This is a genomic window from Pseudomonas sp. RL (genome assembly GCF_000647775.1).
Taxonomy (GTDB): domain Bacteria; phylum Pseudomonadota; class Gammaproteobacteria; order Pseudomonadales; family Pseudomonadaceae; genus Serpens; species Serpens flexibilis.
This window is the reverse complement of record NZ_JBOY01000006.1, coordinates 1-57509: the sequence shown is the minus strand read 5'-3', so window position 1 is coordinate 57509 and position 57509 is coordinate 1. Positions and strand designations below refer to the sequence as shown.

General features: G+C 64.4%; 53 protein-coding genes and 1 tRNA gene (1 of these 54 running past the window's edge). 34 read left to right on the top strand and 20 right to left on the bottom strand.

From position 1 onward, the window contains the following. The 7 genes from dnaJ to AS93_RS0101840 form a co-directional block, all read left to right on the top strand. On the top strand, positions 1–444 hold the final stretch of the coding sequence (gene dnaJ / locus AS93_RS0101870) for a molecular chaperone DnaJ (protein WP_027588998.1). The gene continues 684 nt to the left of window position 1, outside the view; only the last 444 of its 1128 coding nucleotides appear in the window; the start codon falls outside the window, past its left edge; it ends in the stop codon at positions 442–444. Between the two features lie 61 nt (positions 445–505). Continuing rightward, positions 506–1306, top strand: coding sequence for a 4-hydroxy-tetrahydrodipicolinate reductase (gene dapB, locus AS93_RS0101865; protein WP_037008391.1), 801 nt, complete (start codon positions 506–508; stop codon positions 1304–1306). A gap of 183 nt (positions 1307–1489) precedes the next feature. Beyond that, a complete protein-coding gene (gene carA, locus AS93_RS0101860; RefSeq protein WP_027588996.1) occupies positions 1490–2641 on the top strand; it encodes a glutamine-hydrolyzing carbamoyl-phosphate synthase small subunit in 1152 nt (383 codons plus the stop codon). 15 nt (positions 2642–2656) lie between these two features. Beyond that, positions 2657–3304 (top strand): leucine efflux protein LeuE, encoded by a 648-nt coding sequence (gene leuE, locus AS93_RS0101855; protein WP_155956094.1) that lies wholly within the window; start codon positions 2657–2659, stop codon positions 3302–3304. Positions 3305–3323: 19 nt separating this feature from the next. Next, positions 3324–6545: a carbamoyl-phosphate synthase large subunit gene (gene carB, locus AS93_RS0101850; protein WP_027588994.1), complete on the top strand. Its 3222-nt coding sequence runs from the start codon at positions 3324–3326 to the stop codon at positions 6543–6545. Beyond that, complete coding sequence (greA, locus tag AS93_RS0101845) at positions 6542–7015, top strand: transcription elongation factor GreA (RefSeq protein WP_027588993.1); 474 nt, start codon at positions 6542–6544, stop codon at positions 7013–7015. The genes carB and greA overlap by 4 nt, the downstream gene beginning before the upstream one ends. After that, the gene (locus AS93_RS0101840) at positions 6993–7424 is read left to right on the top strand and encodes a hypothetical protein (protein ID WP_027588992.1); all 432 of its coding nucleotides are present in this window, start codon (positions 6993–6995) and stop codon (positions 7422–7424) included. The genes greA and AS93_RS0101840 overlap by 23 nt, the downstream gene beginning before the upstream one ends. A gap of 24 nt (positions 7425–7448) precedes the next feature. Here AS93_RS0101840 and yhbY read toward each other — a convergent pair whose 3' ends face one another. Then, positions 7449–7760 (bottom strand): ribosome assembly RNA-binding protein YhbY, encoded by a 312-nt coding sequence (gene yhbY / locus AS93_RS0101835; protein ID WP_027588991.1) that lies wholly within the window; start codon positions 7758–7760, stop codon positions 7449–7451. A 72-nt stretch (positions 7761–7832) separates the two neighbouring features. Here yhbY and rlmE point away from each other — a divergent pair, with 72 nt between their 5' ends. From rlmE to AS93_RS0101760, 15 genes are all read left to right on the top strand, one after another. Then, a complete protein-coding gene (rlmE, locus tag AS93_RS0101830; RefSeq protein WP_027588990.1) occupies positions 7833–8465 on the top strand; it encodes a 23S rRNA (uridine(2552)-2'-O)-methyltransferase RlmE in 633 nt (210 codons plus the stop codon). 151 nt (positions 8466–8616) lie between these two features. Further along, positions 8617–10524, top strand: a complete 1908-nt coding sequence (ftsH, locus tag AS93_RS0101825) for an ATP-dependent zinc metalloprotease FtsH (RefSeq protein WP_027588989.1) — start codon at positions 8617–8619, stop codon at positions 10522–10524. 2 nt (positions 10525–10526) lie between these two features. Further along, positions 10527–11378 carry a dihydropteroate synthase gene (gene folP, locus AS93_RS0101820; protein ID WP_027588988.1) on the top strand — a complete coding sequence of 284 codons (852 nt, stop codon included), beginning with the start codon at positions 10527–10529 and terminating at the stop codon, positions 11376–11378. Between the two features lie 16 nt (positions 11379–11394). Further along, positions 11395–12729, top strand: a complete 1335-nt coding sequence (gene glmM / locus AS93_RS0101815) for a phosphoglucosamine mutase (RefSeq protein WP_027588987.1) — start codon at positions 11395–11397, stop codon at positions 12727–12729. Positions 12730–12828: 99 nt separating this feature from the next. Further along, a complete protein-coding gene (gene tpiA, locus AS93_RS0101810; RefSeq protein ID WP_027588986.1) occupies positions 12829–13584 on the top strand; it encodes a triose-phosphate isomerase in 756 nt (251 codons plus the stop codon). A 2-nt stretch (positions 13585–13586) separates the two neighbouring features. After that, positions 13587–13964, top strand: a complete 378-nt coding sequence (gene secG, locus AS93_RS0101805) for a preprotein translocase subunit SecG (protein ID WP_027588985.1) — start codon at positions 13587–13589, stop codon at positions 13962–13964. Between the two features lie 11 nt (positions 13965–13975). Next, positions 13976–14061: transfer RNA gene (locus AS93_RS0101800), tRNA-Leu, on the top strand. 293 nt (positions 14062–14354) lie between these two features. Next, complete coding sequence (gene rimP, locus AS93_RS0101795; protein WP_027588984.1) at positions 14355–14813, top strand: ribosome maturation factor RimP; 459 nt, start codon at positions 14355–14357, stop codon at positions 14811–14813. A 45-nt stretch (positions 14814–14858) separates the two neighbouring features. Continuing rightward, on the top strand, positions 14859–16340 hold the full coding sequence (nusA, locus tag AS93_RS0101790) for a transcription termination factor NusA (protein ID WP_027588983.1): 1482 nt from the start codon (positions 14859–14861) through the stop codon (positions 16338–16340). A 27-nt stretch (positions 16341–16367) separates the two neighbouring features. Continuing rightward, positions 16368–18860, top strand: a complete 2493-nt coding sequence (gene infB / locus AS93_RS0101785) for a translation initiation factor IF-2 (RefSeq protein WP_027588982.1) — start codon at positions 16368–16370, stop codon at positions 18858–18860. 100 nt (positions 18861–18960) lie between these two features. Further along, positions 18961–19344: a 30S ribosome-binding factor RbfA gene (rbfA, locus tag AS93_RS0101780; RefSeq protein WP_027588981.1), complete on the top strand. Its 384-nt coding sequence runs from the start codon at positions 18961–18963 to the stop codon at positions 19342–19344. Positions 19345–19346: 2 nt separating this feature from the next. Next, entirely contained in the window at positions 19347–20264 is a 918-nt protein-coding gene (gene truB, locus AS93_RS0101775; protein WP_027588980.1) for a tRNA pseudouridine(55) synthase TruB, read from the top strand. Between the two features lie 118 nt (positions 20265–20382). Next, the gene (gene rpsO / locus AS93_RS0101770) at positions 20383–20652 is read left to right on the top strand and encodes a 30S ribosomal protein S15 (protein WP_027588979.1); all 270 of its coding nucleotides are present in this window, start codon (positions 20383–20385) and stop codon (positions 20650–20652) included. A 173-nt stretch (positions 20653–20825) separates the two neighbouring features. Then, complete coding sequence (gene pnp, locus AS93_RS0101765) at positions 20826–22934, top strand: polyribonucleotide nucleotidyltransferase (protein ID WP_027588978.1); 2109 nt, start codon at positions 20826–20828, stop codon at positions 22932–22934. A gap of 172 nt (positions 22935–23106) precedes the next feature. After that, entirely contained in the window at positions 23107–23466 is a 360-nt protein-coding gene (locus AS93_RS0101760; RefSeq protein WP_027588977.1) for a BON domain-containing protein, read from the top strand. Positions 23467–23514: 48 nt separating this feature from the next. Here the strand turns inward: AS93_RS0101760 and AS93_RS0101755 are convergent, their stop codons facing one another. The 15 genes from AS93_RS0101755 to dksA form a co-directional block, all read right to left on the bottom strand. Then, a complete protein-coding gene (locus AS93_RS0101755; protein ID WP_027588976.1) occupies positions 23515–23817 on the bottom strand; it encodes a DUF2845 domain-containing protein in 303 nt (100 codons plus the stop codon). Continuing rightward, entirely contained in the window at positions 23817–26696 is a 2880-nt protein-coding gene (locus AS93_RS0101750; protein ID WP_027588975.1) for a DUF748 domain-containing protein, read from the bottom strand. Before AS93_RS0101750 ends, AS93_RS0101755 begins: the two co-directional genes overlap by 1 nt. 62 nt (positions 26697–26758) lie before the next feature. After that, the gene (locus AS93_RS0101745; RefSeq protein ID WP_027588974.1) at positions 26759–27769 is read right to left on the bottom strand and encodes a class I SAM-dependent methyltransferase; all 1011 of its coding nucleotides are present in this window, start codon (positions 27767–27769) and stop codon (positions 26759–26761) included. 202 nt (positions 27770–27971) lie between these two features. Then, positions 27972–28850 (bottom strand): oxygenase MpaB family protein, encoded by an 879-nt coding sequence (locus AS93_RS0101740; protein WP_027588973.1) that lies wholly within the window; start codon positions 28848–28850, stop codon positions 27972–27974. A 54-nt stretch (positions 28851–28904) separates the two neighbouring features. Beyond that, on the bottom strand, positions 28905–30569 hold the full coding sequence (pgi, locus tag AS93_RS0101735) for a glucose-6-phosphate isomerase (RefSeq protein WP_027588972.1): 1665 nt from the start codon (positions 30567–30569) through the stop codon (positions 28905–28907). Between the two features lie 131 nt (positions 30570–30700). After that, positions 30701–31081: an aspartate 1-decarboxylase gene (panD, locus tag AS93_RS0101730; RefSeq protein ID WP_027588971.1), complete on the bottom strand. Its 381-nt coding sequence runs from the start codon at positions 31079–31081 to the stop codon at positions 30701–30703. 78 nt (positions 31082–31159) lie between these two features. Further along, entirely contained in the window at positions 31160–32008 is an 849-nt protein-coding gene (gene panC / locus AS93_RS0101725; protein ID WP_027588970.1) for a pantoate--beta-alanine ligase, read from the bottom strand. Continuing rightward, positions 32005–32802: a 3-methyl-2-oxobutanoate hydroxymethyltransferase gene (gene panB / locus AS93_RS0101720; RefSeq protein WP_027588969.1), complete on the bottom strand. Its 798-nt coding sequence runs from the start codon at positions 32800–32802 to the stop codon at positions 32005–32007. The genes panC and panB overlap by 4 nt, the downstream gene beginning before the upstream one ends. Positions 32803–33003: 201 nt before the next feature. Further along, on the bottom strand, positions 33004–33501 hold the full coding sequence (gene folK, locus AS93_RS0101715; protein ID WP_027588968.1) for a 2-amino-4-hydroxy-6-hydroxymethyldihydropteridine diphosphokinase: 498 nt from the start codon (positions 33499–33501) through the stop codon (positions 33004–33006). Position 33502: 1 nt separating this feature from the next. Then, positions 33503–34894, bottom strand: coding sequence for a polynucleotide adenylyltransferase PcnB (locus AS93_RS0101710; protein WP_027588967.1), 1392 nt, complete (start codon positions 34892–34894; stop codon positions 33503–33505). A 672-nt stretch (positions 34895–35566) separates the two neighbouring features. Next, positions 35567–36970 carry a sigma-54 dependent transcriptional regulator gene (locus AS93_RS0101705; RefSeq protein ID WP_027588966.1) on the bottom strand — a complete coding sequence of 468 codons (1404 nt, stop codon included), beginning with the start codon at positions 36968–36970 and terminating at the stop codon, positions 35567–35569. A gap of 23 nt (positions 36971–36993) precedes the next feature. After that, positions 36994–39948: a sensor histidine kinase gene (locus tag AS93_RS0101700; RefSeq protein ID WP_027588965.1), complete on the bottom strand. Its 2955-nt coding sequence runs from the start codon at positions 39946–39948 to the stop codon at positions 36994–36996. Beyond that, complete coding sequence (locus AS93_RS20500; protein ID WP_027589012.1) at positions 39932–40108, bottom strand: hypothetical protein; 177 nt, start codon at positions 40106–40108, stop codon at positions 39932–39934. The genes AS93_RS0101700 and AS93_RS20500 overlap by 17 nt, the downstream gene beginning before the upstream one ends. 108 nt (positions 40109–40216) lie before the next feature. Further along, positions 40217–41104 (bottom strand): tRNA glutamyl-Q(34) synthetase GluQRS, encoded by an 888-nt coding sequence (gene gluQRS, locus AS93_RS0101690; RefSeq protein WP_027588964.1) that lies wholly within the window; start codon positions 41102–41104, stop codon positions 40217–40219. Positions 41105–41149: 45 nt separating this feature from the next. Next, positions 41150–41593: an RNA polymerase-binding protein DksA gene (gene dksA / locus AS93_RS0101685; protein WP_027588963.1), complete on the bottom strand. Its 444-nt coding sequence runs from the start codon at positions 41591–41593 to the stop codon at positions 41150–41152. Between the two features lie 207 nt (positions 41594–41800). Between dksA and AS93_RS0101680 the strand changes: the two genes are divergently transcribed. Beyond that, a complete protein-coding gene (locus tag AS93_RS0101680) occupies positions 41801–42982 on the top strand; it encodes a pyridoxal phosphate-dependent aminotransferase (RefSeq protein WP_027588962.1) in 1182 nt (393 codons plus the stop codon). Continuing rightward, the gene (gene sfsA / locus AS93_RS0101675; RefSeq protein WP_027588961.1) at positions 42972–43676 is read left to right on the top strand and encodes a DNA/RNA nuclease SfsA; all 705 of its coding nucleotides are present in this window, start codon (positions 42972–42974) and stop codon (positions 43674–43676) included. The genes AS93_RS0101680 and sfsA overlap by 11 nt, the downstream gene beginning before the upstream one ends. Here the strand turns inward: sfsA and AS93_RS0101670 are convergent. Beyond that, entirely contained in the window at positions 43673–43990 is a 318-nt protein-coding gene (locus AS93_RS0101670; protein WP_027588960.1) for a Rieske (2Fe-2S) protein, read from the bottom strand. The genes sfsA and AS93_RS0101670 overlap by 4 nt on opposite strands. Positions 43991–44123: 133 nt before the next feature. Between AS93_RS0101670 and AS93_RS0101665 the strand changes: the two genes are divergently transcribed. Then, positions 44124–44987, top strand: coding sequence for a ChaN family lipoprotein (locus AS93_RS0101665; protein WP_027588959.1), 864 nt, complete (start codon positions 44124–44126; stop codon positions 44985–44987). 213 nt (positions 44988–45200) lie between these two features. Here AS93_RS0101665 and AS93_RS0101660 read toward each other — a convergent pair whose 3' ends face one another. Together AS93_RS0101660 and AS93_RS0101655 are read right to left on the bottom strand one after the other, a co-directional pair. Next, positions 45201–45479 (bottom strand): TfoX/Sxy family protein, encoded by a 279-nt coding sequence (locus AS93_RS0101660; protein ID WP_027588958.1) that lies wholly within the window; start codon positions 45477–45479, stop codon positions 45201–45203. A gap of 71 nt (positions 45480–45550) precedes the next feature. Continuing rightward, entirely contained in the window at positions 45551–47113 is a 1563-nt protein-coding gene (locus AS93_RS0101655; protein WP_027588957.1) for a bifunctional aminoglycoside phosphotransferase/ATP-binding protein, read from the bottom strand. Between the two features lie 211 nt (positions 47114–47324). Between AS93_RS0101655 and mrcB the strand changes: the two genes are divergently transcribed. The 3 genes from mrcB to AS93_RS0101640 are packed head-to-tail and all read left to right on the top strand — an operon-like array spanning position 47325 to position 50696. After that, positions 47325–49640 carry a penicillin-binding protein 1B gene (gene mrcB, locus AS93_RS0101650; RefSeq protein ID WP_027588956.1) on the top strand — a complete coding sequence of 772 codons (2316 nt, stop codon included), beginning with the start codon at positions 47325–47327 and terminating at the stop codon, positions 49638–49640. 16 nt (positions 49641–49656) lie between these two features. Next, positions 49657–50367: a tetratricopeptide repeat protein gene (locus AS93_RS0101645; RefSeq protein WP_051587304.1), complete on the top strand. Its 711-nt coding sequence runs from the start codon at positions 49657–49659 to the stop codon at positions 50365–50367. Continuing rightward, positions 50367–50696 carry a YqcC family protein gene (locus tag AS93_RS0101640; protein WP_027588954.1) on the top strand — a complete coding sequence of 110 codons (330 nt, stop codon included), beginning with the start codon at positions 50367–50369 and terminating at the stop codon, positions 50694–50696. The genes AS93_RS0101645 and AS93_RS0101640 overlap by 1 nt, the downstream gene beginning before the upstream one ends. On the opposite strand, the gene AS93_RS0101635 is transcribed toward AS93_RS0101640, so the two are convergent. Next, complete coding sequence (locus tag AS93_RS0101635) at positions 50680–51114, bottom strand: DUF4124 domain-containing protein (protein WP_027588953.1); 435 nt, start codon at positions 51112–51114, stop codon at positions 50680–50682. The two genes, AS93_RS0101640 and AS93_RS0101635, sit on opposite strands and share 17 nt — an antisense overlap. Positions 51115–51499: 385 nt before the next feature. Between AS93_RS0101635 and AS93_RS0101630 the strand changes: the two genes are divergently transcribed. The 6 genes from AS93_RS0101630 (at position 51500) to msrQ (ending at position 57421) form a co-directional block, all read left to right on the top strand. Next, positions 51500–53224: an acetolactate synthase 3 large subunit gene (locus tag AS93_RS0101630; RefSeq protein ID WP_027588952.1), complete on the top strand. Its 1725-nt coding sequence runs from the start codon at positions 51500–51502 to the stop codon at positions 53222–53224. 2 nt (positions 53225–53226) lie between these two features. Continuing rightward, a complete protein-coding gene (gene ilvN, locus AS93_RS0101625) occupies positions 53227–53718 on the top strand; it encodes an acetolactate synthase small subunit (RefSeq protein ID WP_027588951.1) in 492 nt (163 codons plus the stop codon). A gap of 45 nt (positions 53719–53763) precedes the next feature. Continuing rightward, on the top strand, positions 53764–54780 hold the full coding sequence (gene ilvC / locus AS93_RS0101620) for a ketol-acid reductoisomerase (RefSeq protein ID WP_027588950.1): 1017 nt from the start codon (positions 53764–53766) through the stop codon (positions 54778–54780). 139 nt (positions 54781–54919) lie between these two features. Next, positions 54920–55756, top strand: coding sequence for a CDP-diacylglycerol--serine O-phosphatidyltransferase (gene pssA, locus AS93_RS0101615; protein ID WP_027588949.1), 837 nt, complete (start codon positions 54920–54922; stop codon positions 55754–55756). A gap of 58 nt (positions 55757–55814) precedes the next feature. Further along, a complete protein-coding gene (msrP, locus tag AS93_RS0101610) occupies positions 55815–56807 on the top strand; it encodes a protein-methionine-sulfoxide reductase catalytic subunit MsrP (protein ID WP_027588948.1) in 993 nt (330 codons plus the stop codon). Beyond that, positions 56807–57421: a protein-methionine-sulfoxide reductase heme-binding subunit MsrQ gene (gene msrQ, locus AS93_RS0101605; protein WP_027588947.1), complete on the top strand. Its 615-nt coding sequence runs from the start codon at positions 56807–56809 to the stop codon at positions 57419–57421. The genes msrP and msrQ overlap by 1 nt, the downstream gene beginning before the upstream one ends. The last annotated feature ends 88 nt before the right edge of the window (positions 57422–57509 follow it).

Sequence of the window (57509 nt, the reverse complement as noted above, 5' to 3'; positions counted from 1 at the left end):
ATCCGCCTGGCGGGCGAAGGCGAGGCGGGCGCCCAGGGCGGTCCGAGCGGAGACCTGTACGTGGTGGTCAACGTGCGCGAGCACGACATTTTCCAGCGCGACGGTCGCGACCTGTACTGCGAGGTGCCGATCAGCTTCGCCGACGCGGCGCTGGGTGGCGAGCTCGAAGTGCCGACCCTGGATGGCCGGGTCAAGCTGAAAATTCCGGAAGGCACCCAGACCGGCAAGCTGTTCCGCCTGCGCGGTAAGGGCGTGACCCCGGTGCGTGGCGGCAGTGCGGGCGACCTGATGTGCCGGGTGGTGGTGGAAACACCCGTCAAGCTCGACAAGCATCAGCGCGAGCTGCTCGAAGAGTTCCGCCGCAGCCTGCAGAGCGACAGCTCCCATTCCCCTCGTGCCAGTGGCTGGTTCGAGGGCATGAAGCGGTTCTTCGACGATCTTTGAATCCTGCGCCGGCAGCGGGCACTCGCCTGCTGCGACGGCCGGCAGTGTGGAGCTTGGGTATATGCGAATTGCAGTGATGGGCGCCGCCGGGCGCATGGGCAAGAACCTGATCGAGGCGGTCCGCCAGGCGGAAGGCGCCGAGCTGGCCGCCGCCATCGACCGGCCCGACAGCAGCCTGATCGGCGCCGACGCCGGCGAGCTGGTCGGCCTGGGTCGTCTGGGGGTAACCCTGAGCGGTGATCTCGCCGCCGCCGTGGACAGCTTCGATGTGCTGATCGATTTCACCCATCCGAGCGTGACCCTGAAGAACCTGGAGATCTGCCGTCAGGCCGGCAAGGCCATGGTCATTGGCACCACCGGTTTTTCGGTTGAAGAAAGGCAGCGGCTGGCCGAGGCGGGCAAGCAGATCCCGATCGTCTTCGCCGCCAACTTCAGCGTCGGGGTGAACCTGTGCCTGAAGCTGCTCGACACCGCGGCCCGGGTACTCGGGGACGACGTGGACATCGAGATCATCGAGGCCCACCACCGTCACAAGGTCGATGCGCCGTCGGGTACTGCGCTGCGCATGGGTGAGGTGGTGGCGGAGGCGCTGGGTCGCGATCTGCGGAAAGTGGCGGTCTACGGACGCGAAGGGCAGACCGGTGCGCGCGCTCGGGAAACCATCGGTTTCGCCACCGTGCGCGCCGGCGATGTGGTGGGCGACCACACCGTTCTGTTCGCCGCCGACGGCGAGCGGGTGGAAATTACCCACAAGGCATCCAGCCGCATGACCTTTGCCAAGGGCGCCGTCCGTTCGGCGTTGTGGCTGCAGGGTCGCGCGCCGGCCCTGTATGACATGCAGGATGTGTTGGGCCTGCGCTGAGCGGTCACGCATCGGTCTGCAGTTTGGGTAGACCCAAAAAGGCCGTTTCTGTATGATTCGCGCTTTAGTGTGTCCACTAAAGTTACGCAGATGGCCGAATTCAAAAAAAGCGGGATGACCTTCACACGTCATCCCGCTTTTTTACAACCTGCGTACGCACCAGGCAGATTTACCGGAGGTCTCTTGACTACGCCAGCCACTACGCCAGCGATTCTGGCCCTTGCTGATGGCAGCATTTTTCGCGGCGAATCCATCGGCGCCGATGGGCATACCGTCGGCGAGGTAGTGTTCAACACCGCCATGACCGGCTATCAGGAAATTCTCACCGATCCGTCCTATGCCCAGCAGATCGTCACCCTGACCTATCCGCACATCGGCAATACCGGCACCACGCCGGAAGATGCCGAGTCCAGCCAGGTCTGGGCCGCCGGCCTGATCATCCGCGACCTGCCGCTGCTGGCCAGCAGCTGGCGCAACAAGCAGCCGCTGGATGCCTACCTGAAGGCAAACGGTACCGTGGCCATCGCCGGGATCGATACGCGTCGCCTGACGCGCATCCTGCGCGAAAAGGGCGCTCAGAACGGTTGCATCCTGACTGGTGCGGATGCGACCGAAGAAAAGGCGCTCGAGCTGGCTCGGGCATTTCCGGGCATGAAGGGGCTGGATCTGGCCAAGGTGGTCAGCACCAAGGCGCCGTACGAATGGCGCTCCTCGGTGTGGTCGCTACAGACCGACAGCCATCCGGAAATTCCCGCCGAGCAGCTGCCGTACCACGTGGTGGCCTATGACTACGGCGTGAAGCGCAACATCCTGCGCATGCTGGTCGAACGCGGCTGCCGGGTGACCGTGCTGCCCGCCCAGGCACCGGCCAGCGAGGCGCTGGCGCTGAATCCTGACGGTGTGTTCCTGTCCAACGGCCCAGGCGATCCGGAGCCGTGCGACTACGCCATCAAGGCGATCCAGGACATTCTGGAAACCGACATCCCGGTGTTCGGTATCTGCCTGGGACACCAGCTTCTGGCCCTGGCCTCCGGCGCCAAGACCGTGAAGATGGCTTGCGGCCACCATGGCGCCAACCACCCGGTGCAGGACCTCGACAGCGGCGTGGTGATGATCACCAGCCAGAACCATGGTTTCTGTGCCGACGAAGCCACCCTGCCGGCCAACCTGCGCGCCACCCACAAGTCGCTGTTCGATGGCACCCTGCAGGGTATCGAGCGCACCGACAAGGTCGCCTTCAGCTTCCAGGGACACCCGGAAGCCAGCCCCGGCCCGAACGACGTGTCTCCGCTGTTCGACCGCTTCGTCGCCGCCATGGCGGCCCGCAAGCAATAAGGGCTGTCGCGCATGCTGGCAAGCCTGGGAATCGTCGACCTCTGGACCTATGTCCTGGGGACGGTGCTGGTGATCCTGCTGCCCGGCCCGAACTCCATGTTCGTGCTGGCCAGCGCGGCGCGTCGCGGTATCGCGGCGGGTTACAGCGCCGCCGCCGCCGTGTTCGTCGGCGATACCCTGCTGATGCTGGCCGCCGCACTGGGCGTTGCTTCGCTTCTGAAGGCCGAGCCGATGCTGTTCACCGGGCTCAAGTACCTGGGTGCCGCATACCTCTGCTACATCGGCATTGGCATGTTGCGCGGCGCCTGGCGCCAGTGGCGGCATCCCGCGGATGCACGGGTCGAACCCGAGCAGGACCTGGGTCAGCCGTTCCGTCGCGCCCTGCTGCTCAGCCTGTCGAACCCCAAGGCGATCCTGTTCTTCGTGTCCTTCTTCATCCAGTTCGTCGACCCGGCCTACGCCCATCCGGGATTGTCGTTCCTGGTGCTGGGCGCGATTTTGCAAATCATCAGTCTCAGCTACCTGAGCCTCCTGATCTTTACCGGCGCCCGCCTGGCGCACTGGTTCCGCCGACGGCAGTGTCTGGCCGCCAGCGCCACCAGCGGCGTGGGCGCCCTGTTCGTCGGCTTTGGCGTGAAGCTGGCCACCGCAACCCTGACCTGATTACCGCTACGAGACTCCCATGCCAAAACGTACAGACCTCAAAAGCATTCTGATCCTCGGCGCCGGCCCCATCGTGATCGGCCAGGCGTGCGAGTTCGACTATTCCGGCGCCCAGGCCTGCAAGGCCCTGCGCGAGGAAGGCTTCCGCGTCATCCTGGTGAACTCCAACCCGGCCACCATCATGACCGACCCGGCCATGGCCGACGCCACCTACATCGAGCCGATCAAGTGGCAGACTGTGGCCAAGATCATCGAGAAGGAGCGCCCTGACGCGCTGCTGCCGACCATGGGCGGCCAGACCGCGCTGAACTGCGCCCTGGACCTGGAACGCCACGGCGTGCTGGAAAAGTTCGGCGTGGAAATGATCGGCGCCAACGCCGACACCATCGACAAGGCCGAGGACCGTTCGCGCTTCGACAAGGCCATGCGTGACATCGGGCTGGCGTGCCCGCGTTCCGGCATCGCCCACAACATGGAGGAAGCCTACGGCGTCCTGGACCAGGTGGGCTTCCCGTGCATCATCCGTCCGTCCTTCACCATGGGCGGCACCGGTGGCGGCATCGCCTACAACCGTGAGGAATTCGAGGAAATCTGCAACCGCGGTCTGGATCTGTCGCCGACCAAGGAACTGCTGATCGACGAATCGCTGATCGGCTGGAAGGAATACGAGATGGAAGTTGTCCGCGACAAGAAGGACAACTGCATCATCGTCTGCTCCATCGAGAACTTCGATCCGATGGGCGTGCACACCGGCGACTCCATCACCGTGGCCCCGGCGCAGACGCTGACCGACAAGGAATACCAGATCATGCGCAACGCCTCGCTGGCAGTGCTGCGCGAGATCGGCGTGGAGACCGGTGGCTCCAACGTGCAGTTCGGCATCAACCCGAAGGACGGCCGCATGGTCGTCATCGAGATGAACCCGCGCGTGTCGCGCTCCTCGGCGCTGGCCTCCAAGGCCACCGGTTTCCCGATCGCCAAGATCGCCGCCAAGCTGGCCGTTGGCTACACCCTGGACGAACTGAGCAACGACATCACTGGCGGTCGCACCCCGGCGTCCTTCGAGCCGGCCATCGACTACGTGGTCACCAAGGTGCCGCGTTTCGCCTTCGAGAAATTCCCCAAGGCCGACGCTCGTCTGACTACCCAGATGAAGTCGGTGGGCGAAGTCATGGCCATCGGCCGTACCTTCCAGGAATCCATGCAGAAGGCGCTGCGCGGCCTGGAAGTCGGCGCCACCGGTTTCGATCCCAAGCTGGACCTGGCCGATCCGGAAGCCGAGAGCGTCCTCAAGCGTGAGCTGACCGTGCCCAGCGCCGAGCGCGTCTGGTATGTGGCCGATGCCTTCCGCGCCGGCAAGACCGTCGACGAGGTGTTCGAACTCACCAACATCGACCCCTGGTTCCTGGTGCAGATCGAGGACCTGGTCAAGGAAGAGGAGCGGGTCAAGACCCTCGGCCTGGCCAGCATCGACCGTGACCTGATGTTCCGCCTGAAGCGCAAGGGCTTCTCCGATGCCCGCCTGGCGACCCTGCTGGGCGTGAGCGAGAAAAGCCTGCGCAGCCACCGTCACAAGCTGAAGGTATTGCCGGTCTACAAGCGCGTCGACACCTGCGCCGCCGAGTTCCAGACCGACACCGCCTACATGTATTCGACCTACGAGGAAGAGTGCGAGGCCAACCCGTCCAGCCGCGACAAGATCATGGTCATCGGTGGCGGTCCGAACCGCATCGGCCAGGGCATCGAGTTCGACTACTGCTGCGTGCATGCCGCGCTGGCCATGCGTGAAGACGGCTACGAGACCATCATGGTCAACTGCAACCCGGAAACCGTCTCCACCGACTACGACACCTCCGATCGCCTGTACTTCGAGCCGGTGACCCTGGAAGACGTGCTGGAAATCTGCCGCGTCGAGCAGCCCAAGGGCGTGATCGTGCAGTACGGTGGCCAGACCCCGCTGAAGCTGTGCCGCGCTCTGGAAGAGGCCGGCGTGCCGATCATCGGCACCAGCCCGGACGCCATCGACCGCGCCGAAGACCGTGAGCGGTTCCAGCAGATGGTGCAGCGCCTGAACCTGCGCCAGCCGCAGAACGCCACCGCACGCAGCGAAGACGAAGCCCTGGCGCACGCCAAGGCCATCGGCTTCCCGCTGGTGGTGCGTCCGTCCTACGTGCTGGGCGGCCGGGCGATGGAAATCGTCTACCAGGAAGAAGAGCTCAAGCGCTACATGCGCGAGGCGGTGAAGGTCTCCAACGACAGCCCGGTACTGCTGGACCATTTCCTGAATTCGGCCATCGAAGTGGATATCGATGCCGTATGCGATGGCAAGGATGTGGTGATCGGCGCCATCATGCAGCACATCGAGCAGGCCGGTATCCACTCCGGCGACTCGGCGTGCTCGCTGCCGGCTTACTCGCTGCCCCAGCACATTCAGGACGAAATCCGCGACCAGGTGAAGAAGATGGCGCTGGAGCTGGGTGTGGTCGGTCTGATGAACGTGCAGATGGCCGTTCAGGGCGACGACATCTATGTCCTGGAAGTGAACCCGCGCGCTTCGCGTACCGTGCCGTTCGTGTCCAAGTGCATCGGCGAATCGCTGGCCAAGGTCGCGGCCCGCGTCATGGCCGGCAAGACCCTGCAGGAAACCGGTTTTACCCAGGAAATCATTCCGGAGTACTTCAGCGTCAAGGAAGCCGTGTTCCCCTTTGCCAAGTTCCCCGGGGTGGATACCATCCTCGGCCCGGAAATGAAATCCACCGGCGAAGTCATGGGTGTCGGCGACAGCTTCGCCGAGGCCTTTGCCAAGGCTCAGCTGGGTGCCAGCGAAATCCTGCCCACCGGCGGTTGCGCCTTTATCAGTGTGCGAGAGGACGACAAGCCTTTCGTGGCCGATGTGGCGCGTGACCTGATCGCTCAGGGCTTCGAAGTGGTGGCTACTGCCGGAACCGCGAAGGTGATCGAGGCGGCTGGCTTGCCGGTGCGCCGCGTCAACAAGGTGACCGAAGGCCGTCCGCATGTGGTGGACATGATCAAGAACGAGGAAGTGACCCTGATCATCAACACCACCGAGGGGCGCCAGTCGATCGCCGATTCTTACTCCATCCGTCGTAACGCCCTGCAGCACAAGGTCTGCATCACCACCACCCTGGCGGGTGGTCAGGCAGTCTGTGAGGCCATCAAGTTCGGTCCCGAGCGGACCGTGCGCCGGCTGCAGGATCTGCACGCAGGAATCAAGGCATGACGAAATACCCGATGACCGTCCAGGGCGCTCGCGCCCTGGAAGAAGAGCTGAAGATCCTCAAGGCGGAGCGCCCGAAGATCAGCCAGGCCATCGCCGAAGCGCGTGAGCTGGGGGATCTGAAGGAGAACGCCGAGTACCACGCCGCCCGCGAACAGCAGGGGCTGGCCGAGGCGCGCATCCGTGACATCGAGGGGCGTTTGCAGAACGCCCAGATCATCGATGTCTCGACCCTTCCGCATACCGGCAAGGTGATCTTCGGCACCACAGTGGACATCGTGAACGTCGAAACCGACGAGGAAGTGACCTACCAGATCGTCGGTGACGACGAGGCGGACATCAAGTCCGGCAAGTTGTCGGTCAGCTCGCCGATCGCCCGCGCGTTGGTCGGCAAGTCCGAAGGCGACGTGGTGACGGTGCGCACCCCCAGTGGCGTGGTCGAGTACGAGATTGTCGAAGTCCGTCACGTCTGATCCGCCGCGCCTGCGCGCGCCGGTGATCGCCTGGCAGCTGGCCCAGACATTCTGGGTCGGCGGCCTGTGGCTGCTGCACTTCGTATTGCTGCCGGCACTCGGCAAGATCGGCCTCGCGCCGCTGCTGGTGCAGGAGGTGGCGAACGGCTTGCGGCCGCTGCTGGTGGGCTTTGCGGTGGTCTGCGTGCTGCTGCAGGCGCTGAGTCTGGCCGTCGCGCTGGGCGTGCGGGCCGTGTGGAAGGATATGCGCGGCCAGCTGCTGCTGGCGGTGCTGCTGCTGGCGCTTGGCTTTTTCGCCGCGCGCGCCGGCTGGCTCGTGTCCGACTACTGGCAGATGTTCAGCTACCTGGCCATGGCCTGCTGTGGCCTGCTGCTGGTGGTACAGGCGCCACCCGAGGCGCGGTCGTAGACGTTCCGCGCCTCGTCTTGCCGGTTACGCCTGGTGGCGCAGGATGTTGGAGAGGTGGCGGTTCGGTTTGGGGTTCTTGCGGTACACCAGTGCCACCTTGCCGATACTTTGCACCAGCTCGCAGCCCGCGCTACGGCAAAGCTCCTCGACCAGTGCGTGACGGTCGTCGCGCTCGGCCACACGCAGCTGAATCTTGATCAGCTCGTGGTCGGCGAGGGCGCGCTCCAGCTCGGCCATTACCCCTTCGCTGAGACCGTTGTCGGCAATGGTCAATACCGGCTTCAGATGGTGGCCGATAGATTTGAACTGTTTCTTCTGCTCTTGCGAGAGCGCCATAATCAAGCCCTGACGTTTCACTGTACGAAAAAGGCGGCTAGTGTACCCGAGCCGCCGCCCAAGAGGTATTCCGTGGCCCGATCCAAGACCAGTCAACGCTGGCTGAAAGAACACTTCGACGACCCTTACGTAAAGATGGCTCAGCGCGACGGTTATCGCTCGCGGGCCAGCTACAAGCTGCTGGAGATCCAGGAAAAGGACCGCATCCTGCGCCCCGGCATGACGGTCGTCGATCTGGGCGCGGCCCCCGGTGGCTGGTCGCAGGTGACCAGCCGGGTGATTGGCGACAAGGGGCGGCTGATCGCCTCGGACATCCTGGAGATGGACTCGATCCCCGACGTCACCTTCATCCAGGGCGATTTCACCGACGATGCGGTGTTCGCTCGGCTGCTCGAAGCGATCGATGATCATCCCGTCGACCTTGTGATTTCCGATATGGCCCCCAATATGAGTGGGGTGCGGGCCGCGGATCAGCCGCGTGCCATGTACCTGTGCGAGCTGGCGCTGGATCTGGCCAGTCGCGTGCTGCGGCCTGGTGGCGATTTCCTGATCAAGATCTTCCAGGGCGAAGGTTTCGATGCGTACCACAAGCAGACGCGGGAGATGTTCGAGAAGGTGCAGATCCGCAAGCCGTTGTCCTCGCGTGATCGCTCCCGGGAGCAGTACCTCCTGGCGCGTGGTTTCCGCGGCGCTCCGATGCAATGAAGTGCCGAGCCGGTAGTCAAAGGTTCATAAAGGGTTACAGACGCCACCTGCCCCGGCAGGGGTTGTGTAGTAAGTTAGGCCGGGTAATCAACCAGCCGCGTGCGGGAGTTGCCTCGAACGGAGCGACTCAGAGGGTAGCGAATTGAACGATATGGCAAAAAATCTGATCCTGTGGCTGATCATCGCCGCCGTCCTGGTGACGGTGATGAACAATTTCTCCAGCCCCAGCGAGCCGCAGACGCTCAACTATTCCGAATTCCTGAGCCAGGTTCAGGATGGCCGTGTCGAGCGAGTCACCGTCGATGGCTTCGTGATCACCGGCAAACGCACCGATGGCGGTACGTTCAAGACCGTGCGTCCGGCGATCCAGGACAGCGGACTGATCGGCGACCTGATCGACAACAACGTGGTCATCGAAGGCAAGCAGCCTGAGCAGCAGAGCATCTGGACCCAGTTGCTGGTGGCCAGCTTCCCGATCCTGGTGATCATCGCGGTGTTCATGTTCTTCATGCGCCAGATGCAGGGCGGCGCGGGAGGCAAGGGCGGGCCGATGAGCTTCGGCAAGAGCAAGGCGCGCCTGCTTTCGGAAGATCAGGTGAAGACCACTTTCGCTGACGTTGCCGGTTGCGACGAGGCCAAGGAGGAGGTCGCCGAACTGGTCGAGTTCCTGCGTGACCCGGGCAAGTTCCAGCGCCTGGGCGGCCGCATCCCGCGCGGCGTGCTGATGGTCGGCTCGCCGGGTACCGGCAAGACGCTGCTGGCCAAGGCCGTGGCGGGCGAGGCCAAGGTGCCGTTCTTCACCATTTCCGGTTCCGACTTCGTGGAAATGTTCGTCGGCGTCGGCGCCAGCCGCGTGCGCGATATGTTCGACCAGGCCAAGAAGCACGCGCCCTGCATCATTTTCATCGACGAGATTGATGCCGTGGGTCGTCATCGGGGTGCCGGCCTCGGCGGAGGCCACGACGAGCGCGAGCAGACGCTCAACCAGCTGCTGGTGGAGATGGATGGATTCGAGATGAACGACGGCATCATCGTCATCGCCGCGACCAACCGTCCCGACGTGCTCGATCCGGCGCTGCTGCGTCCCGGCCGCTTCGACCGCCAGGTGGTGGTGGGTCTACCCGATATCCGTGGCCGCGAGCAGATCCTCAAGGTGCACATGCGCAAGGTGCCGGTGGGTGACGACGTCGACCCGGCCGTGATTGCCCGTGGCACCCCCGGCTTCTCCGGTGCCGACCTGGCCAACCTGGTCAACGAGGCCTCGCTGTTTGCCGCGCGGGTCAACAAGCGCCTGGTGGAAATGAAGGAGTTCGAGCTGGCCAAGGACAAGATCATGATGGGCGCCGAGCGCAAGACCATGGTCATGTCCGAGAAGGAGAAGCTCAATACCGCCTACCACGAGGCCGGTCACGCCATCGTCGGTCGCCTGGTGCCCGAGCACGACCCGGTCTACAAGGTATCGATCATCCCCCGTGGTCGTGCGCTGGGTGTGACCATGTTCCTGCCGGAGGAAGATCGCTACAGCTTGTCCAAGCGCGCGCTGATCAGCCAGATCTGCTCGCTGTTCGGCGGCCGTATCGCTGAGGAGATGACCCTGGGATTCGATGGTGTCACCACCGGTGCTTCCAACGACATCATGCGTGCCACACAGCTGGCGCGGAACATGGTCACCAAGTGGGGTTTGTCGGAAAAGATGGGCCCACTGATGTATGCCGAAGAGGAAGGTGAAGTTTTCCTGGGTCGCAGTGCCGGCAGTCAGCACACCAATGTGTCCGGCGAGACCGCTAAGCAGATCGACGAAGAGGTGCGCAGCATCATCGACACCTGCTATGGCACGGCCAAGCGTCTGCTGACCGAGAATCGCGACAAGCTGGAAATGATGGCCGAGGCGCTGATGAAGTACGAAACCATTGATGCCGAACAGATCGACGACATCATGTCCGGTCGTCCGCCGCGTGAGCCGCGTGACTGGCAGGGTGGTACGGGGGCCTCGGGAAGCTCCGCACCGCAAGGTGAGCGTCCGGAGTCGCCGATCGGAGGCCCGGCGGGCGAACACTGAGCATGAGTAACATTTGTCTCCCGACCCGGCTGCCGTGTGGCAGCCGGGTTCTTGATCTGGCCCGTCCGCATGTGATGGGCATTCTGAATGTCACCCCTGACTCCTTTTCCGATGGCGGCAGCTACACTGAGCGCGACAAGGCGTTGCGGCACGCCGCGGCGATGGTCGAGGCAGGGGCGACCCTGATTGATGTCGGCGGTGAGTCGACTCGCCCCGGTGCGCGCGCGGTCTCTCCCAGCGAGGAGTTGGAGCGTGTGGCTCCGGTGGTCGAGGTCATTGCTCGCGAGCTGGATGTGGTGATCTCTGTCGACACCTCAACCCCCGCAGTGATGCGTGAATGCGGGCGGCTCGGTGCCGGGCTGATCAACGATGTCCGTTCGCTGCAACGCGATGGTGCGCTGGATGCGGTGGCGGACAGTGCCATGGCGGTCTGTCTGATGCACATGCTCGGCGAGCCCGGCAACATGCAGGACAATCCGTCCTATGGAGACGTTACTCGGGACGTTGAGCAGTTCCTGCGTGAGCGCATGGACGTCTGTCAGTCGGCTGGTATTGCTGCTGAGCGCATCGTTCTGGATCCCGGTTTTGGTTTCGCCAAGAGCCTCGACCACAATCTGGTGCTTTTCAAGCATATGGAAGAATTGCACCGGCTGGGTCGCCCGCTGCTCGTGGGTGTATCTCGCAAGAGCATGATCGGCCAGGTGTTGGGGCGCGACGTCAAGCAGCGCCTTCCCGGCAGTTTGGCGCTGGCGGCGCTGGCGGTGATCAAGGGGGCTCGAATCATCCGCGTTCATGATGTGGCGGAAACGGTCGATGTAGTCAGGATGATTGCAGCAGTCGAAACTGCCGATTGAGGCAGATGGAGTAGAGATGACGAGAAAGTATTTCGGTACCGACGGCATTCGCGGTCGGGTTGGCCAGTTCCCCATTACCCCTGACTTCGTGCTCAAGCTGGGCTGGGCGGCGGGCGTCGCGTTTCGGCGCGAAGGCATCTGCCGGGTACTGATCGGCAAGGACACGCGCATCTCCGGTTACATGTTCGAATCGGCCCTAGAGGCTGGACTGGTGGCCGCCGGTGCCGACGTGATGCTGCTGGGGCCAATGCCGACACCGGCCATTGCCTATCTGACGCGCACCTTCCATGCCGAGGCCGGCATCGTCATCAGTGCCTCGCACAATCCCTATTACGACAACGGCATCAAGTTTTTCTCTGGTCAGGGCACCAAGCTGCCCGACGATATCGAGGCGAAAGTCGAGGCGCTGCTCGACGAGCCGATGATTGTGGCCGAGTCGATCGGCAAGGTGTCGCGCATCAACGACGCCGCTGGCCGCTACATCGAGTTCTGCAAGAGCAGCGTGCCCACCAGCACTCGTTTTGCTGGTCTGAAGCTGGTGGTCGATTGCGCGCACGGTGCGACCTACAAGGTGGCGCCGAGCGTTTTTCGCGAGCTGGGGGCTACGGTGAGCGTGCTCTCGGCGCAGCCGGACGGGCTGAATATCAATGAAGGTTGTGGTTCGACCCATATGGAGTCACTCCAGGCTGAAGTGGTCAGTCAGGGTGCGGACCTTGGTGTTGCTTTCGACGGTGATGGTGACCGGGTGCTGATGGTCGACCACACTGGGCGCGTGGTCGATGGTGACGAGCTGCTGTTCATCATCGCGCGCGACTTGAAGGAGCGCGGCCTGATGGGGGATGGTGGCGTCGTCGGCACCCTGATGAGCAACCTGGGTCTTGAGCTGGCGTTGCGCGACATGCAAATCCCGTTCGCTCGTGCCAAGGTGGGTGACCGCTATGTAATGGCTGAGCTGCAGGAGCGTGGCTGGCAGCTCGGTGGGGAAAATTCAGGGCATATCGTCTGCTGCCGGCACACCACCACCGGAGATGCCATAATTGCCGCCCTGCAGGTCCTGCTGGCGCTCAAGCGGCGTGGCGAAACACTGCAGCAGGCCTGCAGTGGCATTCGCAAATGCCCGCAGGTGCTGGTCAACGTGAAGTTCAACGGCGGCAAGGATCCCGTCGATAATCCCTCAGTGCAGGAGGCATGTGATGAGGTTACCCGTAAGATGGCCGGGCGAGGTCGGGTCTTGCTGCGCAAGTCCGGCACCGAGCCATTGGTTCGCGTCATGGTCGAAGGCGATGACGAGGCCCAGGTGCGGCAGCATGCCGAAGCGCTTGCCAGGGTCGTCGCCGACGCCTGCGCATAAGCGAAATGGTCAGGCAGGTGAATCTATGTGTTTGATTCGCTTGCCTGTATTGAAAGTCTTGGGTAACATCTGCGCCCACTTTGACCGACGAGGTAAAGCATGCGTCGACCACTGGTAGCCGGTAACTGGAAGATGCACGGTACCCGCGCCAGCGTAGCTGAATTGATCAGGGGTCTTCGTCAGCTGGCTTTGCCGGTAGGGGTCGAGATTGCTGTGATTCCGCCCGCGCTGTACGTCACTCAGGTGGTGACTGGGCTCGAGGGGAAGGCGATCGGTGTGGGTGCGCAGAATTGCGCGGTCGAGCCGATGCAAGGTGCGTTGACGGGTGAGATAGCTGCTAGTCAGCTGGCTGACTCCGGGTGTGCCTACGTATTGGTTGGTCACTCCGAACGGCGTCAGATTCTCGGTGAAAGCGAGGCGATGCTGAGCCGAAAGTTTGCCGCTGCGCAGGCCTGTGGTTTGATCCCGATCCTGTGTATCGGTGAGACGCTGGCGCAGCGTGAGGCGGGTAAGACCCTCGAGGTCGTGCAGCGTCAGTTGGGCAGTGTGATTGAGCAGCTGGGTGTCGGTGCATTTGCACGAGCGGTAGTTGCGTATGAGCCGGTCTGGGCAATTGGTACCGGGCTGACGGCAAGTCCTGAGCAGGCTCAGGAAGTGCATGCGTCGATCAGGGCGCAGTTGCGAACCGAAAGTGCCGATGTGGCGCGCGGTGTAAGAATTTTGTATGGCGGCAGTGTGAAGGCTGCCAATGCGGCTGAGCTGTTTGCCATGCCGGATATCGACGGTGGTCTCATTGGTGGGGCCTCTCTGAATGCGGATGAGTTTGGTGCGATCTGTCGTGCCGCGGGAAGCTGAAGATGCTTGAGACTGTCGTGATCGTAGTTCATCTGCTAATGGCACTAGGCCTTGTTGGTCTTGTGCTGCTGCAGCAGGGCAAGGGTGCGGAGGCGGGTGCTTCCTTTGGTGCTGGTGCGTCTGGCACGGTGTTTGGAAGCCAGGGTTCTGCTACCTTTCTGAGTCGCGTTACTGGTATACTCGCCGCGGTTTTTTTCGTGACCAGTCTGGGTCTGGCGTATTTCGCCAGCCAGAAGGCGGAACAGCTCGGTCAGATCGGCTTGCCTGATCCGGCGGTGCTGGAAGTGCCGAAGAAGGTTGTCGAAGAAGATGTTCCTGTTCTTGAGGGGCGTTCGGCTCCGCAGGAAGCGGGTGATGTTCCGGAGGTTCCGGAACGGTAAGGCAAGGTTTTGCCGAGGTGGTGGAATTGGTAGACACGCTACCTTGAGGTGGTAGTGGCCATAGGCTGTAGGGGTTCGAGTCCCCTCCTCGGTACCATATCCAAGAGACCCGCTTCATGCGGGTCTCTTGCGTTCCGGCAGGTGCGATTGACCGTGTTGGGACTCCTGCGTATACTCGTGGCCCAGCTTTGTCGCGGCGTGGCGCCGGGAAGCCGGTCTTCCGTTTTTCCGGAGGGCTGATGGTTCCGGTCTCGCAACCCGCTGTAGCCAAGCCCCTGTCCAGGGGCTTTTTGTTGGCTGCGCAGTCTTCGAGTCATTCGTAAGGAATGGCAAGCATGGATGGGCGTCTCGCCCATTTTTTATTTCACAAGAAAAAAGAGGGGGCTCTCGATGTCGAGCAAGCTAGAACAGTTGCAGGCGATAGTTGCTCCTGTAATAGAAGCCCTTGGCTATGAGTGCTGGGGTATCGAGTTTCTCTCCCAGGGCAAGCATTCCCTGCTGCGAATCTATATTGATCATGCCGATGGCATCTTCATCGAGGACTGCGAAAAGGTCAGTCGTCAGGTGAGCGGTGTACTGGATGTGGAAGATCCGATCAGCAATGAGTACACCCTGGAAGTATCCTCCCCGGGAATGGATCGGCCTTTGTTCACCCTGGAGCAGTTTGCTGCTCATGCCGGAGAGCAGGTCAAGATCAAGTTGCGCGTGCCCTTCGAGGGGCGACGCAATTTCCAGGGTGTCCTGCGCGGGGTCGAGGAACAGGATGTGGTGGTGCTTGTAGACGATCACGAATTCCTCTTGCCGATCGATTCGATCGACAAGGCCAACATCGTTCCCCGTTTTGATTAAGGCACGGATCCCGCGGATCCAATGGATTGCGAAGGCGAGGCGTACATGAGCAAAGAAGTACTGCTGGTGGTTGAGTCGGTATCCAATGAGAAAGGTGTACCGGCTGGTGTGATTTTCGAGGCGCTGGAGCTGGCTCTGGCCACCGCCACCAAGAAGCGATACGAGGAAGAGGTCGATCTGCGGGTCGCCATCAATCGTCAGAGCGGCAATTATGAAACGTTCCGCTGCTGGACCGTGGTCGCCGATGAGGACCTGGTCAACCCGGCTGCCGAGCTGACCGTCGAGCAGGCGCAGGAGCGCAAGCCTGACGCCAAAGTGGGCGATCTGATCGAGGAGCCCATCGAGTCCATCGAATTTGGTCGCATCGCCGCGCAGACCGCCAAGCAGGTCATCGTACAGAAGGTTCGCGAAGCCGAGCGTGCCCAGGTGGTTGATGCCTACCGTGGCAAGGTCGGCGAGATCGTTTCCGGCACCATCAAGAAGGTGACCCGTGACAGCTGCATCGTGGACTTGGGCAACAATGCCGAAGCCCTGCTGCCGCGCGAGGAAACTATTCCACGCGAGATCTTCCGTGTTGGCGGTCGCGTGCGCGCCCTGCTCAAGGAAATCCGCAGCGAGAACCGCGGCCCGCAGCTGATCCTGTCGCGCACCGATCCAAAGATGCTGATCGAGCTGTTCCGCATCGAGGTGCCGGAAATCGCCGAGGAACTCATCGAGGTCATGGCTGCCTCCCGCGACCCGGGTTCGCGCGCCAAGATCGCCGTGCGCTCCAAGGACAAGCGTATCGACCCGCAGGGCGCCTGCATCGGCATGCGCGGTTCCCGGGTGCAGGCCGTTTCCGGTGAGCTCGGCGGCGAGCGTGTGGACATCGTGCTCTGGGATGAAAATCCGGCCCAATTCGTCATCAACGCGATGTCGCCTGCCGAAGTGGTGGCGATCATTGTCGATGAAGACGCCCACGCCATGGATATTGCCGTGGCGGAAGACAACCTGGCCCAAGCCATCGGCCGCGGGGGTCAGAATGTGCGCCTGGCCAGCCAGCTGACAGGCTGGACCCTCAACGTCATGACCGAGTCGGACATTCAGGCCAAGCAGCAGGCTGAAACCGGCGACATTCTAAAGGCCTTTGTCGATGATCTGGAGGTCGACGAGGAACTGGCCCAGGTGCTGGTCGAAGAAGGCTTCACCAGCCTGGAGGAAATCGCCTACGTACCCATGGAAGAACTGCTGAGCATCGATGGATTCGATGAGGAAATTGTTAACGAGCTGCGTGCCCGCGCCAAGGATCGCCTGCTAACCAGGGCGATCGCGACCGAGGAAAAGCTCGCAGACGTACAGCCGGCCGAAGATTTGCTGTCGCTCGATGGGATGACCAAGGAGCTGGCGGTGGAACTGGCAGTGCGGGGCGTGGCTACCCGCGAAGACCTGGCCGAGCAGTCGATCGACGACCTGCTCGAGATCGACGGCATGGACGAAGAGCGTGCCGGCAAGCTGATCATGGCCGCCCGAGCCCATTGGTTCGAGTAAGCAGTCGCGGCCTGAGGAGAGAGATGCATGACGCAAGTCACGGTGAAAGAACTGGCCGATGTGGTCGCAACACCGGTCGAGCGCCTGCTGCAGCAGATGCGTGAGGCGGGTCTACCGCACACGAGTGCCGAGCAAGTGGTGACCGACAATGAGAAACAGACCCTGTTGAACCACCTGAAGGGGGACGGCTCCAAGGCCGAAGGTCCGCGCAAGATCACCTTGCAGCGCAAGACTACCCAGACCCTGAAGGTGTCTGGCAGCAAGACTATTAGCGTAGAAGTCCGTAAGAAGAAGACCTACGTCAAGCGCAGCCCTGCCGAGATCGAGGCCGAGCAGCAGCGCGAGCTGGAGGCCCAGCGCGCCGCCGAGGAGGCCGCCGCGCGCCAGAAGGCTGAGGAAGCCCGCCGTCAGGCGGAAGAAGAAGCGGCTCGCCAGGCACGCCTGGAAGCGGAAAAGAGGGCCGGTTCTCCGGTGGTCGCACCGACTCCGGCAGCTGCCAAGGCCCCGGCTGCCGTGGCCGTTGCCGCGCCGAGCGAAGAACGCAAGAAGGAAGAGCCGCGCCGCGTCGAGCGTGCCCGCGATGACGACGAGCGTCGTGACCGCAAGGGCGCCCAGCGTCCGTCGCTGAAGGACAAGGGTCCGGCGCCGCGTATCGCGCCGCGCAATGCCGAAGACGAGGGCGAAGCCTTCCGTCGTGGCGGTCGTGGCGGCAAGGGCCGCCTGAAGAAGCGCAACCAGCATGGGTTCCAGAGCCCGAGCGGCCCGGTCGTGCGCGACGTGGCCATCGGCGAAACCATCACGGTGTCCGAACTGGCCCAGCAGATGGCCATCAAGGCCGCCGAAGTCATCAAGTTCATGTTCAAGATGGGCTCGCCCGTCACCATCAACCAGGTGCTCGATCAGGAGACCGCTCAACTGGTCGCCGAGGAATTCGGGCACAAGGTCAAGCTGGTGAGCGACAACGCCCTGGAAGAGCAACTGGCCGAATCCCTGAAGTTCGAGGGCGAGAGCGCGCCGCGCGCACCGGTGGTGACCGTGATGGGTCACGTCGACCACGGCAAGACCTCGCTGCTCGACTACATCCGTCGTACCAAGGTGGCGGTCGGCGAAGCCGGCGGCATTACCCAGCACATCGGCGCCTACCACGTGCAGACCGATCGTGGCATGGTCACCTTCCTGGATACCCCCGGCCACGCCGCGTTCACCGCGATGCGTGCCCGTGGTGCCCAGGCGACCGATATCGTCATCCTGGTGGTGGCGGCGGACGATGGCGTGATGCCGCAGACCCAGGAAGCCGTGCAGCATGCCAAGGCCGCCGGTGTACCGATCGTGGTCGCCATCAACAAGATCGACAAGCCCGAAGCCAATCCGGACAACATCAAGAACGGCCTGGCCGCGCTCGATGTGATTCCGGAAGAGTGGGGCGGCGATGCTCCGTTCATCCCGGTTTCCGCCAAGCTGGGCACCGGTATCGACGATCTGCTGGAAGCCGTGCTGCTGCAGGCCGAAGTGCTTGAGCTCAAGGCCACGCCGTCCGCACCCGGTCGCGGTGTGGTGGTGGAGTCCCGTCTCGACAAGGGCCGTGGCCCGGTGGCCACCGTGCTGGTCCAGGACGGTACCCTGCGTCAGGGCGACGTGGTGCTATGCGGCGTGAACTACGGCCGCGTGCGCGCGATGCTGGACGAGAACGGCAAAAACGTGAAGGAAGCCGGGCCCTCCATCCCGGTGGCGATTCTCGGCCTGGACGGCACGCCGGAAGCCGGTGATGACCTCACCGTGGTGGCCGACGAGAAGAAGGCCCGCGAAGTGGCACTGTTCCGTCAGGGCAAGTTCCGCGAGGTCAAACTGGCTCGCCAGCAGTCCGCCAAGCTCGAGAACATCTTCGAGACCATGGGTCAGGACGAGAAGAAGATGCTCAACATCGTCCTCAAGACCGATGTGCGCGGAACCCTGGAAGCCTTGCAGGGCGCCCTGTCCGAGCTGGGCAACCAGGAAGTTCAGGTGCGCGTGGTCGCCGCCGGTGTCGGTGGTATCACCGAGAGCGATGCCAACCTGGCGCTGGCTTCCAATGCGGTGCTGTTCGGCTTCAACGTGCGTGCCGACGCCGGCGCGCGCAAGATCGTCGAGCAGGAAGGCCTGGATCTGCGCTACTACAACGTCATCTACGACATCATCGAAGACGTCAAGAAGGCGCTGACCGGCATGCTGGGCAGCGAGGTGCGCGAGCACATCCTGGGCATCGCCGAGGTGCGTGATGTGTTCCGCTCGCCGAAGTTTGGTGCGGTAGCCGGTTGCATGGTGGTTGAAGGCATCGTGCACCGTAACCGCCCGATCCGCGTGCTGCGCGAGGATGTGGTGATCTTCGAGGGCGAGCTGGAATCGCTGCGCCGCTTCAAGGACGACGTCGCCGAAGTGCGCGCCGGCATGGAGTGCGGTATCGGCGTGAAGAGCTACAACGACGTCAAGGTCGGCGACAAGATCGAAGTCTTCGAGAAGGTCCAGGTGGCCCGTACGCTGTAAGCGGACACCTGCCGGAAGCTGGAAGCCGTCAGCCGGAGCCGCCCTTGTGGGCGGCGCCGGCTGGGGTTTCCAGCTTTTGGCTTTTAGCGAGTAATGAATGATGGCCAAAGAATATAGCCGTACCCAGCGCATCGGCGACCAGATGCAGCGCGAGCTGGCCCTGTTGATCCCCCGTGAAGTGAAGGACCCGCGCCTGGGTTTCATCACCATCACCGCCGTGGATGTCAGTCGTGACATCGGCCATGCCAAGGTGTTCATCACCCTGATGGGCGACTTCGACGACGAGAAGCTGGCGCTGAACCTGGAGATCCTCAACGATGCCGCCGGCTACCTGCGCATGCTGCTGGGCAAGTCCATGAAGCTGCGTAGCGTGCCGCAACTGCATTTCCACTACGACGCCAGCGTGCGCCGTGGCGCCGAATTGTCGGCGCTGATCGAGCGCGCGGTGGCCGAAGACCGTCGGCACGATCAGGGCGAGGAGTGAGCGTGGCGCAAGTCAAACGTATTCGCCGCGCTGTGCATGGCGTGCTGATCCTCGACAAGCCACGCGGTTTCAGCTCCAACGCCGCGCTGCAGAAGGTGCGTTGGCTGCTCAACGCCGAGAAGGCCGGCCACACTGGCAGCCTCGATCCGCTGGCGACGGGTGTGCTGCCGCTGTGCTTCGGGGAGGCCACCAAGTTCTCCCAATACCTGCTGGATGCCGACAAGGCCTACGAGACCTTGGCCCAGCTTGGCGTCACCACCAGTACCGGCGACGCGGAAGGCGAGGTGCTGGAGCGTCGTGATGTCGCAGTGACCCGCGCCGATATCGAAGCGCTGCTGCCGCGTTTTCGTGGCGATATCCAGCAGGTTCCGCCGATGTATTCGGCCCTGAAGAAGGACGGCCAGCCGCTGTACAAGCTGGCGCGCGCCGGCGAGGTAGTGGAGCGCGAGGCGCGTTCTGTTACTATCTCGCAGCTCGAACTGCTGGCTCTGGATAATGACCAGGCACGCCTGGCCGTGAGCTGCAGCAAGGGCACCTATATTCGTACCCTGGTCGAAGACCTCGGGCAGATGCTCGGTTGCGGCGCGCACGTCGCCGAGCTGCGCAGAACCCAGGCCGGCCCGTTCACGCTGGCCCAGGCGGTGAGCCTGGAAACGCTGGAACAGGCCCACGCAGAAGGCGGCTCCGAGGCGCTGGATCGGTTCCTGCTGCCGGTGGATTGCGGCCTGCAGGACTGGCCGGTGATCCAGTTGACCGAGCACAGCGCCTACTACTGGCTGCACGGACAGCCGGTACGCGCGCCTGGCGCACCGGAGCAGGGGCTGATGCGGGTGCAGGATCATGCGGGACGCTTCATCGGTATCGGTGAGGCGAGCGACGACGGGCGCATCGCCCCGCGTCGACTGATTCGGTCGGAATGACCGTAACGCGCCGCCTCGTGCGGCGCACCCCGAGGGTGGCTGTCAACAGGCACGGTCATGCCTCTATTCATAAACACGGGAAGCGATTCCCGGCCTGTTCACTCAAGGAGCCCATACCATGGCACTGAGCGTTGAAGAAAAAGCCCAGATCGTTAACGAGAACAAGCAGCACGAAGGCGACACCGGTTCCCCCGAAGTGCAGGTTGCTCTGCTGACCGCCAACATCAACAAGCTGCAGGATCACTTCAAGGCCAACGGCAAGGACCACCACTCCCGTCGTGGTCTGATCCGTATGGTTAACCAGCGCCGCAAGCTGCTGGACTACCTGAAGGGTAAGGATGCCACTCGTTACAGCGCCCTGATCGCGCGTCTGGGCCTGCGTCGCTAAGACGTACGCGAGCTGGAAGGCTGGAAGCTGGGGGTGGGGAGTTGGAAGTGGGTTAGCTGTCCCGCTTGCAACTCTCCACTTCCAGCTTTCCGCTTTCTGTACTGGAAGGATCGGGTCCGACTCCCGGCATTCCAACCGATTTCCCCAAGGGCAACACAGAGAAGGAAAACACCGTGAATCCGGTTACCAAGAAATTCCAGTTCGGTCAGTCGACCGTAACGCTCGAAACGGGCCGCATTGCCCGCCAGGCCACCGGCGCCGTACTGGTCAGCATCGATAACGATGTGACCGTGCTGGTCACCGTAGTCGCCGCCAAGCAGGCCGACCCGGGCAAGGACTTCTTCCCGCTGTCCGTGCACTACCAGGAAAAGACCTACGCGGCCGGCAAGATCCCCGGTGGTTTCTTCAAGCGTGAGGCGCGTCCCTCCGAGAAGGAAACCCTGACCTCGCGCCTGATCGACCGTCCGATCCGTCCGCTGTTCCCGGAAGGCTTCATGAACGAAGTGCAGGTCATCTGCACGGTCGTTTCCACCAGCAAGAAGACCGATCCGGACATCGCCGCCATGCTCGGCACCTCCGCAGCGCTGGCCATCTCCGGCATTCCCTTCCAGGGCCCGGTTGGCGCCGCGCGCGTGGCCTTCCACCCGGAAACCGGCTACCTGCTGAACCCGACCTACGAACAGCAGCAGGCTTCCAGCCTGGACATGGTCGTGGCCGGTACCCAGGACGCTGTGCTGATGGTTGAATCGGAAGCCAAGGAGCTGACCGAAGACCAGATGCTGGGCGCCGTGCTGTTCGCCCACCAGGAGTTCCAGACCGCCATCCAGGCCATCAAGGAATTTGCCGCCGAAGCCGGCAAGCCGGCCTGGAACTGGAACGCTCCGGTCGAAAATACTGCGCTGCTGGACGCCATCAAGGCCGAGCTGGGTGATGCCGTTTCTCAGGCCTACACCATCACCGTCAAGCAGGACCGCTATGCCCGCCTCGGCGAGCTGCGCGACCAGGTGGTGGCCAAGCTGGCCGGTGACGAGAACGCCGCCTACACCCCGGCCCAGGTGAAGGAAGCCTTCGGCCTGATCGAGTACCGCACCGTGCGCGAGAACATCGTCAACGGCAAGCCGCGTATCGACGGTCGTGACACCCGCACCGTGCGTCCGCTGAAGATCGAAGTCGGCGTGCTGGACAAGACCCACGGTTCCGCGCTGTTCACCCGCGGTGAAACCCAGGCCCTGGTGGTCGCCACCCTCGGCACCGCCCGCGACGCGCAGATCCTCGACACCCTGGAAGGCGAGAAGAAGGATCCCTTCCTGCTGCACTACAACTTCCCGCCCTACTCGGTGGGTGAGTGCGGCCGCATGGGCGCTACCGGTCGTCGCGAGATCGGTCATGGCCGTCTGGCCCGTCGTGGCGTGCAGGCCATGCTGCCCAGCGCCGACGAGTTCCCCTACACCATCCGCGTGGTGTCCGAGATCACCGAGTCCAACGGCTCCTCCTCGATGGCATCCGTGTGCGGCGCCTCGCTGGCCCTGATGGATGCCGGCGTGCCGATGAAGGCTCCGGTAGCCGGTATCGCCATGGGTCTGGTCAAGGAAGGCGACAAGTTCGCCGTGCTGACCGACATCCTGGGTGATGAAGACCACCTGGGCGACATGGACTTCAAGGTGGCCGGTACCGCCAAGGGCGTCACCGCCCTGCAGATGGACATCAAGATCCAGGGCATCACCGAAGAGATCATGGAGATCGCGCTGAACCAGGCGCTGGAAGCGCGCCTGAACATCCTCGGCCAGATGAACCAGGTGATCTCGCAGTCCCGCAGCGAGCTGTCGGCCAATGCGCCGACCATGATTGCCATGAAGATCGATCCGGACAAGATCCGCGATGTGATCGGCAAGGGCGGCGCGGTCATCCGCGGCATCTGCGAGGAGACCAAGGCCTCCATCGACATCGAGGACGACGGCTCCGTCAAGATCTTCGGCGAGACCAAGGAAGCCGCCGAGGCCGCCAAGCAGCGCGTGCTGGCGATCACCGCCGAGGCCGAGATCGGCAAGATCTACACCGGCCGCGTCGAGCGCATCGTCGACTTCGGCGCCTTCGTCAACATCCTGCCCGGCAAGGACGGCCTGGTGCACATCTCCATGCTGAGCGATCAGCGCGTGGAGAAGGTCACCGACATCCTCAAGGAGGGTCAGGAAGTGGAAGTGCTGGTGCTGGACGTGGACAACCGCGGCCGCATCAAGCTGTCCATCAAGGACGTCGCCGCCGCCAAGGCTTCCCAGGTCTAAGCGACACCGGTACGAAAAGGCCCCGTAAGGGGCCTTTTTCGTTTCCGGACAGAGAAAGCGAGCGAGGCCAATCGGCAGGCTGCTCTGAACTGCGCGAGGGATTGCCGGGTCTACCCCTCCACTGCGGCCGGAGAGTGCCGTGGAGTCCCCTGAAAACACAGGAGTGAACAGCATGAAGAAAGTCCAGACAACGTTGAGCGCCTCCGCGCTGGCCCTGGTTCTCGGCCTCCCTCTCGTACCCGCCTGGGCAGACCAGCCCATGGCAGGTGTCCTGCTGGCGGCCGGCGAGTCGACCATGGACGAAGCGGGTGATGCGGTGTCCGACACCTGGATTACCACCAAGGTCAAATCCGCCCTGCTGGTGGATGACAGCACCCCTGGCATGGATATCGAAGTGGAGACCAAGGATGGCGTGGTCTCGCTGACCGGCACGGTGGCCACCGAGGCCGAGCGCGAGATGGCCATTACCAAGGCCAAGGAGATCAAGGGCGTGCGCGAGGTCATGGCGGATGGGCTGAAAACCATGGACTGAGCCCGCCATGCGGAAAGCCCGAAGCCGCCGTCCAGGCGGCTTCGGCGTTTACAGGTTGCGTTCGCTACGGATGTCCCGCAACCGTCCCCCTTCGAAGCGCAGGATGTGGTACATGCCGTTGCGTGGCCCGTAGATCCATTCCTCGACACCCACGTCGTAGCGCAGGCCGTATTCGTCACGTTGAAGCTTGAGGCCCAGCTGGGACTGATTCACCGGCTCGCCGCACTTGCGCAGTACCTCCCAGGCCGAGTCGCCCAGGCTGATCAGCTCGCTGCCGCAACGCAGCGTCGAGGATGCCTGCGCCAGGGACGCGAGTAACAACAGGGCGGCGAGCAGCGTTGTTTTCATCATCACTGACTGTCCAGATGCAAGGGTGTCTCCACGCTGCCAGTGGTGCCGACCGTGACCAGCGCACTGTCCAGCAGATAGATGCGTTTATCTTCGAGTCCGCCCTGATCCACCAGATACGCCTTGATGCCGGCCGCACGTTCCTGGGCCAGGCGGCGCAGGGCCGTGGGATTGTCGCTCCAGCGTGCCAGCAGGGCTTGGCGCATGTTGTCGTGGACCTGCTCGTCCGCAAGCTCAGCCCAGCCGGCGGGAGGTTGCCCCAGCTGGCTGCGGTAGATGGCCTGCAGCAAGGAATCACTCAGGTCCTCGTCGATCTCCAGATCGTCTGGGGTGGCGGGTACCGGCTGACCGCGGCGCTGCAAGCTGTTGTACCAGAGTTGCCGGTACTCACGCTGCAGGCGCCGCTCGGCCAGCAGTGGGCCATCGGCGCTCACCGCGCTGGCGCCTTCCACCTCCAGTCGTAACTGCGGCCGCTGCCTGAGCGCCGCCGCCAGGGTGTCCAGGCGCTGGCGAGCGGCATCGCCCAGTACGCTGCTGCCGGGCTCGAAGGGAACACGGTCGAGGTCCTCATCGCTGCCGCCCACCAGCCCGGCGACGAACTTGAAGGGCGCCTGCACAGCCCGCAGCACCAGATTGCGCAACGTCTGCCAGATGATCGGCATGACGCTGAACTGCGGGTCGTTGAGGTCACCCTGCACCGGCAGTGCAATGTCGATGTTGCCCTTGGTGTCCTTGAGCAGCGCCACGGCCAGGCGCACCGGCAGATCCACCGCGTCGTCGCTGTCGACCCGCTCGCCCAGCTGCAGGTTCTCCAGCAGTACATGGTTCTCGGCATTCAGCCGGCCCTCGTCGATGCGGTAGTGCAGATCCAGGTTGAGACGGCCGCGCCGGATGCGGTAGCCGGCGAACTTGCCGGAGTAGGGTGTCAGGGTGGTCAGCTCCACCTGTTTGAAAACGGTGGCGATATCCAGGCTGTGCAGCGGGTCGAACGGCGTCAGTCGGCCCTTGATGGTGACCGGCGCGTAGCGATCGACCTTGCCGGTGATGTCCACGCTGGCGGCCTGCTTGCTCCGGTTGTCGAGGGTGCCGATACGGCCGTTGAGTTGCTGGATGGCTGTGGCGAAGTTCGGTCGCAGGCTGAAGTCGGCAAAGTTGGCCGAGCCGTCGCGAATCGCGATGCCGCCGACGTGGATACCCAGAGGGGGTTCATTGGCGGAGGTGGCCTCGCCGGCTTCGGCCGTCGTGGGCTGCTCGACAATCAGTTCATTGAGGTTGGTGCTGAGGTCTTCCTGGATAATCAGCCGTGCGTAGGGCTGCTCCAGTTCGATGCCCTCGATGTGCAACTGCTCGCCGTGCCGGTAGTCCAGCCCGTCCAGGCGCAGCGCCTGCCATTTGAGAAGGTCGCGGTGACGCAGGGTGTCACGGGTATGCAGACCTTGTACGCTGGCCTGCCCCCTGACCTGCAGTGCCAGCTGTTCGCCGTGGGCGACCTGCACATCCAGGTTGCCTGCCAGCTCACCGCCGAGAAGTTCAAGACGTACATACGGCGAGAGGTAGGCCTGGGCGACGCGCAGATCGATGGCCTGCAGCGTCACCGCCAGCTGGGCGGCGAGCGGCTGCAACCCGGCCTCGCCCTCGGCGTGCACGCGTCCCTGCTCGCCGAGGCCGCTGTCCAGGCGCAGCTGGAAAGGCGCCTGTCCCGAGCTGTCGAACTGGCGTACGTCCAGGTCCAGCGGGCCGACCAGCAGTTCAACGGGTTGTTCCGTGGCGCGATCGGTCAGGTGGGCGCGGTAGCCGCGCAGTTGGGCGTCATTCAGCAGGATCTGCCAGGGCCTGCCCTCCGTGGTCGGGGCTTGCTCTGTTGCGCCGCCGTCCGCCTTGAGCAGGCGCAGCCAGTCGATTTCCCCGTCCGCTTCACGGGCGGCCCAGGTTTCCAGCCCGGCGCTGCGCAGCTGGCCGATTTCCAGCCGTTGCGCGGCCAGGTCCAGACTGGCTTGCTGGATGTCCAGATGCTCGAGGTTCAGGCGAGGTTGGCCGTCGAGGTCCTGAACCGCAAAGGGCGCCAGGCGCAGGCGGCCATTGGCCAGGGTGAGTTGCGTTCCCTCCGCCAGGTCGAGGCGGTAATCGGCGGCGGCGTTGAGCACGCCGTCACGCAGCGACACCGCGATGTTTTCCTGCACATAGGGCCAGATGCTAGCCAGGCGCAGATCCTTCAGTTCCAGATGGCCGCTGGAGCGGAAGGGCAGCAGATGCAGCTGGCCGCGCCAGTGGAGCGTGCCGCCCGCCGGCCCCTGTGCCACGAACTGAGCTTCGGCTTCATCATCGGAGCGGGTGCGCAGGTTGTGCAGCTCCAGATCGAGCGGGTCGTAGGTGAAGTCGACGGTTTCGCCAGGGCGTCGATCCTGGAAATGCACCAGACCGCGCTCCAGCAGCAGGCGATCGATGCGCAGCGGGAAGGGGCGGCTCGGTTCCGCGTTCACCGGCTTGGGGCTTTCCTCGCTGGCTGGAAAGGCGAAGAGCCGGCTGAGGTTGAGCTTCCCTTCAGCGTCGAACAGCACTTCCGTGTGCGGGCGGACCAAGCGCACCTCGGCCAGATGCAGGGTGCGCTGCCACAGGCTGCGCCATTCCAGGTCGACATGCAGGAGCTCGAAGGCCAGCTGCGGGGTTTCGGTATCGCCGATGCGCAGGTGGTAAAGGTCCAGCGTCAGGTGGAACGGGTTGAACTCCAGGCGCTCCAGGCGCGCCGGTTCGGTGGCATAGAGGGCCAGCTGCTGATTGGCGATGCGCAGCGCCACCCCGGGCACGATGAAGAAGCCGATCAGCGCATAGAACGCCAGGAAGATGGCCAGGCCGCGAGCCAGGCGCAGGGGCAGGTTCGACATGAGGGTTCCGCCAGCTTTGACGGCGCCAAGTATGGCAGCTGAATGCGGGTCTGCCCGGGAACTCAGAGCCTCAGGATCAGCGTCTTCAGCGGCGGGTCCCCGGCGAGCGAGGGAAAATCACTGGCCGGGGGCAGGTACTGGCAGTCGCGCACCGGTCGGCCGGCTTTTTCGGCGCAGCGCAGCACCAGGCTGCGCCACTCGTCCAGCGGCACCTTGGCCAGGTTGTTGTTGCACACCAGCGTGCCGCCGTCGGCGGTCACCTGCAGGGCCGGCTTGAGCAGGCTCTGATAGTCGCGCAGCAGATCGACGGTGCCAAACGGGCTCTTCGCCCAGGCCGGAGGGTCGAGGAACACCAGGTCGAACTGCCGCGCCTCAAGGTGCGGGTAGACCGGCAGGCGCTGACCGCGGCGATGGGCGACGGGCTGCCCGGCCAGTTGACGGATGGCCGGGAAGTAGTCGGACTGCACGAAGCGCATGGTCGGTAGTTGCGGATTGAGTGCGGCATTCTCGCGACCGACGGCCAGGTTGCCGGCGGCGAAGTCCAGGTTCCACACCTCCGAGGCACCGCCAGCTGCCCCGCACAGGCCGACGCCGCAGGTGTAGGCGAACAGGTTGAGCACGGACAACCCCTGGCTGTTGGCTTTCACCCAGCCGCGGGCGTTGCGCAGGTCGAGAAACAGCAGCGGATCCTGTCCGGCGTGCCGGCCACGCACCCGGTAGTTGAGTCCCCATTCATGTCCCACCTGCTCGGCGACGGCGTCCGCATCGGGGCGGTACGCTCCGCGATCGACCCGCGAGTTGCCGCGCGCGCGATCGTTGTATACCGGCAGCAGCGGATGCCCGAAGAAGGCCTCGACTTCGGCGACCAGCAGGGGCAGCTGTTGCGGATCCAGTGATTCGTGAAAGCTCTGGATCAGCAGCTGCGGGCCGTAGCGGTCCAGCGTGAGGCCGGGCGCGCCTTCCTGGCTGCCATGGAACAGCCGATAGCAGTCGGTACCTTGGCCATGCAGGCGCTCGATCAGTTCGCGGCGGGAGGCGAGGGCGGCGCGCAGCGCCTGTTGCAGAGCAGGCATGCGAAGCTACTCGGGAGGGACGGGGAGAGGCGGCGATTCTAACGGAAATCGCCCGCGACCAGCAGAACCCCCTTTTTCGTGGGTATGGTCCCGCCCGCTCCGCGGCGGGGCTGGCAGGGTGGTCAACGCAACACGTGGGCCACCTCGGCGGCCGGCGCACGTGCCCGGGATCGCAGCGATATGCCGAGCACGTTCTCGAAACCTAGCCGCCCGGCGGCATGCCCATGCGGCGCCGGGCACGGTGGATTGAGCCGTTGCGCACCGCCCAGCGCAGCACGGGCGCACTGTGGCGCACCGCCGTGCGGATCAGCTGGCGGCGTGGTGCCGCCAGGTGAAAGCCCAGCAGGTGAGTCGCCCAGTCGGGCAGCAGCTCGATGCCGGCCTGCAGCATCAGGCTGCCGAAGGGACGGGTCAGGGTGCTCGGGGCTGGCGCATCGAGCAGGGCATCCAGCACCTCCCGGCAGCGCCAGTCGCAAAGCAGTTCCGCCTGCATCGCCCGGAAGTAGCCGGCCACCTGCTGGCGTGAGCGCGGAATGTCGCGGGCACCGAGCAGTTCGCCGACCAGGGCGATCTCGGCGTAGTAGCGGTCCTGCTCGGCGCCGCTCAGATGGGGGTTGCGATAACGCAGGTGCGATTGCAGGAAGCTGTACACCTCGGCCACGTGCACCCAGGTGAGCAGGTGCGGATCGTTGGCCGCGTAGGGTCGGCCATCCGGCGCGATGCCGCTGACCCGGTCATGGATGGCGCACACCCGGGCGATCAGCCGTTCGGCATCGGCGCGGCTGGCGAAGGTGGTGCCGGCGATGAACTGGCCGGTGCGGCGCAGGCGGCCCAGCATGTCCTGGCGGAAGTTGGAATGCTCCCAGACCCCGGCCAGGGCCAGCGGATGCAGCATCTGGATCATCAGCGCGGAGATGCCGCCGATCAGCATCGAGGTGAAGTCGCTGTGTACTCGCCAGCACACCGAGTCCGGGCCGAACAGGCCGGGATCCCCCTTGGGGTGTTCCATGTCGACGCCGGAGAGGGTAAGCCCACTCAGGCTGAGCACATGGCGCTCGATGCGCTGGCGCAGGAATTCCATCGTGGTCGCCTCATGCTCTTGGTGGCCGGTGGACCTCAGGCCTACCCATTACCGCTAGCCGCGATGGCGGCTGCGGAAGAAGTCGATCAGTCCGCGGGTCGAGCCATCCTCGTCGCTGGCCGGGCGCTGGCCGGTGAGGCTGTCGTAGACGTTGCGGCCCAGTTCCTTGCCGAGCTCAACCCCCCACTGATCGAAGGCGTTGATGCCCCAGATGGCGCTCTGCACGAAGACCTTGTGCTCATAGAGCGCCACCAGGGCGCCCAGCCGGCGCGGGTCGATGTGCTCGATCACCAGGGTGTTGCTGGGGCGGTTGCCGGGGATGACCTTGTGCGGCGCCAGGCGCTGCACCTCGGCCTCGGCCAGGCCCTTGGCGCGCAGCTCCGCCTCGGCTTCCGCGCGGGTCTTGCCGAGCATCAGCGCCTGGCTCTGCGACAGGCAGTTGGCATACAGCCACTGGTGGTGGTCACCCAGCGGGTTGTAGCTGACCACCGGGACGATGAAGTCGGCGGGAATGAACTGGGTGCCCTGGTGCAGCAGCTGGTGATAGGCGTGCTGGCCGTTGCAGCCGACGCCGCCCCAGACCACCGCGCCAGTGTCGCAGGGCGCCGGGCGGCCATCCTGCAGCACGCTCTTGCCGTTGGATTCCATGTCCAGCTGCTGCAGGTGTTTCACGAAGTTGCGCAGGTAGTGGTCGTAGGGCAGGAACGCATGACTGCGCGCGCCCCAGAAGTTCTGGTACCAGACGCCGAGCATGGCCAGCAGCACCGGCATGTTGCGCTCGAACGGCGCGTCGCGCAGATGGCGGTCCATGCTGTAGGCGCCGGTGAGCAGCTCCTTGAAGTTGGCCATGCCGATGGCCAGCGCGGTGGGCAGGCCGATGGCCGACCACAGCGAGTAGCGCCCGCCGACCCAGTCCCACATGGGGAAGATGTTTTCTTCGCGGATGCCGAAGTCGATGGCCGCCTGGCGGTTGCTGGTCACGGCGATGAAGTGCCGGTACAGCTTGTCCTCGCAGCCGCCGCTGGCCAGGTACCACTCGCGGGCGGCGAGGGCGTTCTTCAGGGTTTCCAGGGTGCCGAACGACTTGCTGGAGACGATGAACAGGGTGGTCTCGGCATTCAGGCGTGCGGTCAGCTCGCGGAATTCGCTGCCGTCGATATTGGCCAGGTAATGGCAGCGCACGCCGCGCTGGCGGAATGGCAGCAGCGCCTCGGAGACCAGCTCGGGGCCCAGGTAGGAGCCGCCGATGCCGATGTTCACCACGTCGGTGATGCTCTTCTCGCTGTAACCGCGCCACAGGCTGCTGTGGATGCGCCCGACCAGGTCGGTCATCTGCTGCAGCACCCGATGCACTTCGGGCATCACGTCCTGGCCGTTGACCAGCACCTGGTCGCCAACCGGGCGACGCAGGGCGGTGTGCAGCGCCGGGCGGCCCTCGGAGGCGTTCACCGGCTTGCCGTCCAGCAGGGCCTCGATGGATTGCTGCAGGCCCGCTTCGCGGGCCAGGCGCATCAGCAGCGCGATGGTCTGCTCGTTGACCAGGTTCTTCGAGTAGTCGAGGAACAGCCCGCAGCTGTCCATGGAGAAGCTGGCGAAGCGCTGCGGATCCTCTGCAAACGCCTGGCGCAGGCTGAAGCTGCCCATGGCCTGGCGATGCTCGGCGAGCTGTTGCCAGGCGGGCAGGCGGGTCACGTCGTGCGGATTCTGGTAGTACGGCAGCATGGCGTCCGGTTCCTGGGGCGATGCCGCGAGGGCTGTGGCGCGGCGGGGCAAATCCTGCGCGCAAGCGCGCTACTGTCCTTGGAGCGAAAAAGGCCGTCGGGTTTCCCCAAGCCGACCGGTGGCGGGCCTCAGGCCAGCTGCACCGGGATGGCGTTACTGGTATGGCTCAGCGCGCCGTCGGCGCCGATATACAGCACGCGTGGCGTGTGGCCGTCCAGCTCGGCTTCGTCGTAATGAGCGTAGGCACAGATGATCAGGCGGTGACCGACGTCGGCCTTGTGGGCAGCGGCGCCGTTGACCGAGATGATGCGCGAGCCGGCCTCGCCACGAATGGCGTAGGTGGTGAAGCGCTCGCCGTTGTCGACGTTGTAGATCTGGATCTGCTCGTATTCGCGGATGCCGGACAGATCCAGCCAGTCGCCGTCGATGGCGCAGGAACCTTCGTAGTCGAGCACCGCGTGGGTGACGATGGCGCGGTGCAGTTTGGCCTTGAGCATGATGGCATGCATGGCGGGGTAATCCTCCAGGGATGCGGGCGGCGGCGAGTGTGCCTCACCCCCGGGGGGTGGGCAAGCCGCCGCGCGGGGTCAGCGTTCGACGCAGAGGTTGTCGATCAGTCGGGTGTTGCCAAGATAGGCAGCGGCCAGCAGGACCAGTTTGCGGTCGTCCGCGGTGGCCGGGCGCAGGCTGCTGGCTTCGCGGATTTCCAGGTAATCCGGGCGGAAGCCGGCGGCCTCCTGGCTGCGACGGGCCTCGGCGACCAGCGCGGCATGGTCCGTCTCGCCGTTGCGCAGGCGCTCGGCCAGCTGTTGCAGGCTGCGGTACAGCGCCGGCGCAGCGGATCGCTGCTCGGCGCTGAGATAGCCGTTGCGCGAGGACAGCGCCAGACCGTCCGCGGCACGCACGATGGGCGCGCCCTGGATCTCGATGGGCAGGTTCAGGTCGCGCACCAGGGTGCGGATCACCGCCAGCTGCTGGTAATCCTTCTCGCCGAACACGGCCATATCCGGCTGCACCATGTTGAACAGCTTGCACACCACGGTGGCCACGCCCTCGAAATGGCCGGGGCGGCTGGCGCCGCACAGGCCTTCGGAGACACCGGGCACCAGCACGCGGGTCTGGCCGTCCATGCCATTGGGATACATCTCGGCGACGGTCGGGGTGAACAGCAGGTTGCAGCCGGCGGCCGCCAGCTTGTCCTGATCCTCGGCCAGGGTGCGCGGGTACTTGTCCAGATCCTCGTTGGCGCCGAACTGCAGCGGGTTGACGAAGATGCTGGCGACGATGAAGTCGGCGCTGCGGCGGGCCTGCTCGATCAGCGAGACATGGCCGGCATGCAGGTTGCCCATGGTGGGAACCAGGCCGATGCGCTGGCCCGCGCGGCGCGCCTGGGCGACGGCGTCGCGCAGTTGCTGGACGGTGGTGACGGTGTTCATGCGGAAAATTCGTGCTCGGGGGCGGGGAAGGTGACGGCCTTGACGGCCTGGACATAGGCGCTGAGGGCCGCCTGGATGCTCGGCTGACCCTCCATGAAATTCTTCACGAACTTGGGCGTGCGGCCGGTCAGCGACAGGCCGAGCATGTCGTGCATCACCAGGACCTGGCCATCGGTGCCGGGGCCGGCGCCAATGCCGATCACCGGAATGGAAACCGCCTGGGTGACCTCCGCCGCAAGGGCGCTGGGTACGCATTCGAGCAGCAGCATGGCGGCGCCTGCCTGCTCCAGGGCGATGGCATCGGCACGCAGCTGGCGAGCCTGGGCCTCGCTGCGACCCTGCACCTTGTACCCGCCGAACACATTGACCGCCTGCGGAGTGAGGCCCAGGTGAGCGCACACCGGAATGCCGCGATCGGCCAAATGACGGATGGACTCGGCCAACCAGCCGGCCCCCTCCACCTTGATCATGTGCGCGCCGGCGCGCATCAGCTCGGCGCTGTTGAGCAGGGTCTGCTCCAGGGAGGCATTGGCCATGAACGGCAGGTCGGCAAGGATCATTGCCTCGCTGTTGCCGCGCTTCACGCAGGCGGTGTGGTAGGCCATGTCGGCGACCGTCACCGGCAGCGTGCTGTCATGGCCCTGCAGGACCATGCCGAGGGAGTCGCCAATCAGCAGGATGTCGACACCGGCCGCGTTCGCCGCGGCGGCGAAGGTGGCGTCGTAGCAGGTCAGCATGGCGATCTTCTCGCCGTTCTGCTTGCGGCTTTGCAGCGTGGTCAGCGTGATGGGCATGGTGGATCCTCTTCGCGGAGCGGATGACTCCGGACGTCAACACGGGCCGGAGTGAACTGCAGGAAAGTGGGAGGCTCCGCGCCCCGTCCTTTCGCTGAGGTCCGGGTCGCGCGCCCGGGGCTGTTACCGCCATTGCCGGGTCTTGGGGCGCTTATAGTCCAGATGGGTCCGGGCGAAGTCAATTACGAATGTTACCGGGGGTTACTTCGTGGCTGCCTGGGGTAACCGTTCCAGTCCGGCATACGGGCAGTCGGCGAGCAGCGCGCGCAACGGCCGGCCATCCGGCAGGCTCAGGTCGGGGGCGATCTCCGCCAGTGGATAGAGCACGAAGGCACGGGCGTGCATATGGTAGTGCGGCAAGGTCAGGCGCTCGCTGGCAAGCTGCAGGTCGCCGAACAGCAGGATATCCAGGTCGAGGGTGCGCGGCCCCCAGCGCTCGGCCTTGCGAACGCGGCCCTGTTCACGCTCGATGGCCTGCAGGGCATCCAGCAGCGCCAGGGGCGCCAGTTCGGTGTCCAGCGCGGCCACGGCATTCACGAAGCGCGGCTGCTCCGGCGGGCCGAGCGGATCGCTGGCGTAGAAGGAGGAAACGGCCGCCAGTTGGCTGCCGGGCAGTGCGGCCAACGCCCGCAGTGCGGCGTGCAGTTGCTCGACCGGTGTCGCGAGGTTGCTGCCCAGCGCGATGTAGGCGCGTTCCATCTCAGTCGTCACTGCCGCCCGATTGGCTGGCGGGACGGCGTTTGCGCGGGCTGCGCCGGCGCTTGCGCGGTGCGGCGCCGCCGTCTTCCTTGCTGAGGTCGCGAATCATGGTGCGACGGGTGCTGTCGTCCACCTCCTGATAGCGGGTCCACCAGTCGCCCAGGCCGCCGGTCTCCTCGCCGGCGCTTTCGCGCAGCAGCAGGAAGTCATAGCCGGCGCGGAAGCGCGGATTTTCCAGCAGCAGATCGGCGCGCTTGCCTTGGCGGCGCGGCAGACGTTCCTGCATGTCCCAGATTTCGCGGATCGGCAGCGTGAAGCGTTTGGGCACTGCGATGCGCCGGCACTGCTCGGCGATCAGGTCGTGGGCGGCTTCCTGCATGGCAGGGATCGGCGGCAGGCCGCGCTCCTGCTGCTGGAGCACGCGTGCCGGCAGGGCCGGCCAGAGCAACGCGGCGAGCAGGAACGCCGGGGTCACCGGCTTGCCGAGGCGAATGCGCTCGTCGGTGTTGATCAGCGCCTGGCGGATCAGTGTGCCGGTGTACTCGGGGTTTTCCTTCAGGGCCTGGGCGGTCGCCGGGAACAGCGGTGCGAACAGGTCGTAGTGCAGCAGCAGCTCGAAGGTGCGTTCGGCCCGGCCGGCGAGGAACAGCTTGAGCACTTCCTCGAACAGGCGTGCGGCGGGGATGTCGCGCAGTAGCGGCGCCAGTTCTCTGATGGGCGCGGCGCTGTGCTTCTCGATGTCGAAGTCCAGCTTGGCGGCGAAACGCACCGCGCGGAGCATGCGCACCGGGTCTTCCTGGTAGCGCTGGCGCGGGTCGCCGATCAGGCGCACCAGGCGATTGCGGATGTCCGGCACGCCGTGGGTGTAATCGAGGATGCGCTCGGTGACCGGGTCGTAGTAGAGCGCATTGATGGTGAAGTCGCGGCGCTGGGCGTCATCTTCCAGCGTGCCGTAGACGTTGTCGCGCAGGATGCGCCCGCTTTCGTGGTGGGCCGCCCGGTTGCTGTCCTCTTCGGCGTCATCGGCGCCATGGCCGGCTCGGAAGGTGGCCACCTCGATGATCTCGCGCCCGAAATGCACATGAACCAGGCGAAAGCGCCGGCCGATGATGCGTGCGTTGCGGAACTCGGCGCGCACCTGTTCGGGCGTGGCGCTGGTGGCCACGTCGAAATCCTTGGGCGGCAGCTCGAGCAGCAGGTCGCGGACGCAGCCGCCCACGGCGTAGGCCTGATAGCCGGCCTTCTGCAGTCGCTCCACCACCATCACGGCGTTGCGGCTGATACTGGAACGGTTCACGGAATGCTGGCGGCTGCCCAGCACCTGGGGCGTGCTGCGCGGGTGCGCGGCGCGACGCAAGGGGAATCGGAATGACTGGAACAGCTTCTTCAGCATGGGCGCTACTGTGTCGGGAAGGGGTAACCGGCAGGGGGCTGGGCGGGAACGCGCAGGGGGCGATCATGGCCGCCGGTGACTGCCGGGCATGCGATGGCCGGGAATTCTAGCACCGGGGTGGGGCAATCGGGAACGCAAGGTTATTGGCCAATGGAAAGGGGGAGCCGAAGCTCCCCCTGAAGTAGTGTTGCTGTTGTTGTTATTGTTTCGGCTGTTGGTGTTGTTATCGCCGAAGCGTAGGCCAGGCCGAAGCCCGCATACGCACCCCCAATCGGGGGCCAATAGCGAACGGATTACTTTGGTTGCTGACGTGGTCCTGATCGATGATCCGGCCATGCGCTTCGCTGCATCACAGGCAGTCTTGTTGTTTCGCATGTGCCCGGGGAAGCCCCGTAGACCGTTCTGCTCCAAAATGATCAGTTTGCTGCGTCTCCGCCTTTTTATCGTTGTTATGCAGGAGTCGTTGCGTGTTGTTCTTGTTATGGAGTTTCTTGGTTTTTGTTGTTGTTGTGCCTGAGATAAAGCAGAAGTTGTGCCAGAAAAATAAAAAGCTTTGTTTTCAATGAGTTAGCTGAATCCGGTGACCGTTCGTGCAGGTTGGGGGTGGCATTTTCGTTACCGTCGGAACCTGGGTGCGTTACCCGTCGGGTTGCCGGTAACACCCGCTGCGACTCAGGAGCCGCTGCCCACCCCCGTGCGGCGCCGTGGGATGCCCAGGCGCTGGCGACGTTCCCACAGGCACTTGCGGCTGATGCCCAGCTTGCGGGCCAGTTCGGTTTCGGTCATGTGGTCCTGATGCTCGAGGACGAAGTGTTGGAAGTAGTCTTCCAGCGAAAGATTCTCGGCGGGCTCGTTACGCGGTTGCGGCGAGAGCATCGAGCTGTCCGGGAAGTCCTCGTCGCCGACGCCCAGGCTGTCCAGTTCCAGGTCGATGCCCAGCAGGTCGGCCGGGATTTTCTCGCTTTCGCAGAGAATCACCGCACGCTCGATGGCGTTTTCCAGCTCGCGCACGTTGCCGGGCCAGGCATAGTGGGTGATGACCTGGCGGGCTTCTTCGGTGAAGTGCATCGGTGTGCGACCCATGCGGGCGCACTGGCGGGCCAGCAGGGTGTCGGCGAGTTCGATGACGTCGTTGCCGCGCTGGCGCAGCGGGGGCAGCTTCAGGGAGATGACGTGCAGCCGGTAGTAAAGGTCTTCGCGGAACTGGCCCAGCTTGGCCAGGCTTTTAAGGTCGCGGTGCGTGGCGGCGATCAGGCGGACGTCGACCTTCTGCGACTGCACCGAGCCGACGCGGCGGATCTCGCCTTCCTGTAGCACGCGCAGCAGGCGCGCCTGTGCGTCCAGCGGCAATTCGCCGATCTCGTCGAGGAACAGGGTGCCCCCGTCGGCGGCTTCCACCAGGCCGGTGCGGCTGGCGCTGGCGCCGGTAAAGGCGCCCTTCTCGTGGCCGAACAGTTCCGACTCGATCAGGGTTTCCGGAATCGCCGCGCAGTTCACCGAGATCAGCGGCGCGCGGGCGCGGCGTGACAGATTGTGCAGGGCGCGGGCCACCAGCTCCTTGCCGGTGCCGGATTCGCCCTGGATCAGCACGGTGGAGTCGGTGGGTGCCACCTTGCGGATCTTGCCGAACAGGTCCTGCATCGCCGGGCAGGAGCCGATGATGCCGAGGTCGTTCGGGCTGGCCGGCTTCTCCTCGCGGGCCGGCGTAGCGGCTGGGACGGTGGCGGGACGCTCACTGAGAATGCGCGAAACGGCCTGCAGCATCTCGTCATGGTCGAACGGCTTGGCGATGTAGTCCACCGCACCGAGCTTCATGGAGTCCACCGCCGAGCGCAGGCTGGCATAGCTGGTCATGATCAGCACCGGCGTGCCTTCGGCCAGGCGGATCAGCTCGGTGCCGGGCGCGCCGGGCAGGCGCAGGTCGCTGATGATCAGGTCGAAGCCGGGAATGCTGTAGCGTTCCTGGGCCTCCTGCACGGAACCGGCCTCGCTCACCGCGTACTGGTTGCGCTCGAGCAGCCGGCGTAGGGCGGAGCGGATGATGGTTTCGTCTTCGACGATGAGAATGTGGGGCATGGAGCAGGGTTCTCCTCGACGGCTCAGGACGGGACGTTGATGGGCGTGACGTGACGCGGCAGGGTCACCCGGAAGCGGGTGCCGCGCTGGCGTTCCGGGTCGGCCGGACTGTCGATGGCGATGTGGCCATAATGCTCTTCCACGATCGAATAGACCAGCGCGAGGCCCAGGCCGGTGCCCTTGCCGGGATCCTTGGTGGTGAAGAAGGGTTCGAACAGGCGGTCCATGGCGCTCTTGGGGATGCCGCTGCCTTCGTCCTCCACGCACAGCACCACGCTGTGCTCGTCCGCCTCGCTGCTCACCCGGATGCTGCCACCCGGCTGGGAGGCGTCGCGGGCGTTGGACAGCAGGTTGATCAGCACCTGGGCGAGGCGCTGCGGATCGCCTTCCGCGCAGTGCTGCGGATTGCACAGGTTGAGGAACTGCACCTCGGTGCCTTCGCGGTTGAGTTGCAGCAGGGCGATGGCGTCGCGGGTGATCTCGGCCAGGCAGACGCGTTCGCTGCCTGGCTGACGCGCGCCGGCATGAGCGAAGTTCATCAGCGACTGGACGATGCGTGACACCCGCTTGGTCTGCTCGATGATCTGCGCGCTGCTTTCGGTAACTTCTGCGTCGCCGCTACGCTCCTCGCGCAGGTTCTGCGCCAGGCAGGCGATGCCGGTGATCGGGTTGCCGATCTCGTGGGCCACGCCGGCAGCCAGGCGGCCGATGCTGGCCAGGCGTTCGGCATGCACGAGTTTGTCCTCCAGGGCGCGGGTCGCGGTCTGGTCCTCGACCAGTAGCACCAGGCCCGTATGTCCCGGGGTCAGGGGTTCCTCGATGGCGGCCTTGTGCAGGTTCAACCAGCGCACCTCGCCATCCAGCAGCAGGCGGTGCTTGTGGATGTGTTCGTCGGGGGCGGCGATGAAGTCCATCAACAGGTCTCGCCAGGGCTCGTCGATGGCCGACAGCCGTTCGCCCAGCACACGCTGGGCGGGGATGCCGGTGAGTTCTTCCAGGCAGTGGTTCCACATGAGGATCTCGTGATCCTTGGCCAGGGAGCAGACCCCCACCGGCAGGTCCTGCAGGGTCTGTCGGTGGTAGCGGCGCAGGCTGTCCAGCTCGGCGGCCAGGCCGGTGAGGCGCGAGCGGTAGTCCTCCAGGCGGCTTTCGATGAAGTGGATGTCCTCGGAGACGTAGGCTTCGTTGCTCTTCTTGTAGGGCAGGAAGGTGGACACGATGTCCTGGGCGAAGCTGGGGCCCATCAGGCCGGACAGGTTGGCTTCGATCTGGTCGCGCAGGCGACGCAGGGCGTAGGGGCGGCGCTCGTCGAACGGCAGCTTCAGTTCATTGAGTGCGCGTTCCACTTCACGTTGGGCGGTCTTTGCGCCCAACGGCTTGCTCAGCTGCGAGGCGAAGTCCTGCGGTGAGGTGGCGATCAGCTCGCGGCGTGGCTGGCGCCGCACGTTGCCCACGGCGCAGGCTTCGGCGGCGCTGCGTTCGCGCGGATTCGGCTCGGTGAACAGCGACACCAGGGCGAAGACCAGTACGTTGGCGGTCAGCGAGGTGATGGCCGCCAGGTGCCAGCTGCTGTCATCTAGCACATAGATGAGGTCGAGGACGGGCAGGTACACCCCGGGCAGGTTGCCGACCAGCGGCAGCAGCATGCTCACCAGCCAGATGCCGAAGCCGGCCAGGAGACCGGCGATGAAGCCGCGCCGGTTGGCGCTTGGCCAGTAGAGCACTGCCAGCACGCCGGGGAGGAACTGCAGGGTGGCGACGAAGGAGACGATGCCCAGCGCCGACAGGTCGCGCTCGGCACCCAGCATCAGGTAGAAGCCGTAGCCGGCGAGAATGATGGCGACGATCAGGCTGCGGCGGGTCCATTTCAGCCAGGCGTAGATGTTGCTCTCGCCGCTGGGCTGGAACACCGGCAGCACCAGATGGTTCAGCGCCATGCCGGAGAGCGCCAGCGTGGCGACGATGATCAGGCCACTGGAGGCCGACAGCCCGCCGATGTAGGCCAGCAGGGTCAGCGCCGGGTTGTCCAGCGCCAGGCCGACGCCCAGGGTGAAGAACTCCGGGTGGGTCCCGGCGCCCAGCTTGAGCCCGGCCCACAAGATCAACGGCACTGGCAGGCTGATCAGCAGCAGGAACAGCGGCAGGCCCCAGCTGGCGGAAGCCAGGTTGCGCGGGCGCAGGTTCTCGGTGAAGGTCATGTGGTACATGTGCGGCATGACGATTGCCGATGCGAAGAACACCAGCAACAGGGTGCGCCACGGGCCTTCCTGCAAGGGCGTGTGCAGTGTGGCGAGGGCTTCCTGGTTTTGCAGCAGCCAGGCTTCCAGGCCCTGGGGGCCGTCGAACACCCGATAGAGCGCATACAGGCCGATGCCGGCCAGAGCGCTGAGCTTGACTACCGATTCGAAGGCCATGGCGAACACCAGGCCTTCGTGCTTTTCCCGGGTGGCGATGTGCCGGGCGCCAAACAGGATGGTGAAGAGGATGATCAGCGCGCAGTAGCTGAGTGCCACCCGTGCGTGCGGCGGCTCTCGGGTGAGGATGCCGATGGCGTCGGTGACCGCCTGGATCTGCAATGCCAGCAGCGGCAGGATGCCGATCAGCATGAAGGTGGTGGTCAGCCCGCCGGCCCAGCTGCTGCGAAAGCGGAAGGCAAACAGGTCGGCCAGCGAGGACAGCTGATAGGTGCGGGTGATGCGCAGGATCGGCTGCAGCAGTACGGGTGCCAGCAGGAAGGCGCCGCTCACCCCGAGGTAACAGGCCAGGAAGCCATAGCCGTACTGGTAGGCCAGGCCCACCGAGCTGTAGAAGGCCCAGGCGCTGGCGTATACGCCCAGCGACAGCGTGTAGATCATCGGGTGGCGCACCAGACCGCGCGGAATCGCGCCGCGTTCGCTCAGCCAGGCGACGCCGAACAGGGCAAGCAGGTACAGCGCGCTGAGCAGCAGCAGCTGGCTGAGGTTAAAGCTCATCGGCATCGCGGTTGCTCAGCAGCAGGAAGGTGACGACGATCAGGATCAGCCACAGCAGGTACGGACGGTACCAGGCGCTGCCCGGCTGGATCCAGCCGTCCATGATGGCCGGTGAGAACAGGTAGATGCCCACCACCAGAAGCAGGACCAGTCGATAGATGTACATGGTGGGGCAGGCTTCGCGGGTTGCGGTCGTCGGGCCCAACGTTATAAGCGATGGACGCCAGGCTGCAAGCGACGGTCGGTATTGCCGTTCGATTTCTGCGCGATAGGGCTAGCGAAGTTGCGCTTCGGCCAGGGTGGCTTGGCGGGGAATGCGTCCGGCGTCCCAGTGGGCGATACCCCAGGCCAGCACCTCCCGGGGAGTGGCCTGCTCCAGCGTGGGCTCGGGCGCCTGGCCCAGAGCACGCAGGGCTCGGCACAGCAGAGGTGCGGCCTGCTCGGCCGGCAGCGGCGGCGAGCGGTAACGCTTGCCCAGCTTGTGGCCATCCGGCTGGGTCAGCAGGGGGACATGCAGGTAGCGGGGCTGGGGCAGGCCGAGCAGTTCCTGCAGGTAGAGCTGGCGCGGCGTGTTGTCCAGCAGGTCCGCGCCGCGCACGATATCGGTCATGCCCTGGAACGCGTCATCCAGGACCACCGCCAGCTGGTAGGCGTAAAAGCCGTCGCGGCGCTGGATGACGAAGTCGCCCACCTCGCGATCCAGATGCTGGCGGAACGCGCCTTGCACCCGGTCAACAAAGGCGTATTCACGGTCCGGGACACGCAGGCGGATGGCGGCGTCGTGGCGGTCCAGATGCGCATCACGGCAGGTGCCGGGATAAATCGCCTGGCCCTCGAGCTGCTTGCGCGAACAGTGGCACGGATAGGCCAGGTCCTGCGCAAGCAGGCGGCCCACCACCTCGGCATAGGCCTCATGCCGGTCGCTCTGGCGCAGCACCGGACCATCCCATTCGAAACCGTAGGTTTCCAGGGTGTGCAGGATGGCATCCTGTGCGCCGGGTACTTCGCGGGGAGGGTCGAGATCTTCCATGCGCACCCGCCAGACGCCGCCGACAGCGCGGGCGTCCAGATAGGACGCCAGGGCGGCGACCAGTGAGCCGAAGTGCAGATAGCCGCTGGGCGTCGGGGCGAAGCGGCCGGTGTAGGCGGGACGTTGGGGCATGGGCATCGGAAACGAAACGGGGCGCCGCTGGCGCCCCGTTCGGGATCAGGAACCGATCTGCTTTTCCTTGATTTCCGCCAGGGTCTTGCAGTCGATGCACAGCGTGGCGGTGGGGCGGGCTTCCAGCCGGCGCAGGCCGATTTCGACACCGCAGGAGTCGCACCAGCCGTACTCGTTCTCTTCGATGAGGGTCAGCGTCTCGTCGATCTTCTTGATCAGCTTGCGCTCACGGTCGCGGGTGCGCAGTTCCAGGCTGAACTCTTCTTCCTGGCTGGCGCGGTCGGCCGGATCGGGGAAGTTGGCGGCTTCATCCTGCATGTGGGTCACGGTGCGATCCACTTCCTGCATCAGTTCCAGCTTCCACTTGTTGAGGATATCGGTGAAGTGAGCGCGCATGGCATCGCTCATGTACTCCTCACCCTTGGCCGGCTGGTAGGGCTCGAAGCCACGGTTGAGTTGGCCTTGTTGCTCTTTTGCTTTGGTGGGCATGGATGTCCGCCTCTCGCTTTCTCAATTCCCCAGACGTGGGGGAAAGTCCTTCCGGTCAGTTGCAAACCGGACCCCCGCGCATCAAAGCGGGCGAAATTACCAGAACGTACCGGGGTGCGCTACTCCCGGACGGTCGTAACTGCCCGCGGTGCTCATGGTTCGCTAGAATCGCCGGTTTTCCCCATCGCCACGGCGGGAGAGATTGCATTGCTCAGCTCCTTCAGCGCGCGCAGTCGCGCCATCGAACCCTTTCATGTCATGGCGCTGCTGGCGCGGGCCAATGAGCTCCAGGCGGCGGGCCATGACGTCATCCACCTGGAGATCGGCGAGCCGGATTTCACCACCGCCGATCCCATTGTTGCCGCCGGTCAGGCAGCCCTTGCCGCCGGCCACACCCGTTACACCTCGGCCCGCGGCCTGCCACAACTGCGTGAGGCGCTGGCCGGCTTCTATGCCGACCGTTACGGCCTGTCGCTGGACCCCGAACGCATCCTGATCACCCCCGGCGGCTCCGGCGCGCTATTGCTGGCCAGCAGCCTGCTGGTCGATCCCGGCAAGCACTGGTTGCTGGCCGATCCGGGCTATCCCTGCAACCGGCATTTCCTGCGACTGGTCGAAGGCGCGGCACAGCTGGTGCCGGTTGGCCCGCAGACGCGTTATCAACTGACCGCTGAACTGCTGGAAGGTTACTGGAATGCGGACAGTGTAGGCGCCCTGGTGGCGTCGCCGGCCAATCCGACCGGAACGCTGCTGCGCCGCGACGAGCTGGCGGCCCTGTCCGCGGCTGCGCGCGCACGCGGCGGTCACCTGGTGGTTGACGAGATCTACCACGGTCTGACCTACGGTACGGACGCGCACAGCGTGCTGGAGGTGGATGACGACGCCTTCGTGCTCAACAGCTTTTCCAAGTACTTCGGCATGACCGGATGGCGCCTGGGCTGGCTGGTGGCGCCCCCCGCGGCCGTGCCGGAGCTGGAAAAACTGGCGCAGAACCTCTATATCAGCGCCTCCACCGTGGCCCAGCACGCCGCGCTGGCCTGCTTCGCGCCGGCCACCCTGGAGATCCTCGAGGCGCGGCGCGGCGAATTCGCCCGGCGCCGCGACTACCTGCTACCCGCCCTGCGCGAGCTGGGTTTCCGGATTGAGGTGGAGCCGGAGGGCGCCTTCTATTTATATGCGGATATCTCGGCGTTCGGTGGCAACGCCTACGACCTGTGTCGCCATCTGATCGAAACCGAGTACGTCGCCGTCACGCCCGGCATCGACTTCGGCCATCACTTGGCCGACCGGCATGTGCGTTTCGCCTATACCCAGAGCCTGCCGCGCCTGGAAGAAGCCGTGGCGCGCATTGCTCGGGGATTGCGCAGCTGGCGGCCCCATGCACTTTGAGCGACCGCTGGAGCGGGGGCGCCTGCGTCGTCGCTACAAGCGCTTCCTGGCTGACGTGGTGACCGAGCAGGGCGAGGAGTTGTGCATCCACTGCCCGAACACGGGTTCGATGCTCAACTGCATGCAGGCGGACGGGCGCGTGTGGTTCAGTCGCAGCGATGATCCCCGGCGCAAGCTACCCGGCACCTGGGAGTTGAGTGAAACGCCGCATGGCCGGCTTGCCTGCATCAATACCGCGCGGGCCAATCCGCTGGTCGAGGAGGCGCTGCGTGGGGGCGTCATTCGCGAGTTGGCCGGCTTCGATGGCCTGCGCCGCGAGGTGCGCTACGGCGTGGAAAACAGCCGGATCGACTTCTGCCTGGATTTTGCTGGTGAGGCAGTGTACGTGGAGGTGAAAAGCGTCACCCTTGGCTACGCCGGCGAGGCGGTGGCGGCCTTTCCGGATGCACGCACCGAGCGTGGCGCGCGCCATCTGCGCGAGCTGGCGGCCCTGGCGCGCAGCGGTATCCGTGCGGTGCAGCTGTATTGCGTGAACCTGTCCGGCATCGAGGCGGTCCGTGCCGCTGAGGAGATTGACCCTGCCTACGCGGCGGCGCTGCGCGAAGCGAAGCGCGCCGGGGTGGAGGTGCTGGCCTACGGGGCCGAGCTGACCCCAGATAGCATCAGCCTGGTGCGGCAGTTGGAGGTGCTTTAGGGGTCGACCCAGATGCCTTGCGCGTTCTCTTCACAGGGAATCAGGTTCAGCTCCTGCCCCACGCAGGGACCGGAGACGCATTCGCCGGTCTCGATGCTGAACAGGGCGCCGTGGCTGGCGCACTGGATCAGCGTGCCGCTTTGATCCAGGAAGCGGTCCGCCTGCCATTCCAGGGGCGTGTTGCGGTGCGGGCAGCGATTCTCGTAGGCATATACACGGCCAGCGCGGCGCACGGCCAGCACGCGGGTGCCGGGCAGGCTGAAGCCGCGGCTCTGGCCTTCGGCCAGTTCTTCGGGGGCACACAGTCGAATCATGGGGGACCTCTGCGGGTGAGGCCGCGCATTATCCAGCCCTGCCGGCAAATGCCAAGCGGCCGGCCGACTGGTCGGCTGACAAACGGAAACTTATGCTTCGCCGCGTGGGTTCGTTTCATGAAGGGAGAACGACATGCGTCTGATAGTGCTGGCCATGCTCTGGCTGCTGACCGGTTGCCAGCAGCTGCCGCCGCTGCCGAGCGGGCAGATCGACAATAGAATCGTCGATCTGCGGAGCGGCGAGCGATTGACCCCCGAACAATTGGTAGGCGAGCTGGCCAGGGCGGACTGGGTGCTGGTCGGCGAACGCCACGATCACCCGGATCATCACGTCTTGCAGCGCTGGCTGCTGGAGGCGCTTGCGCAGCGGCGCCAGACCGGCAGCCTGTTGCTGGAAATGCTCAACCCCGATCAGCAGGCGCGCGTGGATGCCGTGCGCGCCCGCTGGGCGGCGGGTGAACGTCCTGGAGACCTGGTCGAGGCGCTGGCCTGGCAGCCTGGCTGGGATTGGGCGTTGTATGGCGAGCTGGTGGAGTACGCGCTGGGGCTGCCCAGTCCGCTGCTGGCGGCCAACCTGGATCGCAGCGAAATCCTCGACATTTATCGACGCCAGCCACAGCTGGGCGGCCAACGCAGCGGTGCGCCGGCGGTATTGGCCGCGCTGGATGTCCAGATCCGGGAGTCGCATTGCGGAATGCTGCCCGAGTCGCAGGTGCCGGCCATGCGCCTTGTCCAGCAGCAGCGCGACCGGCGCATGGCCGAGCGTCTGTTGCAGGCGCCACGGCCCGCCCTGTTGTTCGCGGGTGCCTTCCATGTGCGCCGTGATCTGGGCGTGCCGTTGCATCTCGACGACCTCGGGGCACGGGGCGTGACCCGAGTGCTGATCCTCGCCGAGGAGGGGGCCGACCTCAGCGAGCGGCAGGCGGATTTCGTCTGGTATACCCGCGCTCTGCCGGAAAAGGATCACTGTGCAGAATGGCGGGAACGGCGGCCCTGAGGCGTTGAGTGGGGCGCGTGGTCGGCGGACAAAAAAAGACCCGGCGGGTGCCGGGTCTAAAACCGTGATTAGCCTGATGAGGAGATAGTCTGAAGAACCGCCGCCCGGTTGGGGCCACCTGCTCTTGCAGCTTACCGGCTGATCTCGCGATCAGTTGAAGCTAATAATAACGATTATCATTTGATAGTCAAGCGCGGTTGTGTTGCCGGCGCTTCAGTGTTTCGAGGCGGGTCTGGGAGGCCGCTGCTCCAGGGCCGCGTTTAGCGCTGCCTTGTGGTCATGCGGCAGTTGGCTCCAGGGGATGTCCAGAAGCGCGCCCTCGATGGCATACAGCAGGACGCGGGATGCGCGAAACCCACGGGCCTGCACGGCTCGGTAGGCGTCTACCGAGCCGAGTCGGCGCAGATCATCGAGGTTGTGAATGCCGCTGGCGTGCAGCCATTGTGCAGATGTCTTGCCCAGGTTCTTCAGGCGCAGCAGTTCGTCGTTCATCGTGCCTCCTTGCCAGTGGCAAGTGTAGCGGCTGGCCCCGGGGAGGGGTCGGCCGCCGGCGAACGGACGGATCAGAGCCCTGGCAGGCGCTGGCGCAGATCGGCGATGGCCTGTTCCAGGCCGCTGCCATCCTGCGTGTTGATGACCCGCTGGCGGGATAATTCGTCTTCGGCGAGGGGCTCACGCGAGGCCTGCTGCGCATGCATCACTTCCAGGGTGGCGTCGGACGGATCGCCGCCCTCGCGCTGGCGCTGCGCCAGACGCTGCTTAAGAACCGGTTCGGGCGCCTGGCAATCCAGGATCAGAAAGGGCACGCCATTCTCTTCGGCAACGTGCCGTGCGGCGTCCCGTTGCGTGCGCTTGAGAAAGGTGGCGTCGAGAACCACCGGATAGCCGGCGCGCAGCGCCAGGCTGGCCAGGTCGGCCAGGCGCTGGTAGGTGGCCTGGCTAGCGCTGGCCTGATAGATGCCACTGGCGAGTTGGCCCTGCTGGTCAGTGGGCTGACTGCCGAACAGCCGCTTGCGCTCAACGTCCGAACGCAAGCGGATGGCGCCCAGTTCTTCCACCAGGCGCAGCGAGACATGGCTCTTGCCTACGCCAGCCACACCGTGGGTGATGGCCATGAAGCGCGAGGGAATGGCGCAGTATTGTTCGGCCAGGCTGGCGTAGCGGCGGTATTCGGCCAGGGCGGTGGCCTGACAGGTGGCATCCGGCTCGTGACTGAGGCTGAGCAGATTGATCTTGGCGCGAACCAGGGCGCGATAGGCCTTGTAGAAATTGAACAGTTCCAGGGCGGCGTAATCGCCGGTGAGTTCCAGCCAGCGATTCACGAAGCGCCGGGCCAGGGCCTTGAGGCCGCGCGATTCCAGGTCCATGGCCAGGAAGGCGGAGTCGGCGACGATGTCGGTCAGGCGGAACGGTTCATTGAACTCGATGCAGTCGAAGAGCACGACCTCGCCGTCCAGCAGGGTGGCGTTGCCCAGGTGGATGTCGCCGTGGCATTCGCGAATGAAGCCATCGGCCTTGCGTGTGGCCAGCAGCGGATACAGACGTTGGTAGGTGCTCTGTGCCCAGTGCTCGAGGGTGTCCAGCTGAGCCAGATCGGCCGCATCGGTGAGCAGCGGACGGATCTGGTCAAAATTCTGCTGCACCGGCGCCATCACCGCCTCGGGTGTACCCAGGGCATGCTCGACCGGAACACGAGGTGCCTGCAGGTGGAAGTGCGCGATCAATTCGGCCAGGGCATCGATGTGCTCGCTGCGCAGCTCGCCGCGGCTCTGCAGCTCCGCCAGCAGCTGGCTCTGCGGGAACTGGCGCATCTGCAGGGCATATTCGATGACCGGAGTGTCGCTGCCGAACTGTGGGGCCTGTTCGCTGCCGCAGATCGGCAGAACCTGTCGGTAGAGCGACGGCGCGAGACGCTGGTTGAGACGCAGCTCCTCGTTGCAGAAGTGCTGGCGGCTGGCCAGTTCGGTGAAGTCGAGGAAGCCGAAATTCACCGGCTTCTTGATCTTGTAGGCGTAGGGGCCGGTGAGCAGAACCCAGGAGATGTGGGTTTCGATGACCTGGAAACCGTCCACGGGGTGGGGGTAAAGGGCTGGATTTTGCAGGGCGGAGATCAGGGCTAGGCTCACGGGTCAGTCCTTACGTCTCGTCAGGAAAAGGCGACATTATGGCGGCTGTGCCGGCCTGCGGGAAACTCTGCGACCTTTTTCCATGTCTTAGCTCGATCATCCGGGCCTTACCGGCTCAGGCCATCCATTACCCATTTTGCGAACGACTTACCCACAGCCACGGCCGGTGGCCGTCTGCGCATTGTGGATAAACTGCGTATAATCCGCCGCCATGAAGCATTCCCCTACTCCTCGTTCCCGTGGCAAGAAACCTTCCAGGCCTCGCCGTAGATGGCTTGGCTGGGTGGTCAAGCTGGGTCTGGTCGGCCTGGTGGTACTGGCCGGTTTTGCCATCTATCTCGATGCGGTCGTGCAGGAGAAATTCTCCGGCAAGCGCTGGACCGTGCCAGCCAAAGTCTACGCGCGGCCGCTGGAGGTATTCGGCGGGCTCAAGCTGAGCCAGGCGGATTTCCTGCGCGAGCTGGAAGCGCTCGGCTATCGACGTGAGTCGAGCGTGGCCGGGCCGGGCGCCTTCGCCGTGACCGGGGGTGCCGTAGAGCTGCAGACGCGCGGCTTCCAGTTCTACGAGGGCGCCGAATCGCCTCAGCATATTCGCGTGCGCTTCGCCGGTGACCGGGTCGCAAGCATGAGCCGTCCGGGCGGCGGCGAGCTGGCCGTGGTGCGTCTGGAGCCGCTGCTGATCGGCGGTATCTACCCGGCGCATCAGGAAGACCGCATTCTGATCAAGATCGACGAGGTGCCGCCGCTGCTGGTCGATGCGCTGGTGGCCGTCGAGGATCGCGAGTACTTCAATCATTTCGGTGTGTCGCCCAAGTCCATCGCCCGGGCCATGTGGGTCAACGTCAGTGCCGGTGGCCTGCGCCAGGGCGGCAGCACCCTGACCCAGCAACTGGTGAAGAACTTCTTCCTGACCAGCGAGCGCACGCTGAGCCGCAAGGCGATGGAAGCTGCGATGGCCCTGCTGCTGGAGCTGCATTACGACAAATGGGAGATTCTCGAGGCCTACCTCAACGAGGTGTTCCTCGGTCAGGACGGCCAGCGCGCCATCCACGGCTTCGGCCTGGCCAGCCAGTACTACTTTGGCCAGCCGCTCTCCGAACTCAAGGCGCATCAGGTGGCCCTGCTGGTCGGCATGGTGAAGGGGCCCACCTACTACAACCCCCGACGCCAGCCCGAGCGGGCGCTGGCGCGCCGCAATCTGGTGCTCGACCTGATGGTCGAGCAAGGCAACCTGGATGTCGCCCAGGCGGCCCAGGCCAAACAGCAGCCGCTGGGTGTCACACCGCGCGGCCGGTTGGCCGATACCTCCTTCCCGGGCTTCCTCGACCTGGTCAAGCGTCAACTGCGTGAGGACTACCAGGAACAGGACCTCACCGAGGAAGGGCTGCGCATTTTCACCAGCTTCGATCCACTGCTGCAGTTGAAGGCCGAGGAAGCCTTGGCCGAGACGCTGCAACGGTTGGGCGCGCGCAAGGGCGTCGATGAGATCGAGGCGGCCATGGTGGTCGCCAACCCGGAAACGGGGGAGCTGCAGGCGCTGATCGGCGGTCGCCAGCCGCGCTTTGCGGGCTACAACCGTGCGCTGGATGCGGTGCGCCCGATTGGCTCGCTGGTGAAGCCAGCGGTGTATCTGGCCGCGCTGGAGCGGCCCAGTCAGTACACACTGACGTCGCTGATCGAGGACGAGCCGTTTTCCGTGACCGCGCGCGACGGTCAGGTCTGGCAGCCCCAGAACTACGATCAGAAGGCTCATGGCACCGTCTACCTGTACCAGGGGCTGGCCAACTCCTACAACCTGTCCACAGCCAGGCTCGGTCTCGACCTGGGCGTCGAGAATGTACTGCGCACCCTGCAGCGCCTGGGCGTGTCACGGCAATGGCCGGCCTACCCCTCGATGCTGCTCGGCGCGGGCGGCCTGACACCGATGGAGGTGGCCGGCATGTACCAGACGCTGGCCAACGGCGGCTTCAATACGCCGCTGCGGGCCATTCGCAGCGTGCTCGACGGCAATGGCGAACCGCTCAAGCGTTATCCGTTCGAGATCCAGCAACGTTTCGATCCTGGCGCGATCTATCTGATTCAGAACGCCATGCAGCGCGTCATGCGCGAGGGTACCGGTCGCTCCGTCTACAACCAGTTGCCGACATCCCTGACGCTGGCCGGCAAGACCGGGACCAGTAATGACTCGCGCGACAGCTGGTTCGCCGGTTTCAGTCAAGACCTGCTGGCGGTCGTCTGGATGGGGCGTGACGACAACGGCTCAACGCCGCTGACCGGCGCCAGTGGAGGGTTGCAGGTCTGGGCGCGGTTCATGGCCAAGGCCGATCCGATGCCGCTGGAGATGCCGGTACCGGACAACATCGTGCTGGCCTGGGTGAATGCGCATACCGGCGAGGGTTCCGCCGAACATTGTCCGGATGCCGTGCAGATGCCCTACATCCGTGGCAGCGAGCCGCTGCCGGGCGTCTCCTGTGGGATCCCGCCGGCCGAATCGGTCATGGATTGGGTGCGCGGTTGGCTGAACTGACGACAGAGGTGTGCTTGTGAACAGATGGCTTGTCACCGTGGCGGTTCTGCTGGTGCTCTCGGGCTGTGCGAGCAATCCGCGCGGGGTGGTCCCGGTGCAGGAGAATGGCGCCTCGATCTATCAGGAGCAGGAGTGGATGGGCGCCGAGCCGCTTGGTCGTCAGTCCACGCCGCGCACGCCCGCTGCGGCTCCCGCGCCCGCCGAGGAGGAAGATGCCGGTGTCGTGGTGATGGTGCCGCAGGATGCCGGTTCGGCACCGCTGCAGACCGCACCGGGTGCCATTGCGTTTCCCGGTGCAGGGCAAGGGCAGTCGACCGGTGGGGTGTCTCCGGTGATATCCGCATCGCCGCGCGTGCCGGCACCGACCGGGATTCCCCAGGGTGAGCTGGCGCCGGATGAGCAGTTGGACGGTCCGGTCCTGGCGCTGCTCACATCCGCCCGGCAGATGCAGAATGGAGGGGACCTGAATGGCGCCGCCTCCAGTCTGGAGCGCGCACAGCGCATCGCCCCCCGCGAGCCGCAGGTGCTCTACCGGCTGGCGGACTTGCGCCTGGCGCAGGGTGATCCTGCCCAGGCCGAGCAGTTGGCCCGCCGGGCGCTCACCTACGCCGGTGGTCGACCCGCGCTGCAGGCCAGCCTCTGGGAGCTGATCGCCAAGGCCCGTGAGCGTCAGGGCGATCCCGCCGGGGCCGCGCAGGCCCGACAACGAGCCAAGGTGAGCAGTTGATGGACAATCGAGTTTCGGCCGTCGCCGATCAGTTGTTGTTGATCGAGCGGGAGCTGCGGCTGCTGGGGTGGTGGAGTAGCGTCCCGCCGAGTGCCCAAGCCTTGTCCAGTGAGCAGCCGTTCTGTGTGGACACCCTCGAATTGCATCAGTGGCTGCAGTGGATCTTCCTGCCGCGCATGAAGATCCTGGTGGAGAGTGGTCGTCCATTGCCGGCCGTTTCCGGCATCACGGAAATGGCCGAAGTGGTGTATGCCGAGCGACTCGGCGAGGTGCGCACCCTGCTGGTGGCCCTGACGGAATTTGATCGCCTGATCACCGCGGGCAACTGATCCTCAGTCGTTCCCGCGTGTCGCGGATCAATACCTCCCGCTCGGCTTCGTCCAGCGGCCGTGGGGAGCCTGCGGCATCAGCCAGTCTCAGGCGTGGCCGGTCGCGCAGCATTGCCAGTTGTTCCTCCAGCGTTCTGCAGCGCTGCTGGCGTGCCTGCTCCTCCCTGAAGGCATCCCGGCGCAGAACGTCATTGAAGCGGCGTTGCTCTGCGGCCGCGCGTTGCGCGGTATTGTCTCTTCGCTGCTGGCTGGGGCCGGGCGATGGTGCGCTGGGCAGGGGCTGTGCTTGCGTACTGTGCAGTGCGCTGGGGCGGTCGCTGAAATGGCGGATGCCATGCTCGTCCGTCCAGCTGTGGACGGCAGCCGCCAGGGCAGACGAGGCGTTGAGCAGCAGCAGGGTAGAAAGCAGTGGATGCATGGTAGGTTCCGGGTGGGTGGAGCGTGCCTGAATAACAGATGACGGACGGCTCTGTCGGCGCGAGGGCGCACAATGCCCGCCTCGCAGCACGTGCGACTTGACTTGCTCGCGCCTTATCCGAACAATTCCACGCTCGCTGCATCTTGAGCCGACGGCTCCGATTCACGCGACTCGAGGCGCCTACCCGTGCCGAATCTGTAACACCCGCAACGCGTTACCTCGCGCTGGGTGGGAGCCATCCGCAACACACCAGGGTTGCTCCCAGTACTTGCTCAGTAGAGCTGTTTCCATTTGCGGCCAACCGTCGCACATGCTCTGCCGAGGAGTAGACCTAAACAGGCTGCCTGGCCCCAGGCGGCATTCTGGCGTTCTAGAGGGGAATAACGTGGAGCTTCTATCCGGCGCTGAAATGGTCGTCCGCTTCCTGCGCGACGAAGGCGTGAAATATGTTTACGGGTACCCGGGCGGTGCCCTGCTGCACATCTACGATGCACTGTTCAAGGAAAAGGAAATCACCCATATCCTGGTCCGCCACGAACAGGCCGCCACTCACATGGCCGACGGCTATGCCCGCGCCACCGGCAAGGCCGGCGTGGTGCTGGTGACCTCCGGTCCTGGTGCGACCAATGCCATCACCGGTATTGCCACCGCCTACATGGACTCCATTCCGATGGTGGTGATCTCCGGCCAGGTGCCCAGCACCATGGTTGGCACCGACGCCTTCCAGGAAACCGACATGGTCGGCATTTCCCGGCCGATCGTGAAGCACAGCTTCATGATCAAGCATCCCTCGGAGATTCCCGAAACCCTGAAGAAGGCGTTCTACATCGCCGAGTCCGGTCGTCCCGGCCCGGTGGTGGTGGACATTCCCAAGGACATGGGTACTCCGGGCGAAAAATACGAATACGTCTACCCGAAGAAGGCCAAGCTGCGCTCATACAGCCCGGCGGTGCGAGGCCATTCCGGACAGATCCGCAAGGCCGCGGAAATGCTGCTGGCCGCCAAGCGCCCGGTGCTCTACTCCGGCGGCGGTGTGATCATGGGCAATGCGTCCGCGCAGCTCACCGAACTGGCGCAAATGCTCAACCTGCCGGTCACCAATACCCTGATGGGCCTCGGTGGCTACCCTGGCAGCGACCGCCAGTTCATCGGCATGCTCGGCATGCATGGCAGCTACACCGCCAACGTGACCATGCACCATGCCGACGTGATCCTCGCCGTCGGCGCGCGTTTCGATGATCGCGTGGTCAACGGCCCGGCCAAGTTCTGCCCGAACGCCAAGGTCATCCACATCGACATCGACCCGGCCTCCATCTCCAAGACCATCAAGGCCGACATCCCGATCGTCGGTCCGGTGGACAGCGTGCTGACCGAGATGGTCGCCGTGCTCAAGGAAATCGGCCAGACGCCGAACAAGGACGCCGTGTCCAGCTGGTGGAAGCAGATCGACGAGTGGCGTGGCAGTGGCCGACTGTTCCCCTACAACGAGGGCGACGGCTCGATCATCAAGCCGCAGAAGGTCATCGAGACCCTCTACGAAGTCACCAAGGGCGACGCCTTCGTGTCGTCCGACGTGGGCCAGCACCAGATGTTCGCCTGCCAGTACTACCGCTTCGACAAGCCCAATCGCTGGCTGAACTCCGGCGGCCTGGGCACCATGGGCTTCGGTTTGCCGGCGGCCATGGGCGCCAAGCTGAACTTCCCGGACGCGGACGTGGCGTGCGTGACCGGCGAAGGCAGCATCCAGATGAATATCCAGGAACTGTCCACCTGCCTGCAGTACGACCTGCCGGTGAAGATCGTCAACCTCAACAACGGCGCGCTGGGCATGGTGCGTCAGTGGCAGGACATGCAGTACAACAGCCGCTACTCGCATTCCTACATGGAATCGCTGCCCGACTTCGTCAAGCTGGCCGAAGCCTATGGCCACGTCGGCATGCGCATCACCGAGCTGAAGGATCTCAAGCCGAAGATGGAAGAGGCCTTCGCCCTCAAGAACCGCCTGGTGTTCCTCGACATCGCGGTGGATACCAGCGAGCACGTCTACCCGATGCAGATCAGGGACGGCGCGATGCGCGACATGTGGCTGAGCAAGACGGAGCGGACCTGAGCATGCGACACATCATCTCCCTGCTGCTGGAAAACGAACCGGGCGCCCTGTCCCGCGTGGTCGGCCTGTTCTCCCAGCGCAACTACAACATCGAAAGCCTGACCGTGGCGCCGACCGAGGATCCGACCCTGTCGCGCCTGACCCTGACCACCATCGGCCACGAGGAGGTGATCGAGCAGATCACCAAGAACCTCAACAAGCTGATCGAGGTGGTAAAGCTGGTAGACCTGTCGGAAAGCGCCCACATCGAGCGCGAGCTGATGCTGGTCAAGGTCAAGGCCACCGGCGCCCAGCGCGCCGAGGTCAAACGCACCACCGACATCTTCCGTGGGCAGATCGTCGACGTGACGCCGAGCGTCTATACCATCCAGCTGGCCGGCACCAGCGACAAGCTGGACAGCTTCATCCAGGCCATCGGCACCACGTCGATCCTGGAGACCGTGCGCAGCGGTGTCACCGGGATTGCCCGTGGCGACAAAGTGCTGAGCATCTGACGTTTTATTGAAGTGGCCCAGACGGCCAGATACCGAGGAAATTTCATGAAAGTTTATTACGACAAAGACTGCGACCTCTCCATCATCCAGGGCAAGAAGGTCGCCATCATCGGTTACGGTTCGCAGGGCCATGCGCATGCGTGCAACCTGAAGGACTCCGGTGTGGATGTCACTGTCGGTCTGCGTGCCGGTTCTTCCTCCATCGCCAAGGCCAAGAACCATGGTCTGAAAGTCGCCGAAGTGGCCGAGGCTGTCGCCCAGGCCGACGTGGTGATGGTGCTGACCCCGGATGAGTTCCAGGGCAAGCTGTACCGCGAGGAGCTGGAGCCGAACCTGAAGAAGGGCGCCACCCTTGCCTTCGCCCACGGCTTCTCCATCCACTACAACCAGGTGGTGCCGCGCGCCGACCTGGACGTGATCATGATCGCCCCGAAGGCACCGGGTCACACCGTGCGTTCCGAATTCGTGCGCGGCGGCGGCATCCCTGACCTGATCGCCGTCTACCAGGACGCTTCCGGCAATGCCAAGAATGTCGCTCTGTCCTACGCGTCTGGCGTGGGTGGCGGCCGTACCGGCATCATCGAAACCACCTTCAAGGACGAAACCGAAACCGACCTGTTCGGCGAGCAGGCCGTGCTGTGCGGCGGTTGCGTCGAGCTGGTCAAGGCCGGTTTCGAAACCCTGGTCGAAGCCGGTTACGCGCCGGAAATGGCCTACTTCGAGTGCCTGCACGAGCTGAAGCTGATCGTCGACCTGATGTTCGAAGGCGGCATCGCCAACATGAACTACTCGATCTCCAACAACGCCGAGTACGGTGAGTACGTCACCGGTCCGGAAGTGATCAACGAGCAGTCCCGTGCCGCCATGCGCAACGCCCTGAAGCGCATCCAGAACGGCGAGTACGCCAAGATGTTCATCAGCGAAGGCGCCACCAACTATCCGTCGATGACCGCCTACCGGCGCAACAATGCTGCCCATGGCATCGAAGTGGTCGGCGAGAAGCTGCGCGCCATGATGCCGTGGATCGCTGCCAACAAGATCGTCGACAAGAGCAAGAACTAAGCGCTTGCACGATCCGAAAAGACGCGGCCTGGTGCCGCGTTTTTTCGTTGTTCTCGAAGCATCTGGTATAAAGCCCGGCGGTGATATCCGGCATACACTGGATCACTGTCTTCTTCCTTCTGTTTCAAGGTAATCGTCCATGAGCGAAAGTCCCGAGGAGCCGAACAAGGACTCCGCCGTTGAAAGCCTGCTGCCGATCGACGAGCACGTCGAGGAGGGCCAGGATGCAGAAGGGCGCAAGGTGCGTCACCGTGGCGTCTACCTGCTGCCCAACCTGTTCACCACCGCCAACCTGTTCGCCGGCTTCTTCGCCATCGTCAGTGCCATGAACGGCAAGTTCGAGGTGGCGGCCATCGCCATTTTCGTCGCGATGCTGCTGGACAGCCTGGATGGTCGCGTGGCACGCCTGACCAACACCCAGAGTGCCTTCGGCGCAGAATACGATTCGCTGTCGGACATGGTGGCCTTCGGTCTGGCGCCGAGCCTGCTCGCCTATCAGTGGGCGCTCTCGGAGCTGGGCAATGTCGGCCTGACCGTAGCCTTCATCTACGCCGCCTGTGCCGCACTGCGTCTGGCTCGTTTCAACACGCAGATCGGCAAGGTCGACAAGAAGTGGTTCGTGGGTCTCGCCAGTCCGGCGGCGGCCGGTGTGGTGGCTGGTACCGTCTGGGCCTTGAAGGATTTCGGTGTTGAGGGCGTCGACATGCCTGTCGCCACCGTCATGCTGTTTGCCCTGCTGGTGGCGTTGGCCGGCGTGCTGATGGTCAGCAACATCAAGTACTACAGCTTCAAGGATCTGGACCTGAAGGGGCGCGTACCCTTCGTGGCTATTCTTGTCGTGGTGCTGGTGTTCGCTGTGGTGTTCAGCGACCCGCCGCGAGTGCTGCTGCTGATCTTCCTGGCCTACGCGGTATCCGGCCCGGTGCAGTTCGTGCTTCAGCTTCGTCGTCGCCAGGGGCGCGCGGGGCAAGAATAAGGTCTGTTCCAATCTCGCTCGCGGGTGCATCATGCGCCCGTTGGGCGAGGTAAGCAGTATGTTGATCAAGTCCCCCCCTTCAAGTGACTGTCGCGAAGGCGAGGTCACCCCCGAATCTGTCTATCTTTCCCGTCGCCGGCTGATGCAAGGCGCGTTGCTGGGTGTTGCCAGTGGCGCACTGCCTAGTGTCGGCTGGGCGCAGTACTCCGACGTGGAGCCGGCCATTGCGCCGCCCTGGCTGCAGCGGCGCCTGGCCGACGTGCAGTGGTCGTCTTCGGATGAGCGGGTCGCTCCCTTCAACGTTGCCAGCCAATACAACAACTTCTACGAGTTCGGGCCGGGCAAGACCGACCCGGCACGCTACGCCTCGGCGATGCAGACCGAACCCTGGTCGGTTCGCATCGATGGCTTGGTGGCCAAGCCGGGTACTTACGATCTGGACCAGCTCTGTGCACAGAGCCGATTGCAGGAGCGGATCTACCGGCTTCGTTGTGTAGAAGCCTGGTCGATGGTGATTCCCTGGCTGGGGTTTCCACTGGCAGACCTCATCCGGCGGGTCGAGCCGTTGGGTGATGCCCGCTACGTGCGTTTCGAAACGCTCCATAGGCCGGCGGAAATGCCCGGTACCCGGTCGCGGTTCTCGGTGATCGACTGGCCCTATGTGGAGGGGCTGCGGATGGATGAGGCCATGCATCCATTAACGATCCTGGCAGTCGGGATGTATGGCCGCGTGTTGCCTAACCAGAACGGTGCGCCTCTGCGTCTGGTGGTGCCATGGAAGTATGGCTTCAAAAGCATTAAATCGATCGTGCGTATCAGCTTCGTCAGCGAGCAACCCGAGAGCTCCTGGATGGGTATTGCCCCTGACGAGTATGGCTTCTACGCCAATGTGAACCCCTCGGTCAGCCATCCGCGCTGGTCCCAGGCCCAGGAGCGCCGTCTGCCCAATACGTTATTCAGCCCTAACGTGCGGCCGACCGAGTTATTCAACGGCTATGGTGAACAGGTTGCGGACCTCTACCGGGGCATGGATCTGCGGAAGCATTACTGATGAAACATGCCTGGTTGCGTATTGCCGTTTTCCTCGCTGCGCTGGGTGTGCCGCTCTATTGGTTGTACCTCGGTTGGCTGCTGGCCCTCGGTCCCGAACCGGGTAAGTGGCTATTGGACCATTTGGGGCAGGGGGCGCTTGTGTTGCTGTTGCTCACGCTGGCCATGACGCCGCTGTCACGACTGACAGGCTGGCCACACTGGCTGGCGATCCGGCGACAGCTGGGGTTGTGGAGTTTCGCGTACGCCACCCTGCATATTGCCTGCTTTGTATTGTTCATCATGGGTGCCCAATGGCAGCGCCTGCCCGCGGAGCTGCTGGAAAGACCTTATGTGATGGTAGGGGCGCTGGCTTTCCTGGGGTTGCTGGCGCTGGCTCTGACTTCTAACAGGTGGAGCATGCGTCGCCTAGGGGCCGGTTGGAAGAGCTTGCACCGCCTGGTCTATCCGATTCTGCTCGTGGTTCTGCTGCACATGCTCTGGGTTGTGCGCTCCGACCTAGGGTTGTGGGCGCTCTATATGTGCCTCGCTAGTGCGCTGCTGTTTTTCCGCACCCCTTGGGGGCGGCGTTGGCTGGGCAGGGTGGTAGCTGCTCGGCGCAATTTGGTTCAGTGAGTCAAATAGTGGTTGACGGTCTGCTGGATAGGCTTATAATGCGCCCCACTTCCAGCGCAGAGCTGCTGAAAACTCCTTGTAAATCAAC

Bases quoted from the DNA above. Each gene is read 5' to 3' on its own strand.
- dapB (WP_037008391.1), top strand. From the start codon at position 506: ATGCGAATTGCAGTGATGGGCGCCGCCGGGCGCATGGGCAAGAACCTG.
- carB (WP_027588994.1), top strand. From the start codon at position 3,324: ATGCCAAAACGTACAGACCTCAAAAGCATTCTGATCCTCGGCGCCGGC.
- greA (WP_027588993.1), top strand. From the start codon at position 6,542: ATGACGAAATACCCGATGACCGTCCAGGGCGCTCGCGCCCTGGAAGAA.
- yhbY (WP_027588991.1), bottom strand. From the start codon at position 7,760: ATGGCGCTCTCGCAAGAGCAGAAGAAACAGTTCAAATCTATCGGCCAC.
- ftsH (WP_027588989.1), top strand. From the start codon at position 8,617: ATGGCAAAAAATCTGATCCTGTGGCTGATCATCGCCGCCGTCCTGGTG.
- folP (WP_027588988.1), top strand. From the start codon at position 10,527: ATGAGTAACATTTGTCTCCCGACCCGGCTGCCGTGTGGCAGCCGGGTT.
- glmM (WP_027588987.1), top strand. From the start codon at position 11,395: ATGACGAGAAAGTATTTCGGTACCGACGGCATTCGCGGTCGGGTTGGC.
- tpiA (WP_027588986.1), top strand. From the start codon at position 12,829: ATGCGTCGACCACTGGTAGCCGGTAACTGGAAGATGCACGGTACCCGC.
- secG (WP_027588985.1), top strand. From the start codon at position 13,587: ATGCTTGAGACTGTCGTGATCGTAGTTCATCTGCTAATGGCACTAGGC.
- rimP (WP_027588984.1), top strand. From the start codon at position 14,355: ATGTCGAGCAAGCTAGAACAGTTGCAGGCGATAGTTGCTCCTGTAATA.
- nusA (WP_027588983.1), top strand. From the start codon at position 14,859: ATGAGCAAAGAAGTACTGCTGGTGGTTGAGTCGGTATCCAATGAGAAA.
- infB (WP_027588982.1), top strand. From the start codon at position 16,368: ATGACGCAAGTCACGGTGAAAGAACTGGCCGATGTGGTCGCAACACCG.
- rbfA (WP_027588981.1), top strand. From the start codon at position 18,961: ATGGCCAAAGAATATAGCCGTACCCAGCGCATCGGCGACCAGATGCAG.
- rpsO (WP_027588979.1), top strand. From the start codon at position 20,383: ATGGCACTGAGCGTTGAAGAAAAAGCCCAGATCGTTAACGAGAACAAG.
- AS93_RS0101760 (WP_027588977.1), top strand. From the start codon at position 23,107: ATGAAGAAAGTCCAGACAACGTTGAGCGCCTCCGCGCTGGCCCTGGTT.
- AS93_RS0101755 (WP_027588976.1), bottom strand. From the start codon at position 23,817: ATGATGAAAACAACGCTGCTCGCCGCCCTGTTGTTACTCGCGTCCCTG.
- AS93_RS0101750 (WP_027588975.1), bottom strand. From the start codon at position 26,696: ATGTCGAACCTGCCCCTGCGCCTGGCTCGCGGCCTGGCCATCTTCCTG.
- AS93_RS0101745 (WP_027588974.1), bottom strand. From the start codon at position 27,769: ATGCCTGCTCTGCAACAGGCGCTGCGCGCCGCCCTCGCCTCCCGCCGC.
- AS93_RS0101740 (WP_027588973.1), bottom strand. From the start codon at position 28,850: ATGGAATTCCTGCGCCAGCGCATCGAGCGCCATGTGCTCAGCCTGAGT.
- panD (WP_027588971.1), bottom strand. From the start codon at position 31,081: ATGCATGCCATCATGCTCAAGGCCAAACTGCACCGCGCCATCGTCACC.
- panC (WP_027588970.1), bottom strand. From the start codon at position 32,008: ATGAACACCGTCACCACCGTCCAGCAACTGCGCGACGCCGTCGCCCAG.
- panB (WP_027588969.1), bottom strand. From the start codon at position 32,802: ATGCCCATCACGCTGACCACGCTGCAAAGCCGCAAGCAGAACGGCGAG.
- folK (WP_027588968.1), bottom strand. From the start codon at position 33,501: ATGGAACGCGCCTACATCGCGCTGGGCAGCAACCTCGCGACACCGGTC.
- AS93_RS0101710 (WP_027588967.1), bottom strand. From the start codon at position 34,894: ATGCTGAAGAAGCTGTTCCAGTCATTCCGATTCCCCTTGCGTCGCGCC.
- AS93_RS0101705 (WP_027588966.1), bottom strand. From the start codon at position 36,970: ATGCCCCACATTCTCATCGTCGAAGACGAAACCATCATCCGCTCCGCC.
- AS93_RS0101700 (WP_027588965.1), bottom strand. From the start codon at position 39,948: ATGCCGATGAGCTTTAACCTCAGCCAGCTGCTGCTGCTCAGCGCGCTG.
- AS93_RS20500 (WP_027589012.1), bottom strand. From the start codon at position 40,108: ATGTACATCTATCGACTGGTCCTGCTTCTGGTGGTGGGCATCTACCTG.
- gluQRS (WP_027588964.1), bottom strand. From the start codon at position 41,104: ATGCCCCAACGTCCCGCCTACACCGGCCGCTTCGCCCCGACGCCCAGC.
- dksA (WP_027588963.1), bottom strand. From the start codon at position 41,593: ATGCCCACCAAAGCAAAAGAGCAACAAGGCCAACTCAACCGTGGCTTC.
- sfsA (WP_027588961.1), top strand. From the start codon at position 42,972: ATGCACTTTGAGCGACCGCTGGAGCGGGGGCGCCTGCGTCGTCGCTAC.
- AS93_RS0101670 (WP_027588960.1), bottom strand. From the start codon at position 43,990: ATGATTCGACTGTGTGCCCCCGAAGAACTGGCCGAAGGCCAGAGCCGC.
- AS93_RS0101665 (WP_027588959.1), top strand. From the start codon at position 44,124: ATGCGTCTGATAGTGCTGGCCATGCTCTGGCTGCTGACCGGTTGCCAG.
- AS93_RS0101660 (WP_027588958.1), bottom strand. From the start codon at position 45,479: ATGAACGACGAACTGCTGCGCCTGAAGAACCTGGGCAAGACATCTGCA.
- mrcB (WP_027588956.1), top strand. From the start codon at position 47,325: ATGAAGCATTCCCCTACTCCTCGTTCCCGTGGCAAGAAACCTTCCAGG.
- AS93_RS0101640 (WP_027588954.1), top strand. From the start codon at position 50,367: ATGGACAATCGAGTTTCGGCCGTCGCCGATCAGTTGTTGTTGATCGAG.
- AS93_RS0101635 (WP_027588953.1), bottom strand. From the start codon at position 51,114: ATGCATCCACTGCTTTCTACCCTGCTGCTGCTCAACGCCTCGTCTGCC.
- ilvN (WP_027588951.1), top strand. From the start codon at position 53,227: ATGCGACACATCATCTCCCTGCTGCTGGAAAACGAACCGGGCGCCCTG.
- ilvC (WP_027588950.1), top strand. From the start codon at position 53,764: ATGAAAGTTTATTACGACAAAGACTGCGACCTCTCCATCATCCAGGGC.
- pssA (WP_027588949.1), top strand. From the start codon at position 54,920: ATGAGCGAAAGTCCCGAGGAGCCGAACAAGGACTCCGCCGTTGAAAGC.
- msrP (WP_027588948.1), top strand. From the start codon at position 55,815: ATGTTGATCAAGTCCCCCCCTTCAAGTGACTGTCGCGAAGGCGAGGTC.
- msrQ (WP_027588947.1), top strand. From the start codon at position 56,807: ATGAAACATGCCTGGTTGCGTATTGCCGTTTTCCTCGCTGCGCTGGGT.